This is a genomic window from Blastococcus saxobsidens (assembly GCF_002938435.1).
Classification (GTDB): Bacteria; Actinomycetota; Actinomycetes; order Mycobacteriales; family Geodermatophilaceae; genus Blastococcus; species Blastococcus saxobsidens.
Genome location: NZ_POQT01000021.1, coordinates 1 through 56,523, shown reverse-complemented (window position 1 = coordinate 56,523; position 56,523 = coordinate 1). Strand labels below are relative to the sequence as shown.

The window sequence follows — 56,523 nt, the reverse complement described above, 5'->3', positions numbered from 1 at the left end:
CCCGTGGCGCCGGATCATGTCTCGGGAAGCGGCAGGGGTCACGCCCGCCGATGGCGGATGCGCGCGGGCTGCATCGAGCATGCGGGTGGTCCAGGTCAGTTGCGAGACGGCCGGTGGTGGGTGTCGGCGAAGTTGATGCCGGCGGTGGAGACGTCGTAGAGCTTCTGGCCCGGGCCGGCCTCCGGCTCGGGGACGTCGACGACGTCGAGGACTTCTGGGCCGCCGAAGCGGGTGATCTGTACGGCGCGCACAGGGGGAGATCAGGGGCTCGGCGGCTGCGTGCCCGGCCCGTTTGCCTGACCGTCAGACGTCGTTGGAGCCCCGGTCGGTCGCCCTCGACGCGGGGGGAGCGCGTTCCACCCTTGGCTGGACCCGGTCTTGACGGAGACGTTCAGGACTACGCGGGCTGGGCGGAAGGCGCAGGGCGGTCGCCAGGCCCGAGCCGCGTCGCACAGTGCGACGATCGGCACCGGTGCGGGCAACGGGGGAGTCGGGAAGACGTGTGCGTGCACATGATCACTCAGCCCGTCACCACACGCCCTCGACCAACGTCCGGTCAGGACGTCAGCCGTCGCGGCCCGCCCCGAGGCCGTTCAGGCGGGCGGCGAGGAAGGTCCGCTCGACGGTGTTGCCGGTCAACTCCAGCGCTTCCTCGTACGCCGAACGGGCTTCCGCCACGCGGCCCAGCCGGCGGAGGAAGTCCGCCCTAGCTGCTGCGAAGTACCCGTAGCCGGCCAGCTGCCGCTCGTCGGCCAGCGCATCCAGCGCGGCGAGACCCGCCTGGGCCCCCTCGGCGAAGCCCACGGCCACCGCGCGGTTGAGCGCGACCACCGGCGACGGCCAGACTGAACCCAGGACGCCGTAGAGCGCCAGGATCTCGTGCCAGTCGGTGTCGGTCCACGTCGGCGACTCCGCGTGGACTGCGGCGATGGCCGCCTGCAGGGCGTAGCGGGAGGGTGGCCGGTGGCGCAGAGCCTCGCGCACCAGCGCCGCGCCCTCCACGATGGCCCGGTGGTCCCAGCGGGAGCGGTCCTGCTCGTCGAGCAGCAGGAGCCGGCCATCGGAGCCGGTACGTGTATCCCGACGGGCGTCGGTGAGCAGCAACAGCGCCAGGAGACCTGTCACGCCGGGGTCCTCGGGCAGCAGCTGGCGCAGCATGCGGCACAGGTCCAGCGATCGCTCGACGAGGTCCCGGCGCACCAGCTCCCCGCCGGTGGGCGTCGTGTGGCCGGTGGTGAACAGCAGGTGCACGACGGCGAGGACGGCGTCCACCCGCTCGGGCAGCTCCGCCGCCGGGGGCACCCGGTACGGGATACGGGCCGCGGCGATCTTCTTCTTGGCGCGGGTCAACCGCGCCGCCATCGTCGCCTCGGGAACGAGGAAGGCACGGGCCACCTCGGCCGTCGACAGGCCGCACACCAGGCGCAGGGTGAGGGCCACCTGGGCTGCCTGGCCCAGCGCGGGATGGCAGCACGTGGCGATCAGCCTGAGCCGGTGGTCCGGCAGCGGGACATCCTCGAGGCGCTCGTCGAGCAGCTCCGCCGGCCCGGGCACGGTGGGTTCCTCGACCAGCAGGGGCAGCGCGCGGCGCTCCACGCCCCGGTGCCGGAGGACGTTGAGGGCCCGCCGCTTCGCCGTCGTCGTCAACCAGGCACCGGGACGAGCCGGGACGCCGGAGGTCCGCCAGTCGGTGAGTGCGGCGGCGAAGGCGTCCTGGGCGCACTCCTCCGCGACGTCGAGGTCGCGGGTGACGCGCACCGTCGCGGCGAGCACCAGGGCCCACTCGCGACGGTGCGCGTCGGCGACGGCGGCGGCGACCGACGACGCTTCCTCGCTCATCCGGTCCCGGCCTGCTCAGTCGAAGGTTATGACCGGGCGGACCTCCACCCCGCCGAAGCGAGCCGGGGTCATGCGGGCCACCGCGAGTGCCGCGTCGAGGTCAGGAGCCTCCACGAGGTAGTAGCCACCGAGCGCCTCCTTGGTCTCGACGAAGGGTCCGTCGGTCACCTCGGACCCGCCGCGGAGGCTCGTCGCGGTGCCAGTCGGCTGCAGCGCCTCGCCGCCGAGGAGCTTGGCGCCGCGCTCCTCCACCTGTGCGGCGAAGTCGGTGTGCGCCTGCATGACCTCGCCCAACACCTCGGGCGTCGCGGTCGCGTACTGCGCCTCGTCCTCGTAGATGAGGATCATGTACTGGGCCATCGGCCTTCCCTCCATCAGGGGCCCGGTGCTCGGGCCCACACCACTCCGACACGCATGGCACACCCGGATCGACATCGGCGGGAGGAGTTCTGGCGCGGGCACCGCGGTCAGCAACCCGTCGAGGGCGGCGGCGTCCAGCGGCGTCGTCCGGACCGACGTAGGTCTCAGGACAGGGAGTGGTGGGTGTCGGCGTAGTTGACTCCTGCCGCGCTCACCTCGTACACCTGCTGGCCGTCGCCCGGGACGGTCGGGAAGGTCGACGACGTCAGGGACGTCTGGGCCGCCGAAGCGGGTGATCTGCACAGCTCGCATGAGCTGGAGGCCAGGTGCTGCGCAGCAGGCGTGGACTCACGTCGGGCTTCACGGTCCGACTCGAGCGTGAGCCACGAGAGCCGAGAGCCCTTGGACCACGCCTCGTCCCTGCGTTCTGCCCTCCTCGGCCATGTGAGCTCGAGTGAGGACGCCGTGCTGCTGGACGGGCCTGCCCAGCAGGAACCGCCCGGTCGGCCGTAGACGTCGGCTGGTGCGAGATGCCCACCCTCTGAGCAGGACCTCGTCCTCGTCGATGGACTGGATCACGCGGTGCTGGCCTCTCCGTGCGGACCAGTAGCCCTGGAGTTCGCGGTGCAGCGGCTTGCCGCGGACCCGGTCCCTCCCACACGGCGGCGGGCGACCCGGCCCGTGCACCGTCGAAACCGCGCTCGTGGTCACCCTGCGCCGTGCCGCACGGCTCACCGTCGCGATGCTCCTGGCCGTTCGGCGAGCTGGGCGGCCCGGTGGGCCTGGGCACGGCGAAGGCCGGTGAACGACGATCATCAGCGGCGAACGCGGAAGCGAAGACGTCGCTGTGCAACTCCATCGACATCGCGACGGCCGGCTCGACGACGGGCATCCGGCCGCCGCGGGGCTGTGGCCGTCCGGCGCCCGGACGGCGAGTTCTCCGTCGCGTCCCACCGTGGGCGGTGCCAGGTCCGGTGGACGCGGCCGGTGATGTCCTGATCAGGCAAAGCACGTGTCCGGTGTGTGGAAGACGCCGGTGCCCCGGGTCACCTTGACTGCGTCTCGCGTCCACATCGTGTGACGCAGACCGCAGCTCATAGGAGGAACCACCATGCCCGAGGCCCCCCGCAGCGAGTTCTGGCGCGATCTTAAGCCGATCGCCAATGCCCTGAAGCCCGACGCTCAGCCGGAGGTCTTCCACCAGTTCGCACCCATCGAGGACGAGCGGTACTACGTCCCGCTGAGCGAGACCGTCGGCTCCCGGCCGCTCTGGATCTCGCCCCGGGACAACCGGTGGGCCGACGTCCTGTGGGCGAAGTCGGCGGGGCTGGTCAACCGGCACTACCACCCGCACGAGGTCTTCGCGTACACGATCAGTGGCAAGTGGGGCTACCTCGAGCAGCCCTGGACGGCCACCCCGGGTTCGTTCGTCTTCGAGACGCCTGGCGAGGGCCACACGTTGGTGGCCTACGAGTCCGAGGAGCCGATGCGCTGCTTCTTCGTGGTGAAGGGGCCTCTGATCTGGCTGGACGAGGACGGCAACAGCGCCGGCCACTTCGATGTCCACGACTACCTGGCCCTCTGCCGGGAGCACTACGACCGGGTCGGGATCGGCGCTGACTACGTCGACACCCTGATCCGCTGAGCCGGCTGAAGTCACCGAGGACACGGCATGGCTACGACCATTCCTGCTCGAGATGAGCAGAGCGCCGACTACGTCCCGCCTCCACGCGGCGGGCGGTACGAGAACGTGCTGCTCGCGGTTCTCTTCAGCACGTTCGGGTTCGTCTTCTTCGACCGGCTGGCACTGAACTACCTCACTCCGTTCTTCAAGGACGAGCTGAACCTGAGCAACGCCGACGTGGGCCTGCTCGGCGGCATCCCGGCATTGGCGTGGGCCGTGGCGGGCATCTCCGTCGGCTTCCTGTCCGACCGGATCGACCGTCGCAAGTCGCTCCTGATCGCGGCCATCTGCGCGTTCACGCTGTTCTCGGCGCTGTCCGGTCTGGTCGGCGGGCTGGCCAGCCTGCTGCTGTTCCGTGCGCTGATGGGCGGCGCGGAGGGAGCAGTCCTCCCGCTGATCCAGCCGATGATGATGCACTCGTCGACCCCCCGTCGGCGCGGGTTGAACATGGGGCTGGTTCAGGGTTCCTCGGCCGGCCTGCTGGGCGGCATCGTCGGCCCCATCGTCACGGTGTGGCTGGCGGAGTCCTATGGCTGGCGCTTCGCGTTCTACGCCACCGTCATCCCCGGCTTGGTACTTGCCCTGCTGGTGCTGAAGCTCGTCCGCGACCTGCGCCTGCGGCACCCCGCGACCGTGGCGATGGATGCCGATGTGCCGGATGTGCCCAGCACGGGCGGCCTCGGTGCAGCCCTCCGCAGCCGGAACGTCGTGATCTGCCTGCTGATTTCGGTGTTCTACCTGACCTGGTTCGTCACCACGCAGACGTTCACGCCGCTGTACCTGGCCGAGATGAAGGGCTTCGGCGCCGGCCAGCTCGGCTTCGTGCTCAGCGGCATCGGAATCGCCTGGGTGCTGTGGGGAGCCCTGGTGCCGGGCATCTCCGACCGGGTGGGTCGCAAGCCCGCCATGATCGGGTTCAGCGTTCTCGCCGCCCTGTCCCCGCTCGCGATCATCGGGATCGACAGCCCCGGGTTGCTCTTCGTGACGCTGATCGTCACCTACACGGGCCTGGGTTGCTTCACGCTCTTCATGGCGACGATCCCGGCCGAGACGGTTCCGCGAGCGGTGATGGCCACGGCTCTTGGCCTCATCATGGGCACCGGGGAGATCGTCGGCGGCTTCGTTGCCCCGTATCTCGCCGGTCTCCTGTCAGACGCGTTCAACCTGAACGCCTCGATGCTGATCTCGTCCGGCGCCGCCGCGGTGGTCGTCCTCCTCAGCTTCGCGCTGAAGGAGACGGCACCGATCCGCGTCGCCCGGCGCACGCAGCGAGCTGAGGCCCAGTGACCGCAGATGTCGCGGGGGCACCGGCGCAGGCCGGTGCCCCCGCACCACTGCCGACGCGCGCGGTCCGTTGGCGTGCGGCCCGCGATCTGGGACTGGAGACGGTGCAGATTCCGCTGCCCGGCCCCGGCGAGGTCCTGGTGGCCGTCGCATTCTGCGGGGTCTGCGGCAGTGACCTGCACGAAATCGCCGACGGACCGCACGCCATCCCGGTGGACGTCCCCCATCCGTTGTCGGGGGCGGTTGCACCGATCACCCTGGGCCACGAGTTCTCCGGCACGGTGGTGTCGTCCGGCCCCGGCGTGACAGCGCTGCCACCCGGAACTCCCGTGGCCGTCGAGCCGAACTACCGCTGCGGAGCGTGCACCGCCTGCCGGGAGGGGCGCTACGAGGTGTGCACCGGGTTCGGTTTCGCTGGCCTCATGGGCGATGGCGGGATGGCGGATCACGCCCTCGTGCCGGAGTACATGGTGAAGCCCCTGCCCGACGGCTTCGACCTGGCTGCAGCGGCGGTACTGGAACCGGCTGCCGTAGCCCTCCACGGCATTCGCCGGTCCACGTTCGTTCCGGGGCAGCAGGTTCTGGTCGTCGGGTTGGGGGCGGTCGGGCTGCTCGTCTGTGCGCTCCTTCGTGACAAGGGAGCCGGGGTCGTGATCGGAGTCGATCCCCGTCCCTCCCGCCGCGCGCTCGCCGCCCGCCTCGGCGCCGACGTCGTCCTCGCCCCGGATGACGACGTGGCCGGTGCAGTGCGGGATGCGACGGGCGGCGACGGGGTCCACGTCGCTTTCGAGGTCGTCGGAGCCCAGCACACGGTCGATGCGGCTCTCGCGGGCGTGCGGGCCGGCGGAGAACTGCTCCTCCTCGGGCTCGTGCATGAGCTGCGGATCCCGGCCTTCCGGATGCTCAATGCCGAGCAGCGGCTGACGACCAGCGTCGGCTACCGCGACTGCCACGACGAGCTCATCGCCATGTGCGCGGAGGGTCGTCTCGACCTGGCGGCGCTGATCACCGACGTGGTGGAACTGGTGGACGCGCCCGACGCCCTGGTCCAGATGGCGACTGACCCCGGCGACGGGATCAAGACGCTGATCCGATGTGGAGGAAGCAGATCGTGAGTTGGACGCCTGCTCTGTTCGACGGCCAGACCGTGCTGGTGACGGGCGGCACGTCCGGGATCGGTGCCGGCGCGGCCACGCGCTTCGCCGACTTGGGCGCGGACGTACTGGCCACGGGACTGGACTCCGAGGGCCCCTGGGCGCCGAAGCATCCCCGGGTCCGGAACGTCGAACTCGACGCGACGGACGCCGGCGCCATGGCCGCGCTGATGTCCGGCATGGCGGCACTGGACGTGCTGGTGTGCTGCGCCGGGATCAGCCGCGACCGGGCGGAGTACGACCTCGATGTCTTCGCGCAGGTGCTGGCGGTCAATCTCGTCGCCACCATGCGCGCCGCCGAGGCGGCGCGGCCGCTGCTGGCCCGGCGTGGCGGCAGCATCGTGACCACCGCGTCGATGTACAGCTACTTCGGTGCGGCTGACCGGCCCGCCTACAGCGCCAGCAAGGGCGGGGTGACCCAGCTCACCCGTTCGCTGGCCGCTGAATACGCGAAGGACGGCATCCGGGTCAACGCGATCGCGCCCGGATGGATCGATACCCCGCTGTCCAAGGGGCTGCAGGCGGACCCCGAGGCCAGCTCCGCGGTGCTCGATCGGATGCCGATGCGAAGGTGGGGAACGCCTGCCGACGTGGCGGACGCCTACGTCTTCCTGGCCTCCCCGGCTGCCGCGTACGTCACCGGCGCGGTGCTGCCGGTCGACGGCGGTTACCTCACCGTGTGAGCGATCTGCCGGACGGATCAGCTGCGGTAATGTACCGGCCCGACGTCTGTGTCGTTCGTCACGCCACCATCCGGCATCGATGGACGAGCGAGCCTGCCACCACGCACCCGAGGAGTCGTTGATGCCTACTGCATCCATCGTCTCCTCCGTGACGACGGTCGGCGTCGAACCTGCGGATCGCCTGGCGTTCTGGGAGCACTACAACGCCGAGGCCCTGGTCGGGCTGACGTGCTCCTCGTATGCGGCGGAGGGACTGATCGCCAAGCAGCTGAATCTCGACCTCGGCGGTTTCCGGGTAGCCGACATCGCCGGTAATCCTCATGTCATCGAGCGCGGGCCCCAGCTCGTCCGGTCGCAGCCGAAGGACGCCGTGTTCGCGACCTTGCTGCTCGAGGGAGAAGCCTTCTTCTACCACGGCAACGGCTGTCTCAGACTCGATGCTGGCGACGTGATCGTGTACGAGACCGACGCGCCCTACCTCTTCGGATTCAGTACCGCGATGCGCCAGGTCCTGGTCGACGTGCCGCGTCGGCTCTTCTTCGAGCGTTGTGCACCTGCGCTCGAGGGGCCGCTCAAGGTCGCCGGCGACGGCGTCGGAACGGCGGGGCTCACGGCCCGTGCGCTGAGTCAGATGCTGCTCGGGCTCGTCGAGGACCCGGTGGTGGCGCCGGTCTCGGCGGGCGATCACCTGCTGGACCTGTTGGAGGTCATGACGACGGGCCGGGGGACGCCGACCAGCACTGGTCGGTTGCTCGCCGCGAAAGAGTTTATCGCCGCGCGCCTGGGGGATGCCGACCTCTGCACGGACCGGGTCGCGGACGCCCTCGGTGTCACCGCACGACACCTGAACCGCACCTTCGCTGCTGAGGGGACCACCGTCGCCCAGTACATCCAAGGGCGTCGGTTGGATGCGGCACGTGTGGACCTCACCGCACGGTCCATGCGTGCTTACCGGATCGCAGACATAGCCACGCGGTGGGGCTTCGCGTCGCAGGCGCACTTCACCAGATCCTTCAGGGCGAGGTTCGGCTGCACGCCGTCGGAGGTGCGCGCTTCGGGCGTCCTCTGAACGCCCCGCCCCAGTACGGGGATCGCTCGGGAGCGTCCGCGGGTCGGGCTCTCGTACTCAGGTCGGAAGAATCCGTCCGAGGGGATCGGGAAGCCTCGATGCGAGCGGCTGCAATGCCACCGCCTACAGGCCGCGCCCACCGGCGGAGGAACTACCCGTGCCCCCAGCGCTGCGCGTCGAGATCCCGGGCTGAACTGGACTCACCGGGCGCCGTCCGTGCCTGCTCAGGACGAGGACGAACTCGCCCCGGTCGTCCCCCTCTGCGTCGCCCACTGGATCCGCCATGTGAGTCGACCCGGTACTGCTCCCGTGCCACCTGGGGGAGGACCGGCCGGGCCGCAGGGTGGCGGCCCTGCACGGCACGTCCTCGCGGCCGTACCGATGCTCGCGCGGGGCGCCGTGGTCCCGCCGGTGCGGGGCGCGGGATGGGCCGCGAAGGCGTCGAGTCGCCGCTGGTCGAAGGCCGGGTCCGCCACATCGGGGTCGCCCACCCAGAGTCAGTCCGCGTCCGCACGCGCCCGCCGCGGGAGAAGATCTCGGAGTAGTTCTCCATCGGCGAGACGTTGGGCGCGATCGCCGCCAGATGCGCCCCCCCCCCCCCCCCCGGCAACGGTGGGTCGGCGGTGGAGGCCGCCCTCGCTACGGTGCCGGCCGCCAGCCCGACACGGTCGCGACGACCATGGCCAGCTGGATCTTCAGGACGTCGTCCGGCTTGGACAGATCGACGCCGAGCAGCTCCTCGATCTTCCGCAGCCGGTAGGCGACGGTGTTCCGGTGCAGGTACATCCGCTTGCTGCACTCGTTCACCGAGGTGCCGCTGGCCAACCAGTTCTCCAGCGTCGACGTCAGGTGGGACCCGCTGGCCGCGCTCGGGTTCATGAGCGGGGCCAGGAGCCGGCGGGAGAAGTCGCTCAGCGCTTCACCGGGGCCCGAGTCCAGCATCACCCCGTAGAGGCCGAAGCTGTCGATGTCCACGAGGTCGGGGGAGTGCGCGGTCAGCAGTTCGGCAGCCCGCACGAGCAGCAGATAGCTGCTGCGGTAGGCCGATATCCCGAGGATGCCGCGCTTGACGAGGACGTGGACGCGGCGGTCGGGATAGAGGGCGGCCGCTGACTCCGCGAGCAGAGCCAGTGCGGCGTCGTCGCCGTGCGCCGGCTCGGCGGATGTCCCGGCGCACCCCTCCGGGCCACGCTCGGGAACGAGTGCCAGCAGCTTGCCGTCCATGATCCCGATCAGCGGGCGGGGGGACATGTGGACGAGCCGGGCCGCCAGGCGGGCGAGGTCCCGTGCCTGGGCGATGCGCTCCGGACGTCGCCCCACGGCGGTGGGGGTCGGGGACAGGAGGGCCGCGAAGTGCGGTGCCCGCAGATCGTGGCCCAGTGCCTCGGCCCGCGAGCGGAGCATCGGTGCCCGGGACTCCGCGGTGTCGGCGAGCAGCTCGCTGAGGAGATCGCTGGCGATCCGCGCCTCGATCTCCGCCTGGTGCTGGGTGGCCTGGAGCTCGAGGGCCACGGGCAGCGTCAGGCCCGCCGAGTCGGGTGCGGACAGCAGCTCCACGCCCGGACCGCTGGCGGTCAGCCACCCACGCAGGTGGTCGTGCACCGAGATCGGCGCCACCCAGACCGGTGTCCCGTCGGGCGACTCGCGCAGCGCTGCTGCCCTGCCCTCGCCCCCGGCCGCGTGTTCGGCCGCGGCGACGGACCGCAGGCCGTCGAGCAGCTGATCCGCGCCCCCGTCGATGGGGACCGAACCCGCGCCCGCGCCCGCGCCCGCCCAGGCAGCCATGCGCAGGCCGGTGTCCCACATGGCGGCCGTGCCGCCGACCGCCTCCGCCACCGCTTCCACGATGCCGGCGAGTCCCCGGCTCGCCAGCACGGCGTCGCAGAGCTCGACGTGCAGGTGCAGCAACCGGGCGTAGCGCTCCACGTCCGCGGCGGCCCGCGACGTCTCGAGCCGGAGCCGGTCGACCTCCCCGTTCTGCGCATCCCGGCGGCCCGCGGCCTCGAGCGCGCCCGCTGTGTGCTCTGCCAGCAGTTCGATCAGCCGCACGTCGTCGGGAGTGAAGTCGCGGACAGCCCGGCTGTACGCGGTGATCGAGCCCAGGGCCACACCGCCGAGCCCGTGCATGGGGGCGGCCAGCAGAGCCCGGTAGCCCTGCATCTTCGCCATGTCGGCCCACTGTGCGCTGTCGGGGTCCGCGAGCGCGTCGGACAAGGCGATGGCGTGGCCGCCGAGCACGGCGCTGGTGCTCGGCGTGCGGAAGCTCCGGACGGACAGGGTGAGCGGCTCGGCGTTGTTCACCAGGGCGACGTACTCCGCGCTGAGGCCGTGGGAGCCGCCGACGACCAGCCGGTCGCCATCGGCCACCTGGAAGACGGCAGCGAACTCCGTTCCCAGCAACCGGCACGCGTGGCGCGCGGCCAGGGCCAGCAGATCAGGGACGGTGGCCTCGCGGTTCACCGCACGGAGCAGATCCGCGCTGATCGACATGGCCGCGGACCACCGGTGATCGGACCCGGCTACCGGTGGCGCGACCGCGCCGGCCGCCTGCGAGGTACGGCGGCCGGTCATGCGGTCCTTCCCTTGTCGCGCTGCACCACGTCAGCACGAATGCCTGTGCACCGGGCCATCGCCGGAGACTACCGATCGCCCCGGCGCGCCGACGGTGTCTCGCCGCGCCGGATCAGCGCAGCGGGACGACGGCGGGTCCCGGCACGACGCCGACGTCGATCACGCCGACGTGCTCGACCTCGAGGCGGACCCGGTCACCGGGCCGCAGCCACGGGAACGCCTCCTCGCCGTGCACCCTCGACAGCTCGAGGATGCAGCCGGTGCCCACGGTGCCGCTGCCCACGACGTCGCCCGGTCGCAGCGTGGTCCCGCGGGAGGCGTAGGCCAGGAGCTCGGCGAAGCTCCAGTAGATGGTCGAGAAGGTGCCCCGCGAGTACTGCGTGCCGTTGACCTGCGCCGTCATGGCCAGGTCGTAGGCGTTGCCTGCCCGGTAGGGCTCCAGCTCGTCGGGGGTGACGAGGTAGCGGCTGAAGCTGGTGGCGCCGTCCTTGCCCTTCGCGGGGCCGAGTAGTCCCCGCATCTCCTGCTCCTGGAGGTCGCGGGCGCTCCAGTCGCACAGGACCATGTAGCCCGCGATGTGGCTCTCCGCCTGCGCCGGATCCAGGTCGCTGCCGGCGCGGCCGACGACGGCGGCGATCTCCAGCTCGTAGTCGAATCGTGCCGAACCGGGGGAGACGGCGACGTCGTCGTGCGGTCCGTGTACCGCCGCGGGGTTGGTGAAGTAGAAGAGCGGGATCTCGTACCAGACCGGGTTGACGCCGTGCCCCAGTGCCTCGCTGCTGGTCTTGACGTGCTCCTCGAAGGCCATGAAGTCGCGGATGGACGGCGGCGCGGGGATCGGGGCCAGGAACTGGGCGCCAGCCTCCTCCACGACCTCGAAGGGGTCCTGCAGCGCGCGCTCGGCGGCCTTGGCCATCCGCTCGCCGAAGCCGTCGCCCAGCAGCTCGAGGAGGTTCGTGACGTCGCGCAGCCCGTGCAGGCGGCCGTCGCGGGAGAGGGCCACGTGCTCGCGGCCGTCGGTGGGGGAGAGGTAGGTGGACCAGCGCATGGGAGTGTTCCTGTCGGTCAGGCGAGGCAGGTGAGTGGGCGGCCGCCGTTGTAGGCGACCATGTCCTGGAGGGCGGCCACGATGTCGATCGGGGCGCCCCGTTCGGCGCCGTCGAGCTCGGCGTAGGCGCGGTGCAGGTTGCCGACGATGCGCTCGGCGTCGGTGAGCTCGGCGTAGGCGCCGAGGTCGGTCTCCCGGGCGGTCTCCAGCGGGGTGAGCCCCGCGGCTCGTCCCTTCGCCGCCACGTCGAGGACGAACCTCAGGTAGCCCGCGATCTCGTCGATGAGGCCCGGTCCGGAGACGGGACCGTGACCGGCGACGATCGTCTCGGCGCCCAACGGGCGGACGACGTCCTCGAGGACCTCGAGCGCGCCGGCCACCGACCCCATCAGCAGGAACGGCGTGCCCCCGTTGAAGAGCAGGTCGCCGCAGAAGAGCACCGACCGCTCCGGGATCCAGACGATGGAGTCGTTCGTCGTGTGCGCGGGCGTCCCGACGTGGCGGACCTCGCAGCGCACGTCGTCGGCCCAGAGCGTCACCCCGCGGTCGTAGGTCAGGAAGGGCGGCGCCATCTCGACGTCGCCCCACTCCACGTCGTCGAACAGGCCCAGGTTCGCCGGCGGGCCGGCGGCCAGCAGCTCCTCGCGGGTCCGGTCGTGGGCGACGATGGTGGCCCCGCCGAACAGGTAGTTGCCGTAGGTGTGGTCGCCGTGGTGGTGGGTGTTCACCAGGGTCCGGACCGGCTGGTCGGAGATCCGCTCGATGGTCTCCAGGTAGGCGCGGGTGCGGCGTTCCGTGGACGTGGCGTCGACGGAGATCACCCCGGTGCGCGTGACCAGGAACCCGGTGTTGTTGAGGTACCAGCTGCCGTCGGGCTGCAGGTAGGCGTAGATGCCGTCGCTCACCTCCTGCAGCGTCGCCGGCCCCGGCGGGAAGGGGTGGGTGGACGTCGGGTGCATCGGTTCTCCTCGGGTGCTCGGGAGCGTCGGTCTCCCGTTGACGACGGACGAGTCGTCGTACGGCCGGACGGGTGCCGCACGACGCCGGCGACCACTGCGTTCGAGGGGCCTGGAAGTGATGCGGGCGACAGCTCAGGACGGACGCTAGTGCGCAGCGGCCGGCACGGCGATGGTCGCGCTGCATGACAGATCGGCCAATCTTTGTTCACTGCGCTAAGTGAGTTGCGTCGCAGAATCCGTACTGTCCGATGGCATGCGTCACACCTGGTCACCGGGACGGACTCCATGACCGCCCCGCCGAGCGCCGCTCCCACGGGTCGGACCGACGACTCCGCACGGCAGCGACCCGTCCTGTCCATCCGCGATCTGTCCATCACGTTCAGCGGGCTCCGGGCGCTGGACGGCGTCAGCTTCGACGTGCCCACCGGCGGCGTCACCGCTGTGATCGGGCCGAACGGTGCCGGCAAGACCACGCTGTTCAACTGCATCAGCGGGATCTACCGCGGCGAGGGCGAGATCGAGCTGGCGGGGGAGTCCCTGGCGGGGAAGTCCCCGCACGCCCGGGCGGCGCTCGGCATCGCGCGCACCTTCCAGACGCCGACCCTGATCGAGGACGACACGGTCCTGGCCAACGTGATGCTGGGCGGCTTCTCCCGGACCCGCGCGGGCCTGCTCCCGCACATGGTGCTCAGCCCGCGGTCGCGCCGCGAGGAGAGCGAACTGCGCGACCGGTCCGCCGAGGCGCTGGAGCTCATGGGGCTCCTGCCGCTGGCCGGCGCCCGGGCCGCCGACCTCCCGCACGGCCTGCGCCGGCGGGTGGAGCTGGCACGGGCGCTGGTCGCCCAGCCGCGGCTGGTCCTCCTCGACGAGCCCGCGGCCGGCATCAGCCACACGGAGGCCCTGGAGTTCGCCGACCTGCTCACCGGCCTCGCCGAGCGGTCCGGGGCGACCCTGCTGCTCGTCGAGCACAGCGTCGCGCTCGTGATGCGGGTGGCCCGGCGCATCGCCGTCCTCGACTTCGGCAAGCTCGTCGTCGAGGGCGAACCGTCGCTCGTGCGGCGGGACCCCCGGGTGCTGGCCGCCTACCTCGGCGACGAGGCCGAGTCATGACCCTCCTGCAGCTCACCGGGGTGCGGGCCGCCTACGACGGCGTCCAGGCGCTGCACGGCATGGACCTCGCCGTCACCGAGGGGGAGATGGTCGCCCTCCTGGGTGCCAACGGCGCCGGCAAGACGACGACGCTCCGGGCCGTCTCGGGAACCGTCTCGGTCGAGGGCGCGGTGCTCCTCGACGGGCAGGACGTCACCGGATGGGCGGCGCACCGCGTGGCCCGCCTCGGCGTCGGCCACGTGCCCGAGGGCCGCGGCACCTTCGTCGACCTCACGGTCGAGGAGAACCTCACACTCGGGGCCCTCGCCCGCGCCAAGCGCCTGCGCGGCCAGGTCAAGGAGGACCTCGCGGCGGTGCACGAGCTGTTCCCCATCTTGCGCGAGTTCTCCCGCCGGCAGGCCGGTGCGCTGTCCGGCGGCCAGCAGCAGATGCTCGCGATCGCCCGGGCCATCCTCGGCCGTCCGCGACTCCTGCTGGTCGACGAGCCCTCGCTCGGGCTCGCGCCCATGGTGACCACCGAGATCCTGCGGAGCCTGCGCGTCCTGCAGGCGGAGTGGCAGCTCGCCGTCCTGCTGGCGGAGCAGAACGCCCGGCGCGCCCTGGCGGTCGTCGACCGCGCCTACGTCCTCGAGTCCGGCCGCGTCGTCGCGTCCGGCAGCGCAGCAGAACTGAGGGAGAACACCGCCGTGCAGGACGCGTACCTCGGCGCCGAGCAGACCGGCCGGCCGGCATGACCGAGCTCTGGCAGCAGATCCTGTCCGGCCTCGGCACCGGCTTCATCTACGCCAGCCTCGCCCTGGCCATCTGCCTGGTCTTCCAGGGCACCGGCGCGGTGAACTTCGCCCAGGGCGTCATGGCGACCGCGTCGGCCTACCTGGCGTGGAGTCTCGTGAGCAACGGGATGGACTTCTGGCTCGCGCTGGTGCTCGTGCTGGCCGCCAGCTTCGTCCTGGGTGCCCTGATCGAGCGGGTCTTCATCCGCCCGGTGGAGGGGTCGAGCCCACTGGTGATGCTCACCGTCACCGTGGCGCTGCTCATCGGGCTCCAGGCGGTCGTGGCCCTCATCTGGGGCGACGACCCGCAGCAGCTCGGGAGCCCCTTCGGCGGCGGCAGCGTCGAGGTCCTCGGGGCCAGGCTCACCGCTCAGCAGCTCGGGGCGGCGGCCGTCGTCCTGGTGACGCTGCTGCTCGCGGGCGCCTTCTTCCGCTTCACGACCCTCGGCCTGCGCATGCGGGCCGCCGCGCAGAACCCGGCCTCCGCCCGGCTGCTGTCCATCGACGTGGGCCGGATGCTGGCGCTGGGGTGGGGGCTGGCCGCGACGGTCGGCGCGGTGGCGGGGGTCATCTTCGCGCCGACGCTGGGCGTCTCTCCCGCGATGATGGACAGCTCCCTGCTGCTGGCGCTGGCCGCGGCCACCCTGGGTGGCTTCGAGAGTCGCGTCGGCGCCGTCGTCGGTGGCCTGGTGCTCGGCGTCGCCGCGAACCTGGCCAGCCGGTACATCCCGGGCATCGGGTCGGACCTGCAGCTGGTCGTGCCGTTCGCGGTGATCTTCCTGGTCCTGCTGCTCCGCCCGCAGGGCCTGTTCGGCCGGGCCTCGAGCGTGCGGGCATGACCGCCGCACGGACCCCGGCCGTCGTCGAACCCCCGGCCGAGAGGGACAGCGAACCCACCGTGTCCACGTCGCACGCACTCCCGCCCGCTCCGCGCGTCGGTCTCCGGACGGCCTGGTGGACGGCGGCTCTGGCGGTCGTCCTCCTGCTGGCCGCCCTCGCCCCGGCGAGCGTCATCAGCGACTTCCAGTTCTTCCAGCTTAACCGGGTGATCACCTTCGCCATCGCGATCGGCGGCCTCAACCTGCTGCTGGGCTGGGCGGGCACCATCTCCGCCGGTCACGGCGCGCTGTTCGGGATCGGCGCCTACACGACCGCGATCCTGGTCGCCGACCACGGCGTCCCCTGGCCGCTGGCCGTCCTCGCGTCGCTCCTGGTCGGCCTGCTGGTCGGGGCGCTGCTGGGCCTGCCGGCGCTGCGGCTCGGCGGGATGAACCTCGGGCTCATCACGCTGGCGATCGCGCTGCTCCTGCCACCGCTGCTCACCCGACTGGACTGGCTGACCGGCGGCCCGTTCGGCAAGACGACCCCGCGCGTGGAGGCTCCTCCGGGACTGCCCTTCTCCTCCCCGCAGTGGCTGTTCCTCGTCAACCTCGTGGTGCTGGCCGTCGTCTTCTGGCTGCTGTCCAACATGCTGCGGGGCCGCATGGGGCGGGCCCTGGACGCCGCGGCGTCCTCGCGGGTGATGGCCGCGGCGCACGCCGTTCCGACCAACCGGATCACCGTCGCGGTCTTCGCCATCAGCGCGGCGGTGGCGGCCCTGGCCGGCGCCCTCTTCCACCTGACCACGCGCACGTCGACGCCGGACAGCTTCACCTTCCTGCTGTCGATCTCACTGATCGCCGGCGCCGTCGTCGGCGGCAGCCGCTCGTTCGTCGGGGCGATCATCGGCGCCGCGTTCGTGGTCTTCGTGCCCGAGAGCCTCGGCGGGTTCGTCGAGCCCGCGGCAGCGGGCCAGTGGCAGCAGGTCGTCTACGCCGCCGCCCTGCTGCTGGTCATCTACTTCTTCCCCCGAGGCCTGGCCGGACTGGTCCGGCAGGCGCGCAACCGGCTCGTCCGGCGCAGGTCAATCCACGCTCGATCACAGGAGGCACAGTCATGAGCCGGTCCACCAGACGCCCGATCACCTCAGCCCGGGGGGTCGCCGCCATCACGCTGGTGCTGGCGATGTCCGCGACCGCCTGCGGCGGCTCCGACCGCCGCGAGGCGGAGTCCGGCGGCGGCGCGCAGGGGGTCACCGACGAGGCGATCAAGATCGGCGGCAGCTTCCCCTTCAGCGGTCCCTACGCCGTCTTCTCCAACGCGAGCCAGGCCATCGCGGCCTGCTTCGCCGCGGTGAACGAGGACGGCGGCGTCAACGGGCGCCAGATCGAGTACACCGCGGCGGACGACGCGTACGACCCGGCTCGCCTGACCGCCAACGCGCGGGAGGCGGTGGAGCAGGAGCAGGTGGCGGCCTTCATCTCCTTCGGTGGCACCAACGTCGCCATCCAGCCCTACATGAACGAGAGCCAGGTGCCGCACATCGTCCTGGCCGGCAACGCGGAGTTCAGCCGGGTCGAGGAGTTCCCCTTCACGCACGCCTGGTGGCCGGACCTCAGCTGGGAGGCCGAGGCCGTCACCAGCTACGTGATGGAGCACCCGGAGGAGTTCCCCTCGCCCGAGATCGGGCTGATCTCGCTGAACAACACGCTCGCCGACAGCCACATCGCCGGCATCGAGGCCGGTCTCGGCGGCGACGCCGCGACGGTCTTCCCGGAGGAGAACCGGCTGCGGGTCGAGCCCACGCTCGCCGACTGGACCTCGCAGCTCAACCAGCTGCAGGCCGCCGGCGTGAACGTCCTCTACATGAACCCCGGCACCGCCGGTCAGGCCAACGCGATCAAGTACATCAAGGAGATCGGCTGGCCGGTCCAGGTGATCGTCTACTCGGGCGGCACCTCCATCAAGACCAACCTCGAGCCCGCCGGCCTCGACGCGGCCGAGGGCATCTACGGGGCGGCTTGGCTCAAGGACCCGTCGGACTCTCGGTGGGCCGACGACGAGGGCATCCAGCGCTACCGCGAGGTCATCGAGCAGTACGGCGAAGGTGCCGACCCGGACCTGATCTTCACCGCGAACGGCTACGGCGTCTGCCAGGCGGTCCTGTCGGTGCTGGAGTCGCTCGGCGACGAGGAGATCACCAGCGAGGCCTTCAACGAGGCCTGGATGGCCGTCGACGGCGAGGAGAGCGACGTGCTCGTCCCGGGCGCCGACCTCATCGCGGGGGAGAGCGGCCGGCTGGTGCACGAGTACCAGATGCTCCGCTTCGACGGCACCTCGTGGCAGGACGTCGGCGAGCTGATCGACGTCTACGAGGCCGGCATCACCGAGTAGTCCCACCCATCCCACCGACAGTCAGGAGGACCGGGCGATGTCGCTCGCGAGTTCCGCCGCAGGATCGTTCCGCGGCGAGGAGATCATCGAGGACTACATCGCCCGGTTCTCCAACTGGGGCCGGTGGGGACCCGAGGACCAACGGGGAGCGATGAACCACGTGGGTCCGCAGGAGGTCACCGCCGCGACGCAGCTCGTCCGGCAGGGCAAGGTCATCTCGATGTCACTGCCCTACGACCTGCACGGGCCGCAGGCAGGCGGGTTCCGGGCGAATCCGCTGAACATGATGACCGCGACCGGCACCGACCATCTCGCCGGGGCGCAGGACCCTCTGCCAGCGGGCTTCGGCCCGGCGAAGGGGTTCGGGTTCGCCGACGACGTCCTGGTGATGCCGAACCAGGCAGGGACCCAGTGGGACGCGCTCGCGCACATCTTCTGGCACGGGAAGCTCTACAACGGTTTCGACGCCGCGACGGTGACCTCGGCCGGCGCGGCTCGCGGGGGGATCGAGAACTACCGGCAGGACTTCGTCATGCGGGGCGTCCTGCTCGACGTCGCGCGCCACCTGGAGCGGGAGAGCCTCGACCCGGGCTACGCGATCGGTCCCGAAGACCTGGATGCCACTGCCGAGGCGCAGGGTGTGGAGATCCGGCGGGGAGACGCCGTGATCGTCCGGACGGGCATGCTGGAGACGCGTCGCGCGGCATGGGGCGACTTCGCCGGTGGTCCGGCCCCCGGCCTCTCGCTGCACGTCGCGCCGTGGCTGCACGCTCACGACATCGCGGCGATCGCCACCGATACGTGGGGCTGCGAGGTGCGACCGAACGAGATCGACCTGTTCCAGCCGCTGCACGTGGTGGCCCTCGTGCACATGGGCATCCCGTTCGGCGAGATCTGGGATCTCCAGGCGATCGGCGAGGACTGCGCTGCCGACGGCGTCTACGAGTTCCTGCTCTCCGCGGCCCCGTTGCCCATCACCGGTGGGGCAGGTTCGCCGGTGAATGCGCTCGCGATCAAGTAGCCCGATTCCGGACACCGCCGCCGGCAACCGGCTGCAACCGGGGAGGAGTTCTCGCACCTGGTGACTGCGCCGGCCGGGTGCGGTCATCCGAGGGCGCGGGCGTACTCCTGCCGGCGTTCCGGAGGCAGGGCGGGGCCGGGGCGTCGAGGGACCGGTGGCGGCAGCTGGCCGGTGACCCCGCGGACGGCCAGGTGGGCCGCGCCGAGGGCCGTCGCCTCCTGCGCGTCGACGAACGCGGCGGTGCCTTCGCCGACCGCCTCCCGGATCTCCCGCCACGTCGCCGACTCGGCCGGCCGGCCGGCCAGCAGCCGCCGGGTGACGGCCCGGCCGGCGGCCCGGCTGAGGTCCCGCGTCAGGTCGCGCGACGCCACCGCAGTGGTCTCCATGAGGGCGCGCAGCACGGTCGCGGGGGTGACGTCCAGCGGCACGCCGTCCAGGCTCAGCCGGCGGTCGGCGGAGATCCGCCCCCGCACGCCCCGGCTGCCCACCGGTTCCCCGCCGAGCAGGTCGTCGAGGTCGGCGGAGGGGTCCAGGCCCAGCAGCTTCGTCCACGTCAGGTAGAGCGCCCCCGACGGCAGCGCCGCGTGCAGGTAGTACAGGCCGTCGGTCACGAAGCAGCCCACCTCGCTGCCGGCCGTGGCCGCAGGGTCGAGGGAGTCGGTGACCAGGAGGTGCGCCTCGGACGTGCCGGCGGAGACGAACAGGTCGCCGGGGGAGCGGGCACCGGCGGCCAGCGCGCCGCAGAAGTGGTCGTGCCCGCCGGTGACGAGCGGGATCCCGGGCGCGACGCCGAGCTCCGCGGCGAGGGCGCTGCCCAGCTCGCCGACCACCGTGCCGGAGGGGACGAGGCGGGGCAGGGTGAGGTGCCCCATGCCCACCACGTCGAGGCCCTCGGGGCGCCACGACCGGGTGGGGGCGTCGAACAGCCCCGTGCGGGACGCGTGGGAGTGGTCCATCACCAGTTCTCCGGGGCCCAGGGAGGCGAGCAGCCAGCTGCCGAGATCGGTGAGCGTCGTGGCCGCGCTGGCCGGGGCCGGCCGGGCGCGGGCCCACCACGCGAGGGCGTGGACGGTGTACTCGGGGTGCCGGAGGCCGGTCACCGGGGCTCGGCGGTCCAGCTCGGCCGCGTGCTCCCGGGCCGGCGCGTGGCCGACGCCGGAGAACCAGGTGGGCACGTCCCCGACCGGCCGCCCGGCGGCGTCGAGCAGCACCGCCTCCTCGCCCACCGAGGTGACGGCGATGCCGCCCAGCGCGGCGCGGGCCCCGAAACCTGCCTCCTCCAGTGCGCGCCGGGCGACGTCGAGGGCGACCCCGCGGACCGCCGCGGGGGAGTGGACGGCGGTCCCGCCGTCCTCGGTCTGCGGCGTCGGGACGGCAGCCGTGCCGAGGACCGTGCCGCCGTCCGGTTCGAGGAGCACTGCCTTGGTGCGGGTGGTGCCGATGTCGATGCCCAGGAACGTGGCGCTCACGGGCGCAGCCCGGCCACGGCGGTGGCGACGGAGGCGGACCGCAGTTCGTGGACCTCGTCCCGCCCGCCGAGGTCGGGCTCCAGCCGCCGGGCGTTGGCCGCACCGGCCGCGGCCCCCGTGCGCAGCGCGGTCGGGCGGTCCTCGCCCTGGGCGAGCGAGGTGACGAAGCCCGCCAGCATCATGTCCCCGGAGCCCGTGGCGTTGACCACCGGGACGCTCGGGCTGGACACGTCCCACCCCTCGTCCGCCGACCGGTAGGAGAGCCCGGCCGCACCGCGGGTCACGACGACCGCCCGGGCCCCGGCCGCCAGGGCCCGCGTCATCAGCGCGTCCAGGTCCGCGTCCTCGCCGTCGCCGGTCAGCCCGCCGTCGACCCGCAACTCCTCCTCGTTGACCTTCACCACGTCGGGGCCCGAGCGCAGGGCGGCGGCCAGCCCCGGACCGGACGTGTCCACGACCGTGAGCACGTCCCGCCCGCGCAGCCCGCTCACGCAGCGCGCGTAGAGGTCGTCCGGGGCACCCCGCGGCAGGCTCCCGGTGCACACGACCAGGTCACCGGGCCGCACCGCCGTCAGCAGGCGCTCGACGAGCGCGTCGACCTCGGCGCCGCCGACCTCCGGGCCCGGTTCGTTGATCACCGTGGAGGCACCCGTCGCGCGGTCCACGATCACGGTGGTCACCCGAGTCTCACCCCGGATCGGCACGTGCCGGTCGTCGATACCCAGCTCCCGGCAGCCGGCCGAGATCTGCGCGCCCACGGACCCGCCGACGAAGCCGTGCAGCGCGGCGCGGCCACCCAGCCGGACGCTGCCCCGGGCCACGATCATGCCCTTGCCACCCGGCCGGCTGACCACGTCCACGGCGCGGTGCACCTCGCCCGGCACGAGGCGCGGCACCACCTGCAGTCGGTCCTGGGCGGGGTTCGGGCTGACGACGTGGATCATCGGGCCTGCGGGCGCTTCGTGCACGGATCTCCTCCTGGGCCTGGCGACACTGCGGGCGGACCGCAGAGCACGCTGGATCGGCTGGCTGCTACGTTCCCGGCCGGGCGCCGCCGTCCCGCCGGCCGCGTCGCCCGATGCGGGCGCCCGGCGCCGCGCAGGGGCCTCCCTGCCGCCCCCGAGCCCGTTCCGGACGCTCCCGGCGGGACCGCCGAACCGAGGAGCACCCCGTGGCACGCGCAGCACTGACCGACGTCCTCGCCGCGGCGCAGCAGGCGCGCAGCGGCCTCGGCGCCTTCAACGTCATCCAGCTCGAGCACGCCGAGGCGATCGTCGCGGGAGCCGAGGCGGCGGGCCGGCCCACCGTCCTGCAGGTCAGCGAGAACGCCGTCCGGTACCACGGGGCGCTGGCGCCCGTCGGCCGCGCCATGCTCGAGGTCGCCGACGCGGCAGGCGTCCCCGTGGTGGTCCACCTGGACCACGCCACCGACGTCGACCTCGTCGAGCAGGCGCTGACCCTCGGGTTCACCTCGGTGATGTTCGACGGCTCCACCCTGCCGGTCGAGGAGAACCTCGCCACCACGCGGCGCGTCGTCGAGCGCGCGCACGACCGGGGGGCCTCCGTCGAGGCCGAGATCGGGGAGATCGGCGGCAAGGACGGCGTGCACGCCCCTGGGGTCCGGACCCGGCCGGAGGACGCCGCCCGGTTCGTCGAGGAGACCGGCATCGACGCCGTGGCCGTGGCGGTCGGCAGCTCGCACGCCATGACCACGCGCACCGCGCGGCTCGACCTGGACCTGATCGCGACCATCCGGGACGCCGTACCGGTACCCCTCGTCCTGCACGGCTCCTCCGGCGTACCGGACGACCACCTGCGGGAGGCGGTGTCGGCCGGCATGACGAAGATCAACATCTCCACGCACCTGAACGGCACCTTCACCCGCGCGGTGCGCGACATGCTCGCCGCCGACCCGGCGCTCGTCGACCCCCGGAAGTACCTCGGAGCGGCCCGGACGGCGACCGCGCAGGAGGTCGAGCGGCTGGTCAGGCTGCTGGCCGGCTGACGCCTCAGCCCGCACCGGGCTCCTGCCGCAGGGCCGCGGCCAGCACCGGCGCCAGCGGGAGCTGGGGGAGGAGCGTGGCCTGGTAGGCGTGGTAGACGTCCGGCTTCCCGGTCCAGACGGCGTCGGCGTCCCCCACCGGCAGCTCGTGCACCCAGCTGCCCCGGTCCCGGTCGACGAACCGGGTGACGGCCTCGTCCCAGAAGGTGCGGTACCAGCGCTCGTAGCCGGGTTCGCCGGTGCGTCGGACGAGCGCGCCCGCCGCGCCGATGGCCTCGGTGAGCACCCAGTGCAGCCGGGAGGCGACGACCGGGCGGTCCGACCAGTCCAGCGTGTAGACGAAGCCGGGCTCCCCGTCGGGTGCCCAGCCCACCTCGACGGCCGCGTCGAACAGGCTGCGGGCGTCGGGCAGCAGCCAGTCGGGAGCGTCGGCGCCGAGCGCCGCCTCCAGGTGGAGAAGCAGGCGTGACCATTCCAGCCAGTGGCCGGGGGTGGAGCCGTAGGGGCGGAACTTGTCGTTCTTCCGCTCGGCGTTGTAGTCCGGCAGCGGCCGCCACTCGGGGTCGAAGTGCTCGGGCAGCCGCCAGCCGTTATCCCGGGCCGCGGTGTGCACCAGCCGCTCGGCGATGCTGGTGGCGCGGGCGAGCCAGCGCTCGTCGCCGGTGACGGCCGCGACGGTGAGGAACGCCTCGACCGTGTGCATGTTGCTGTTGGCGCCGCGGTAGGCCTCCAGCTCGGTCCAGGTGCGGTCCCAGCTCTCCACCGACCGGCCCTCGTCGTCCCGCCAGAAGTGCTGCTCCACCACCGCGAGCGCCTCCTGCAGCAGGTCGGCCGCGCCCGGCCGCCCGGCGGCGGTGGCGCTGGCCGCGGCCAGCACGACGAACGCGTGGTCGTAGGCGGACTTGGCGGTGGCCGCGGGCTCGCCGGGGGGAGTGAGCGAGGAGTACCAGCCGCCGTGCTCGGCGTCCCGGAAGGGACCGGTCAGGGCGGCCAGCCCGGTGTCGACCAGCGGACCGGCGCCGGGCCGCCCGCGCAGGTGGGCCAGGGCGAAGACGTGCGTCATCCGCGCGGTGATCCACAGCTGCGGCGCCTGGGCGGCGTCCGGGCGCCCTTCGTCGTCGAGCCAGGCGAAGCCCGTCGAGGCGCTCCCGGCTGCCTCGGCGAAGGCGAGCAGGCGGTCGCCCTCGCGGTCCAGCCAGGCCCGGTGGCTCGGGAGCGAGATCCACGAGGCTGACTGCGGGGAGTCACCGGTCGTCGTCATGGGTCCTCCTCGGAAGTGGCCGATCAGGTGTGCCGGTGCGGTCGGTGGAGGGACCCTAGCGCTTTGCAACGGCTCGGTCTCGGCTGCACATCGAGGCTTGACATCGATGACAACGCGGCTGTTGCATGACGCAGGTCACTCCGGACCGCTCGATGACCCCGTGAAGGTTCTGCCGTGCCCGTTCCCGCACCGACCGCGCGAGAGCGGCTCGTCGCGCCCCTCGCAGGGCACGAGGGGGAAAGGCATGCGTGAGCGCGTGACGCTGCGTGACGTCGCCCACGTGGCGGCGGTCAGCGCGAAGACCGTCTCCCGGGTGGTCAACGGGGATGCGCACGTCACCCCCGCCACGCGCGCCAGGGTGCAGCAGGCGATCGCCGACCTGGGCTTCCAGCCCAACCTGGTGGCCCGGTCGCTGCGGGTCGGTCGCGCCGACGTGGTGGGTCTGGTCGTGGAGAGCCTCGCCGACCCGTTCTTCGCCCGGCTCACCAGCGCCGTCGAGCAGGCGGCCCACGAGCGCGGCCTCGCGGTGATGGTGTCCAGCGTCGGCAACCGTGAGCCGGAGCGGGAGTCGGTGATCGTGGAGAGCCTGCTCGTGCGCCAGGTCGCCGGCCTCATCGTCGCTCCCATGGCGCAGAGCCATGCCTACCTCGCCGGAACCGGCCGGCGGACGCCGATCGTGTTCATCGACCGGCTCCCGGAGGGGCTGGTCAGCGACGCCGTGCTGGTCGACGACCTCGCCGCGGGGGAGATGGCGACCCGTCACCTCCTCGACCACGGCCACCGCCGGGTCGCCTTCCTGGGGTCCGAGCTGCGCAACCCGACGACGCGGCTGCGCCTGGCCGGCTACCGCCGGGCGCTGGCCACGCACGGGCTCGCCGACGAGGAGTCGCTCGTGGCCGTGGGTGCCGGGACGGCCGCGGAGGCCCGCGCGGCGGCCGAGCAGCTGCTCGCCGCCCCGCAGCCGCCCACGGCGATCTTCTCGTCGAACATGCGCTGCTCGCTGGGGCTGGTGCCCCTCCTCCACGGCCGCGGGCGCACGGACGTGGCCGTGGTGAGTTTCGACGACTTCGCGATGGCCGACTCGCTCGTCCCGGCGGTCACGGTCCTCGACCACGACCCCGAGGTCATCGGCCGCGCCGCCGCGGAGCGGCTGTTCCGCCGGCTCGACGACCTCGACGCCCCCCCGGAGACCGTGACGGTGCCGGTCCGGCTGGTGCCGCGGGGCTCCGGCGAGCTCCGGCCGGACGACCGGGAGGTCGTCCCGGACCACGACCGGCCACAGGACAGGTTGCAGGACATGGCGCGCCACGGAGGGGAAGGGAGGACGTCGACCATGACGTCGCTGAACGCACAGGAGGGGGCACGGTGACCCCCGCCCTCGAGGCCCGGGGCCTCCGGCGCGAGTTCGGGCACGTCCGTGCCCTCGACGGCGCCGACTTCGACATCGACCCCGGCGAGGTGGTCGCGCTCATCGGCGACAACGGCGCCGGGAAGAGCACATTGGTGAAGGCCCTGTCCGGGTCGCTCGCGGTCGACTCGGGCGAGCTGTACAGCGACGGCGAGCGGGTCACGATCGACAGCCCGGCCGCGGCCCGCGCGCTGGGCATCGAGACCGTCTACCAAGACCTCGCGCTCGCCCCCCACCTCGACCCCGTGCAGAACATGTACCTGGGGCGGGAGGTCATGCGGTCCGGCCTGCTCGGCCGGCTCGGGTTCATGGACCACGCGGAGATGAAGGAGAAGACCCAGCGGGCGTTCGCCGACCTCGGTGCCACGGTGCGCGACTTCACCGCACCCGTCGGTTCGATGTCCGGCGGCCAGCGGCAGCAGATCGCCGTGGCGCGCGCCGCGGCGTGGGCGAGCCGGGTCATCTTCCTCGACGAGCCCACGGCGGCCCTCGGCGTGGTGCAGACCCGCAACGTGCTGGACCTGATCAAGCGGGTGCGCGACCGCGGCATCGCCGTCGTCCTCATCAGCCACTCGATGCCGCACGTGATCGAGGTGGCCGACCGCATCCAGGTGCTGCGCCTGGGCCGCAGGGTGGCGACCTACGACGCCAAGGAGACGTCGATGGAGGAGCTGGTGGGGGCCATGACCGGCGCGATCAACCAGGAGGCGGCGTGATCACCGCGACCCAGCCGGAGCAGGACGCCGCTGCCGAGGAACGGCCGAAGAGTGCGCTGCAGCGGCTCGTCAGCGCCCAGGCGTTCCAGATCCTGGGGGTGCTGCTCGTCCTCATCGTGCTGTTCAGCATCGCCGAACCGGACGCGTTCCTCTCGGTGAACAACTTCCGCAACGTCGTCGTCAACGTCTCGATCCTGGCGATCATCGGCGTCGGGATGACGTTCATCATCATCACCGGGGGGATCGACCTGTCCGTGGGCAGCGTGCTGGTCTTCAGCGGCGTGGTCGCGGCCAAGGTCATGACGGCCCTCGGTGGGCAGGGCGTCGGCGTGTCGATCGTCGGTGCCCTGGTGGCCTGCGGCTCCGGCACGCTGTGGGGCCTCTTCAACGGCGTGGTGGTCGCCCGCCTGAAGGTGCCGCCGCTGATCGTCACCCTCGGAACCCTCGGCATGGCGCTGGGCGCCGCGCAGATCCTGACCGGCGGCATCGACCTGCGGGGCGCCCCCACGGTGCTGACCGACACGATCGGGTTCGGGCGGCTGTTCGGCCAGATCCCCTACCTGTCGCTCATCGCGCTGGTCGTCGTCGTCGTGGGCGCGGTGATCCTGCACCGCACCCGATTCGGCCGCTACACCTATGCCGTCGGCTCCAACGGCGAGGCCGCGCGACGGGTCGGGGTGAGGGCCGACCGGCACCTGGTCCTCGTCTACACGCTGGCCGGCTTCTGCGCCGGCCTGGCCGGGATCCTGAACCTCGCCTTCTTCTCCTCGACGACGATCGCGGGGCAGTCCAACACCGCGCTGAACGTCATCGCCGGTGTCGTCATCGGCGGGACCAGCCTCTTCGGCGGCATCGGCACGATCGCCGGCACGGTGATCGGTCTCTTCATCCCGGCCGTCCTCCAGAACGGCTTCGTGATCATGGGCGTCCAGCCCTTCTGGCAGCAGGTCGTCGTCGGCGCGTTCCTGATCGCCGCGGTCTACGTCGACCAGGTCCGACGGGCCGCAGCCACGCGCGGGGCCAGCACCCGCCGCTCCTTGTCCTCACGGTTCTCCCGCCCATCAGGGGCACGTCGAAAGGAAGCACAGTGAACAGAGGCACCACGGCCAGGATCGCCGCCATCTCGGCGTTCGCCCTCGCTCTCGCCGCGTGCGGCGGGGACGACGCCGGTGACGGCGGTGGGGGTGGCGGCGGCGGCTCCGAGGCCTACGAGATCGCCTTCGTGCAGGGCGTCGCCGGCGACGAGTTCTACATCACCATGGAGTGCGGCATCCAGGAGGCGGCCGAGGAGCTCGGCGTCGAGGTCACCACGCAGGGCCCGCAGCAGTTCGACCCCGCGCTGCAGACCCCGATCGTCGACAGCGTCGCGGCCAGCGCGCCGGACGGGCTGCTCATCGCCCCGACCGACGTCACCGGCATGTACCGCCCGATCAAGGCGGCGGCCGACGCCGGCGTCACCGTCGGCCTCGTCGACACCACCCTGGAGGACCCGTCCATGGCGGTCACCCAGGTCGCCTCGGACAACGAGGGTGGTGGGGCCGCGGCCTTCGAGGCCATCCAGGAGGCCAACCCCGACGGCGGCAAGGTGCTCATCGTCGGCCACGAGCCGGGGATCAGCACGAACGAGGCGCGGATCAAGGGCTTCCTCGACGCCCTGGCCGAGGACCCGAAGTTCACCGCGCTCCCCACGCAGTACGCGCAGAACGAGGTCGCCGAGGGGGCCCGGATCGTCACCTCGACGCTGCAGTCCGACCCCGACCTCATCGGCATCTTCGGCACCAACCTCTTCGCCGCCGAGGGTGCGGCGACCGGCCTGCGCCAGGCCAACGCCCAGGACCAGGTCACCGTCGTCGGCTTCGACGCGGGTCCGGCGCAGGTGGAGGCGCTGGAGAGCGGGACCGTGCAGGCGCTCGTCGCCCAGCAGCCGGCCGAGATCGGCCGTCAGGGGCTCGAGCAGGTCGTCGCCTCGCTGAACGGTGAGGAGCCTGAGGCCGAGATCCAGACCGGGTTCACGATCCTGACGCAGGAGAACCTGGCCGACAACCAGGACTCGGTGTACCGCTCCAGCTGCTGAGCAGCCGTAGCGCACGACGCCCCGTCCCTCTTGCCGAGGGGCGGGGCGTCCGCGTGCGCGGGGTCAGCCGGGGATGCCGTCCCCGGACGCCTCCGGGACGTCGAGGTGGACGACGAGGTCGGCGTGCGACCGCGACGCCTCGACGGTGCGGCCGTTGCGCCCGTCGACGGAGCGCACCCACTCCTCGGCTGCCTCCGGCGCGTGACCGTAGGAGCGCCGCCGGCGGACGAGGCGTCGCTCGCGCACGTCCGGCGGGACGTCGAGATACCAGACCTCGTCGAGGCAGGCGCGCACCGCCGACCAGCCGTGCTCCTCCAGCAGCAGGTAGTTGCCTTCGGTCAGCACGAGCGGGGTCTCCGGCCCGACCCGGACGGCGCTGCCGATCGACTCCTCGAGGGCTCGGTCGAACAGGGGCGCGTACACCGGCACCGGGGGCGGCGTCCGCAGCCGGCCGAGCAGAGCGACGTAGCCGTCGACGTCGAAGGTGTCCGGTGCTCCCTTCCGGTCGGCGCGACCCAGGCGCGCCAGTTCGGCGTTCGCGTAGTGGAAGCCGTCCATGCCCACCAGCGCTGCCCGGTCACCGAGGGCGTGCAGCAGCGCGGCGCAGAGGGTCGACTTGCCCGCTCCGGGGGCGCCGGTGATGCCCAGGACGCGCCGCGTGCCCGGTCGTGCCAGGGCGGCTGCCCGGTCGACCAGCTGCTGCGGCGTCGCGCGGACGGCCGGCGGGGAACCCGCGCCGGGCGGAGCCTGCTCGTGCACCGTCCACGTCCTCCCGCGCCGGCTGCCGCTGCGGCGCTGGATGGGCGCAGCGGGGCACGGAGGACGGTAGAGATGGGTCGGCACCGCCGTCAACGCGGCGGGCCGACACCCATGTCACCGGTGACATGAGCGTCGTGCTGTGGTTGCATCGGTCGGCGGACCGGCGCTCCTGCGGCGGTGCACGACCGCGACGGCACCTGCTGAGGAGATGCGCTTCCATGACCGACTTCGACGGCCGCACCGTGCTGGTCACCGGGGCCACCGGCGGCATCGGTGGGGCCACGGTGCGCCGGCTCCGGTCCGCGGGTGCGGACGTCATCGCCAGCGGCCGATCGGTCGAGTCGCTCGAGAAGCTGGCTGCCGGGACCGGCGCCCGGCCGCTCGCGTTCGACCTGACCTCCGAGGACAGCGTCCGCTCGGCGCTCGACGGGCTGGACCTGTGGGGCGTGGTCAACTGCGGGGGCTTCGGCGGGGAGATCGCCACTCCGATGGAGACCGACATCGATGTCTTCGACAAGGTGATCAGCATCAACGCCCGTGGCGCGCTGCTGGTCACGAAGTACGCGTCGGCGTCCATGATCCGGCTGGGTCGGGGCGGGGCCATCGTCAACGTGTCCAGCCAGGCGAGCCTGGTGGCGCTGCCCGGTCACATCTCCTACGGCTCGTCGAAGGCGGCGCTGGACAACATCACCCGCGTCTCGGCGCTCGAGCTCGGCAAGCACGGCATCCGGGTGAACAGCGTGAACCCGACCGTGGTCATGACCGAGATGTCGGCGTGGTACTGGGGTCGGCCCGACATCGAGCGGCCGTTCCTGGACCAGATTCCGCTGGGACGCTGGGCGACCGAGGACGAGATCGCCGCCCCGATCGTCTTCCTGCTCAGCGACGACGCCTCGATGATCTCCGGCGTCTCGCTGCCCATCGACGGCGGCTACACCGCCCGCTGACCGTGCGTCGCCGACCGCGCCCCGGACGGACCGCATCGGCGATGACGACGATGCGGGACGTCGCTGCCCTCGCCGGGGTCAGCGCCAAGACGGTGTCCCGGGTGTTCAACGACGACCCGCACGTCCTGCCGGGGACCCGCGCGCGGGTGACCGACGCGCTGCGGGAGCTGCGCTACGTCCCCAACTCCCTGGCCCAGTCCTTCCGCAACGGCCGTCCGCCGGTGCTGGGCGTGGCGGTCCCCGACCTCGCCGACCCGTTCTTCGCCGTCCTGACCAAGGCGGTGGAGGAGGTCGCCGCGGACGCCGACATGGCCGTCGTGGTGAGCAGCATCGGGTACGACCCGCGGCGCGAGGCGGGCGCGCTCGAGTCGCTGCTCGGCCGATCGCTCAGCGGGCTGGTCGTCGCGCCGACGTCCCAGGACCACGGCCACCTCGCCACCTGGGCCGCCCGGCTCCCGGTCGTCTTCGTCGACCGCCCGCCGCGGAACCTGACCGCCGACGCCTTCACCGGGGACGACCGCGAGGGTGGCCGGATCGCCACCGAGCACCTGCTCGCCCGCGGGCACCGGGACATCGCCTTCGTCGGGGACAGCCCGGCGATGACCACCACCGCCGACCGGCTCACCGGCCACCGGATGGCGCTGGCCGATGCGGGGCTGTCGCCGGCGGACGAGCTGGTCGCGTTCGGCGCCGTCGACCCGGAGAGCGCCGAACAGGTGGTCACCCGGCTCCGCTCGGCCGCTCGGCCACCGACGGCGCTGATCACCGGTGACGCCCGGACGACGATGACGCTCGTGCCCGCGCTCGCCGGCATGAGCTGGGCCCTCGTCGGCTTCGGTGACTTCCCGATGGCCCACATGCTCTCGCCGGCGTTGACCGTGATCGACCAGGACCCGGCCGCTCTCGGCCGGCTCGCCGCCGAGCGGGTGGTCGCGCGGATCGAGGCCCCGGAGCGCCGGTTCCGCCGGCACACCGTCCGCCCGGTCCGGCTCGTCGAGCGACGATCGAGCTGGTCGCCGGCGAAGGCAGCGGCCCTGTTCCCGTCGTCCTGTCCGCGCTCCGGTACCGGCGCTCCCCGGGCCGGGGGCGCGGCAGCGCGGACCGGCCTTCGCTCTCCCGACATCCCACCGTCGCTCGCCGAGGAGCCCCCGCCGTGACCGCAACGCCCTTGTCCAGCTCGACCCTGCCCGTGCTGCCCGGGACGGTGCGGCGGCCGGCGTACGACCGCACCGCCGTCGGCAGCGGCGTCGTCCACCTGGGCGTCGGGGGCTTCCACCGGTCGCACCAGGCCGTCTACTTCGACCGGTTGCTGGCACTCGGGCACGCGGACTGGGGGATCACCGGCATCGGGGTGCTCGCCGCCGACCGTCCGCTGCACACGGCGCTGCGGGCCCAGGACGGGCTCTACACGCTGGTGCTCAAGGGGGCCGACGGGTCGATCGAGCCCTCGGTGGTCGGCTCGCTCGTGGAGCTGCTCCTGCTGGACGACGACCCCGGAGCCGTGCTGGCGGCGATGGTCGCGCCCAGGACCCGGCTGGTCATCATGACCATCACCGAGGGCGGGTACAGCACCGACAAGTCCACCGGCCGGTTCCGGCTGGACGACGCGTTGGCCGCCGACCTGGCCGGCCCGTCCCCCCGGACCGCGTTCGGGTTGCTGGCCGAGGCGCTGCGCCGGCGCCGTGCGGCGGGCACGCCGCCGTTCACCGTCGTCTCCTGCGACAACGTGGAAGGCAACGGCGACCTCACCCGCCAGACGCTGCTGGAGTTCGTCCGGCTGCAGGAGGCGCGCACCGGCGACGGGCTCGCCGACTGGATCGCCGCCTCCGTCGCCTTCCCGAACTCGATGGTCGACCGGATCACCCCGGCGACGAGCGACGCGGACCGTCGGCGGCTGACGGACGAGACCGGCGTGGCCGACCGGTGGCCCGTGGTGGCCGAGCCGTACCTGCAGTGGGTGCTGGAGGACCGGTTCAGCGACGCCCGCCCGCCCCTGGACGAGGTCGGCGTCCAGCTGGTCGAGGACGTGCGCCCCTACGAGCTGATGAAGCTGCGGCTGCTCAACGCCAGCCACCAGGTGATGTCCTACCTGGGCTACCTGACCGGGTACCGCCGGGTCGACGAGGTGATGGCCGACCCGCTCTTCCACCAGCTGGTCGAGCGGTACATGCGGCTGGAGGCCACGCCGACCCTTCCGCCGGTGCCGGGCACCGACCTGGCGGAGTACCGGCGCACCCTGCTCGAGCGCTTCGCCAACCCAGCCGTCAGCGACACCCTGGCCCGCAACTGCGCCGAGGGTTCCGAGCGGCTCGCGACCTTCGTCCTCCCGGTCATCCGGGAGCAGCTCGCCTCCGGCGGCCCGATCGACCTCGCGGTGCTCGCCGTGGCCGCCTGGGCGCGGTACGCCGGCGGTACCGACGAGGACGGCGCGCCGATCCCCGTGGTCGACGCCCGGCTCGCCCGGCTCGCCCCGCTGCTGCGCCAACCGGACGGCGACCGCCTGGCAGTGCTCGCGGTCGGCGAGATCTTCGGTGACCTCGGGGCGGACGAACGCTTCCGGCGCTCCTACGCGCGGGCGGCCGAGCTGCTGGACCGGTTCGGGGCCCGGGAGGCGACGGCACGCACCGTCGGCTCCTGACCGTCACGAGGAGACCGCCGGGGGTGCGCGGGAGCGACGCACCCGGTGGGCAGCCTCCGGCTCGGGGACGGCGGCGATGTCAGGGAGCGCGGGACCGCCCAAGGGGTTGATCAGCACAGCACGCGTGAGGTCAGGCTCGGGCGCGGCCGGTGGCGGGCGTCGGGGAGAGCTGCGTACGAGCTGCTCAGGGTCGAGGCGCAGATTCGTTCCGCGTGGTCGGCCGGATCAGGCAGGCGCTGCCGCGGCGGCACGCGCAGACTCGGGTCGGTCGGAACCCGAGCAACGAGGAGACGCCCCATGGCAGACCCGGACACGCACGGTGCCGGACCGAACGGTGGTGCAGGCACGAGCGACCGCGAGCTGTTCAGCGAGGAGCGGTCTGCGGAGGTCGTCGCGCAGAGCTTCGCCGGCACCCCGGATCCGAGGCTCCGGCAGGTGATGACCTCCCTGGTCCGGCACCTGCACGCGTTCGTGAAGGACGTCGAGCTGACCGAGGAGGAGTGGGGGTTCGCGATCGACTTCCTGACCCGCACCGGGCACATGAGCGACGACCTGCGGCAGGAGTTCATCCTGCTCTCCGACGTCCTGGGCGTCTCGATGCTGGTGGAGACGATCAACCACCGCACCGGCGGCACCTCCACCGAGTCCACCGTCCTGGGGCCGTTCCACATGGTGGAGTCGCCGGTGCGGGAGCTCGGCGCCGACATCGCGCTGGACGGCAAGGGCACGCCATGCCTGGTGTCGGGCCGGGTGACCGGGCCGGACGGCGAACCGCTGGCCGGGGCGACCGTGGACGTGTGGCAGACCAACGAGGACGGCTTCTACGACGTGCAGCAGCCCGGCATCCAGCCGCCGGGCAACCTGCGCGGGCTCTTCACGGCCGACGACGACGGCCGGTTCTGGTTCCGCTCGGTGGTCCCGCGGTTCTACCCGATCCCCGACGACGGCCCCGTGGGCCAGCTGCTGGCCGCCACCGGCCGGCACCCCAACCGGCCGGCGCACCTGCACTTCATCGCCGCGGCACCGGGCTACCGGCCGGTGACCACGCACGTGTTCGTCGCCGACTCCCCGTACCTTGACTCCGACGCCGTCTTCGGGGTCAAGGAGTCGCTGGTCCGGGACGTGCCCGAGGTCGACGACCCGGCCCGTGCCGCCGAGGTCGGCCTCGCCAACCCGTTCCGCACCCTGACCTTCGACCTCTCCCTGCTGCGCGCCGACCAGGCGCCCGGGTCGGCCCCGCCGGCCGATGCGCAGCCCACCGTGGTGCGGGGTGCCCCGTCGTGATCGCGTCCTTCACGTACTCCGCGCTGCCGATGCGGGTGCGCTTCGGCGCCGGGTCGCTGAGCGCCCTGCCCGAGGAGGTCGCGGCGCTCGGGCTGACCCGGGTGCTCGTGCTCTGCTCACCGGAGCAGGAGGACACCGGGCGGCTCGTGGCCGCCGCCCTCGGCGACCGCGCGGCCGGCGTGCTCGCGGAGGCCCGCATGCACGTGCCGGTGGAGGTGGCGCACCGGGCCCGGGAGGTGGCTGCGGAGCTCGGCGCCGACGGCTGCGTGGCGGTCGGCGGCGGTTCGGCGGTCGGCCTGGGCAAGGCCATCGCGCTGGAGCACGGGTTGCCGGTCATCGCCGTCCCCACCACCTACGCCGGCTCGGAGATGACTCCGATCTGGGGTCTCACCGAGGGCGGCGCCAAGCGCACCGGCCGCGACAGCCGCGTGCTGCCGGCCAGCGTCGTCTACGACCCGGAGCTGACGGTGTCGCTGCCCGCGCAGCTGTCGGCCACCAGTGGGATGAACGCCGTCGCGCACGCGGTCGAGGGGCTCTACGCCCCGGACGCGAGCCCGATCGTCTCGCTCATGGCCGAGGAGGGGACCCGCGCGCTCGCCGCCGCCCTGCCCCGGGTGGTCGCCGACGGCGCCGACCTCGACGCGCGCGGCGAGGCCCAGTACGGCGCGTGGCTGTGCGGCGTCGTCCTCGGGGCGACCACCATGTCGCTGCACCACAAGCTGTGCCACACCCTCGGCGGCACGCTCGACCTGCCGCACGCCCAGACCCACACCGTCGTCCTCCCGCACGCGCTGGCCTACAACCGGCCCGCGGTGCCCGGCGCGGTCGCCGCACTCACCCGCGCCCTCGGCGGGGCGCCCGACCCCGCCCGCGAGCTGTGGGAGCTGGCCGGCCGGCTGGGTGCACCCCGCTCGCTGGCCGAGCTCGGCATGGCCGAGCGGGACATCGAGCGCATCGCCGACCTGGCCGTCGCCAACCCCTATTCGAACCCGCGCCCCGTCACCCGCGACGGTGTCGCGGCGCTGCTCCGGGCGGCCTGGGCGGGGGAACCCCCGGTGGCCCCGCCCGCCTAGGGGCCATCCTCCATGGGGCGGCACGGGCGGCTCAGCGTGGCCATCCGGAAGACCGGCCAGCCGATCTCGGTGCGCCAGGCGGCCGGGTCGGGGGTGTCGCGCGGGCCGACCAGGTACGTCTCGCGCACCGGCCCGGCCACGGCCAGCGCGTTGGCCACCACCCACGAGCCGAGCTCGCCGTAGGTGACGTCGATGTCGTCGTGCTCGCCGACGTGGGTGGTGACGGCCAGCTCGACGGCCGGCAGGGTCACCGGCCGCACCCGGCCGCTGCGTGGCGGCTCGGCCGACGGCCGGTACACCAGCACGTGCCCGCGGCCGGCCTCGAACAGCGCGTTGTCGTACAGCCCTCCCGGCGCGCCGGTGGGGTGCTCGACCACGGCGTCCAGCTCGGCCATGGCGCCGGCGTACCAGGCCAGGACGTCGTCGTGGTCCACGTCGTCCTCGACGGCCGCCACCGTGGTCACCGGGACGGCGCGCAGCTCGACGTCCGGCGGCGCGGCCTCGGGCCGAAGCAGCCGGCGCAGCGACGCCACCGCGGCGCGGGTCCGGTCCAGTTCCGACTCCAGTCGCCGCAGGTGGTCGGCGACGAGGGCGGCGCGGGTGCCCGGGTCGGGGGAGCGCAGGATGCGCTGGACGTCGGGCAGCGGGACGTCGAGCTCGCGCAGCCGGTGGATGACCTGGGCGGTCGGGATCTGGTCCGCGCCGTAGGAGCGGTAGCCCGTCGCGGGGTCCACGGTCTCGGGCTCGAGCAGGCCGGCGTCGTGGTAGCGGCGCAGGGTCCGCACGCTGAGATGGGTCAGCCGGGAGAACTCGCCGATGGACATCACGGGTGCACTCTGCACTCTCCCCCGGGGGGAGGGTCCAGCGCTTGACCCTCCCGCCGCGGGACGGCGCACGGTCGGTGCATGACGACACCGACCACGATCCAGCCCAGCCTGCTCCCGGCCCCGATCCTCGGCTTCCTCGCCGCGCACACCGCCCGCGTCGCCGACACCGCCGTCGCCGCCTTCACCCCGGACGCCGTCGTGACCGACGAGGGCCGCACCTTCCGCGGGACCGAGCAGATCCTGGGCTTCCTCCGGCACTCCGGGACGGAGTTCGACTACACGACCGAGCTGACCGGAGCCCAGCGGGTCGACGACGGGCACTGGGTGGCGGTCAACCGCCTGGAGGGGAACTTCCCCGGCGGCGTGGTCGACCTGGCCTACCGCTTCACCATGGACGGAGAACTCGTCGCGGAGCTGGACATCGCTCCGGTGTGAGCACTGCCCAGCGCCCGGTGCCGGGCCCGCGGGTCAGCCGATCCACCGGCGCATCTGACCGGCCATGACCCGGCCGAACCGGAGCTCGGGGAAGTGGGCGCCGGCTCCGTAGGTGTTCTCCCCCTCGAGCTCCCGGAACAGCCGTTCGCGCACCCGGGCGGCGAGCTGGGGGTCGACGTCGCCCATGGCGTACCAGGTGGGTTCGTCCAGCTGCAGGGGGCAGGTGACCGCGTCGCCGAGCAGCAGCGCCCGGTGGATGCCGGAGGACACGATGACCGACAGGTGGCCGGGGGTGTGCCCCGGGGTCGGGGTGACGTCGACCCCGGGGACGACGGTGGTGTCACCGTCGACGAGGTGGATGCGGGCGGGGTCGGTGGACCGCATCCCGTGCCGGATGTGGTCGAGCATCCTGCTCCGCGGGTCGAGCACGAAGTGCTCCCAGTCGGCCGCCCCGAACCAGAGGTCGGCCCGCGGGAAGACCGGCCGGCCGACGAGGTCGAACAGCCAGCCGCAGTGGTCGAGGTGCAGGTGGGTGCAGATGACCACGTCGACCTCGTCGGGGGTCACCCCGGCCGCCCGCAGCCCCGTCGGCAGCTGCCCGCCGACGAGCAGCCGCCGGGGACCGTCGTCGTGCAGGTCCGGCCCCAGGCCCGCGTCGACCAGGACCACGTGCGAGCCGGTCCTGACGAGGAAGCAGCCGATCGGCATCCACGCCTGCCCGTGCCGGTCGAAGAAGTCCTCGTGGCCGTGCGCGGTGACGTGGTCGCCGAAGTAGCCGGGGGCGGCCCGGAAGGTGCCGTCGGCGATGGGGTGGACGTCGATCTCCCCGACCTGCATGGGTGCTCCGCTCCGTGGGGGAACTCGTGGCGGGCACCGGGCCCGGGACCCATGGTGCACCCACTCCGGAGCGGTCGCCGGGTCACCAGGGTCAGGGCGCCTCGGGCGCCGGGGCTGCCTGCGCGGCCGGGGTCGCCTGCGTCGCCGCCCAGCTCGCCAGCACCTTCAACCCGTCCTCCGACGCCGAGCCCGGTGCGGCCGTGTAGATGGTCAGCCGCAGGGTCGAGCGGTCCTCGGCCGGCAGGTCCAGGGTGCAGTAGCCGAGGTCGAGGGTGCCGACGACGGGGTGGTGGAACTGCTTGGCGCCGTCGTGGTGGATGCGGACGTCGTGGGCGGCCCAGCGGGTGCGGAACTCCTCGCTGACGGTGGACAGCTCCCCGACGAGCTCGCGCAGCTGGGTGTCGTGCGGCCGGCGGCCGGCCTCGGCGCGAAGCAGGGCCGCGGTGATCCGGGCCGCGCCCGCCCAGTCGGGGTAGAAGTCGCGCGCCCGCGCGTCGAGGAACTGGAACCGGGCGAAGTTCGCCTGCCGCCGCGGGTTGTCGAACAGCGGGAAGTGCAGCGCCCGCCCGAGGGTGTTGGTCGCGACGATGTCGAGGCGGCCGTTCGCGACGAACGCCGCCGAACCGGTCACCGTGTCCAGCATCCACTGCACCCGCGGCGGGATCTGCGCCTTGGCGCGGCGCGGCGGCGTGCGGGGAGGGCGGGCGGCGCGGGCGAGGTCGAACAGGTAGGTCCGTTCGGCGTCGTCCAGCTGCAGCGCCCGGGCGACGGCCTCCAAGACGTCCTCGGAGACGCCGCTGATGTGGCCCTTCTCCAGCCGGGTGTACCAGTCGGTGCTCACGCCGGCGAGGACGGCGACCTCCTCGCGGCGCAGCCCCGGTACCCGCCGCCGGCCTCCTCCGGGCAGCAGCCCGGCCTGCTCGGGGGTGATCCGGGCCCGCCGGCTGGCGAGGAAGTCCCGGATGTCGGAGCGGTTGTCCACGCCGTCGACGCTACGTCGCGCAGCCGGGGGAGGGAGGTCGAGCTTGTACCCCCCACACACTCGCCCTCCCACGTGCGGCCCGGGAGGCGTTCGGTGGTGCTCGACCACCGGACGGACCACGTCACGAGGAGAACTCCCGCATGCGCGTCAACGCCTACGCCGCCCCCGCCGCCGGCGAGCCCCTGGCCCCCACCACCATCGAGCGCCGCGCGGTCGGCGCGAACGACGTGCTCGTCGAGATCGAGTACGCCGGCATCTGCCACTCCGACATCCACACCGTCAACGGCGACTGGGGGCCGCAGCCCTTCCCGGTCGTGCCCGGTCACGAGATCGTCGGCCACGTCACCGAGGTCGGACCCGACGTCACCCGCCACCGCATCGGGGACCGCGTCGGGGTCGGCTGCATGGTCAACAGCTGCGGCGAGTGCGCCAACTGCCTGGGCGGCGACGAGCAGTACTGCGTCCACGGCATGGTGGCCACCTACGCCGGTACCGACCGCGACGGGAGCACGACCCAGGGCGGCTACTCCACGCACGTCGTCGTCGACGCCGGCTACGTCCTGCGGGTGCCCGAGGGCATCGACCCGGCCGCCGCCGCGCCGCTGCTGTGCGCCGGCATCACCACCTGGTCGCCGCTGCGCCGCTGGGGGGCCGGCCCGGGCCGGCGCGTCGCCGTCGTCGGGCTGGGCGGTCTGGGGCACATGGCCGTCAAGCTCGCGCACGCCATGGGCGCCGAGGTGACGGTGCTGTCGCAGTCGCTGAAGAAGCAGGAGGACGGCCTGCGGCTGGGCGCCACCGACTACTTCGCGACCAGCGACCCCGACACGTTCGCGCAGCTGGCCGGCCGTTTCGACCTGGTCGTCAACACCGTCAGCGCGCCGATCGACGTCAACGCGTACCTGTCGCTGCTCGCCGTGGACGGGGCGCTGGTCAACGTCGGTGCCCCCGCGGAGCCGCTCAGCGTGCACGCGATGTCGTTGATCGGCGGGCGGCGGACGTTCGCCGGCTCGATGATCGGCGGGATCGCCGCGACGCAGGAGATGCTCGACTTCTGCGCCGAGCACGGCATCGGCGCGGAGGTCGAGGTCATCCCGGCCGAGCAGGTCAACGAGGCCTACGCGCGGGTGCTGGCCTCCGACGTCCGCTACCGGTTCGTCATCGACGCCGCGACCCTGCGGTGACGCCCACCGACCCGGCGCCGTCCCGACCCGGCGTCAGGAGCGGCGGTGGCTCAGGTGGTTTCGGGAACCGTGGAGAGGTGCTCGTGCACGGCCAGCCAGCGGCCGTCGTCCTGCCGGCAGAACACGATGGTCTCCCGCTCGTCGAGCTCCGAGACGACCCCCCGTTCGCTGGTGGTGGTGCGGACCCGGTGGGTGAGCACCGCCGCGTCGCCGTGCACCTGCACGACGGTGTCGGTGGTCGTGCAGGCCAGCACCGCGAACCCGGTGTCGTCCTGCCAGCGCGACCACTCGCGACGGTAGGCGTCCGTCGACGGGAGGAGCGCTCCGGTGGTGGGGAAGAGGAACGTCGCGTCGTCCGCGAAGCAGGCGAAGTACCCGTCCAGGTCCCCGCGACCGAACGCCGCCACGAGCTCGGCGGCAGCCCGGTGCACCTCCTCGACGGCGCTCACGGGCGGCGGCCGTCGAGGAGGGGGCAGCGGCTCACGGGGCGACCGTGTCCTGGGGGCGGCGTCCGGCCCGGTGCACCGAGGCGCGCGGGTCGTCGACGATCGGCGTCGGCTCGTCGTCCTTGACCGGCACCCAGCGGGGACCCTCCGGGCCGAAGGCGTGTCGCGGCTCCGGGAAGGCGAACAGCAGCGCCAGGTAGATCACCGCGGCCAGCCCGAGCGAGACGGGGAGGCTGACGTCGATGCCGCCGCCGACGACGGCGTTGAAGGGCCCCACGATCAGCGGCGGGTAGTTGGCGAACAGCAGGCCGGCGATGGCCGCCGGGACCCAGGCGACCATCCCGCGCCAGTTGACGCCGTTGCTGAACCAGTACCGCCCACCGGTCCGGCCCTGGTTGAAGACCTGCACGTCCTCCGGCGAGTAGTAGCCGCGGCGGACGACGTAGCCGAGCATCATGATGATCATCCAGGGCGTGGTGCAGATGACGATCGCGCCGATGAAGGCGTTCACGCTGGCCAGCAGGTCGAAGGCCAGCCGCCCCACGAGGATGAAGACGAAGGCCACCGCGCCGATGACCAGCGAGGCCTGCACCCGGTTGAGCCGCGGGAACACCGAGGAGAAGTCCAGGCCGGTGCCGTAGAGCGAGGTCACGCCGGTGGACATGCCGCCCAGGAACGCCACGACGATCAGCAGCAGCGCGTACCACAGCGGGGAGACCTGGATCAGGGCGACGACGTAGTCCACCTCACCGGCGACGATGGTGGCCGTGCCGACGCCGAAGAGGAACGGGACGAGGGTGGCCAGCTGGCCGGTGAAGGTCGCCGCCAGCAGCCGCCCGGTGGAGGTGCCCGCGGGGATGTAGCGCGACCAGTCGCCCAGGAAGGCGCCGAAGCTGATCGGGTTGCCCATGACGATCAGTGCCGAGAGCAGGAACGTGGGCCAGAAGCTGCCCAGCGCGTACGCCTCCGGGCCCGGGTCGTAGCCGGCGTCGAACAGCGAGGCGTAGGCCACGATGCCCAGCAGGAACAGCGCGGTGTTGGCCAGGACGACGACCTTGTTGACCAGCAGCATGAACTGGTAGCCGTAGATCACCACGGCGATCACGAGCGCGCCGAGGACGGCGTAGATGACCCCGCGGAACAGGTCGGAGTCACCCGTCCCGAAGAGCCGGGTGGCCGCACCGACGATGGCGTCGCCGCTGACCCACACCGAGATCGAGTAGAAGGCGAACGCGGTCAGCAGGGACAGGAAGGAGCCGAGCACCCGGCCCCGGACGCCGAAGTGGGCGCCGGAGGAGACCGCGTTGTTCGTGCCCGTGCGCGGCCCGAACAGGCCCATCGGCATGAGGATGAGCGCGCCCACGACGACGCCGGTCAACGTGGCCAGCACCGCCTCGGTCAGCGAGAGCCCCAGCAGCACCGGGAACGTCCCCAGGATGACGGTCGCGAAGGTGTTGGCCCCGCCGAACTGGATGCGGAACAGGTCGAACGGCCGCGACGTGCGTTCGGCGTCCGGGATGGTGTCGATCCCGTGCTGCTCGATCTCGGTCACTCGAGGCCGGCGCGCATCCGCAGCCAATCCCGCGAATTCCGCTCCACTCATGTGCCACCTCCGGGTGAGGCGGTGACGACGGCCACCGCGGTGGGCAGAGGTTAGAGGCCGGGTTGCCTGTGAGACAACCTTTGTTGCACAAGCGATGTCGGGCATGCTGCAGCCAGGCGACGACCGGAGGGGGCGGCATGGCAGGCGAGGTCCGGCGGCTGACGCGGCCGCACGATCCGGCGGAGGCCCGCATCGGCGCCCGGCTGCGGACGGCCCGGCAGGCCGCGGGCCTCACGCTCGCCGCGGTCGCGGTCGAGGCCGGCCTCACCAAGGGCTTCCTCAGCCGGCTGGAGCGCGACGAGGTCTCGCCGTCGGTGGCCTCCCTGGTGACCGTCTGCGGGGTCCTCGGGATCAGCGTGGGCCAGCTGTTCGAGGCCCCGGACACGTCCCTGGTCCGCGCGGGTGAGGCGCCGCCGATCAACTTCGGCGGCCGGGGGTTGCGCGAGTACCTCCTGACGGCCGGTTCCCAGCGGCAGCTGCAGGTCATCCGGTCCCTGGTGGAACCGGGCGGCGGTGGCGGTCCGGAGTTGTACTCGCTGGCCTGCGAGGCGGAGTTCGTCTACGTGGCGGCCGGGCAGCTGCGGCTGCTCCTGCCCGGCGACACGGTCGACCTGGCCGACGGGGACGCCTTCACGATGCCGGGTGCCACGCCGCACACCTGGCTCAACCCCTCGCAGCACACGGTGGCGGACGTGCTGTGGGTCCTCAGCCCCGCGCCGTGAGCAACGCGCATCCCAGGAGGTCAGCATGACGAGCGTCCCCGGGGCGCCGATCAGCGGTGTGGTCGACCTGTCGCACCCGCTGGCGGACGGCATGCCGGTGTACCCCGGCGATCCGCTGGTCCGCATCGGGTCCGCGACGACGGTGCGGGAGCACGGCTACAACGTGCTGCACGTGGCGATGGGGTCGCAGACCGGCACCCACGTGGACGCGCCGTACCACTTCCTCGACGACGGGGCGCGCATCGACGAGCTGCCCCTCGAGCTCTTCCTGGCGCCCGCCGTCGTGGTGGACGTGCGCGGCAAGCGGCCGCACACCGCGATCACCTGGTCGGACCTGCGGCCGGTCGCCGACCGGCTCGGCCCGGGCCGGATGCTGCTGCTGCACACCGGCTGGGACGCCCACTGGGGGAGTGACGAGTACTTCGGCCACCCGTTCCTCGACGGCGAGGCGGCCGAGCGGGTCGTCGCCGCCGGTGTGCGGACCGTCGGCCTGGACGCCCTCAGCCTCGACGAGACCGTGCTCGACGGGAACCCGGCCGGTGGCTTCGCGGCGCACCTGGCCGTCCTGGGCGCCGGTGGCGTCATCGTGGAGAACCTGCGCGGGCTCGACGCCCTCGAGGCGGTCGAGCCCGTGGTCAGCGTGCTGCCCCTGCGGCTGGCCGGAGCCGACGGCGCCCCCGTCCGCGCTGTCGCCTTCGAGGGCCCGCCGGGGGGCTGGGCGGCAGATGCCGCCCGGTGACGCGCCCGGTCTCCCGCGGCGGGCCAGCGGCGGTGGCGGCGCCCGGCGCGTGGCCGGGACCGGAGGGCGGTCCCGGGACGGCCGTCAGGCGACGTCGGTGCGGGCGGAGGAGAGGTAGGCGCGGACCGCGGGCTCGGGCACGCGGAAGGAGCGGCCGACGCGGACCGCGGAGAGCTCGCCGCCGTGGACCAGGCGGTAGACGGTCATCTTCGAGACCCGCATGATCGCCGCGACCTCGGCGACGGTGAGGAAGCTGACCGGGCGCGGGGCCGGGCGCTCGCCGGCCGGTCGCTGGACGGCGCCCGGGTGCTGGACGGTGCCCGGGCGCGCGACCATGCCCGGGTGCGGCGGACGCGCGCCGGTGGGGAGCGGGCGGGCGCCGGCGGGGGCGCCGTGCACGGCCGGGCGGGGTGCGGGGTACCGGCTCGGGGCGACGGGGCGGGCGAGCGTCGCAACGGCGGAGCGGTGGGGGAGGGTCATGTCGTTCCTCTCGGTGGCAGGCCGGACCCTGTGACTACGGATCGCGTTTTCCTTGACACCCACCGTAAGCGGCGGGGGAGCCGGCCGCGACGGCGAGCGGAACGGGACGGACCGGTCCCGTTCGTCACATGTTGCCCGTGCGCCCCGCGGGAGCGCCGGGCGTCTACGGCGGCGGGAGCAGCCGGGCGGCCAGCGAGCGGGCGGCGTCCTGCACGCACCGGCGGAAGAGCTCGTCGTCCCCGGTGCACAGCCAGTTGACCGACGCCCCGAAGAGCAGCCCGAGCAGCGACTCCGCCAGGACCTCGACGTCGCCGGACCAGCTGCCGCCGGTCGCCTCGGCCAGCCGGTGCAGCAGGTCCAGGACGTCGGCGCGGTACTGCTCCGTGGACTCCCGGGCGGCGGCGCGCAGGTCCTCGTCCCGGCCGCCCATCATGGTCAGCTCCTGGAGCACGATCTCGGCCCCCGGGTCGGCGAGGACGCTGTCGGTGTAGCCCACCAGCGCGCGCGTGAGGATCTCGGTGGGCGTGCCTTCGGCCTCGACCGCTCGCCGCAGCAGTGCGGTGGCGTTCTCCCGGTCGGCCTGGAACACCGCGCGCACCAGCTCGGCCTTGGAGCCGAAGGCGTAGTGGACGGCGCCGAGCGGGACGCCCGCCTCGCGGGCGACCGCGCGGGTGGTGAGCGCCCACGCCCCCTCGCGCTGCATCACCCGCATGGCAGCGGCCACGAGCTGGGCCCGCCGCTGCTCGACCGGCAGGTGGGCGCGCTTGCCGGCTGTCACCGCGCCACCGTCTCGCGCTCGGCGCGGGGGTGCGCAGCGGGCGTCCCGGTGCTCAGCTCCGGCCGCAGCAGGACGACGGCCTGCGCGGCGACGTAGGCGGCGACCAGGGCGGCGATGACCAGGACGACGTCCATGCCGGCGACGAAGGCCTCCCCGGCCTCGGCGAGGAAGGTCGCCGCGGTTCCCGGCGGCAGGCCGGCGGCGATCTCCGTCGCCGCGCCGAGGGACTCGCGGGCCGTGTCCACCGCCTGCCCGGAGACGCCGTCGACGTCGGCGAGCCGGCCGGCGTAGACCGACAGCCCGACCGTGCCCAGCACGGCCGTGCCCATGGCGGCGCCGAACTCGTAGGCGGTCTCGGACACGGCCGCGGCGGCGCCGGCCCGCTCGGGCGGTGCCACGGTGAGGATGACGTCGTTGGTCAGCGCCTCGGCGGCGCCCACCCCGGCGCCGATGAGCAGCCCGGCCGCCACGAGGACCGTGCGGTCGCCGTCGACCCCGAGCAGGGTGCCGACCGCCAGGCCGGCCGCGGCCACGGCCATACCGCCGCCGATCACCCAGCGCAGGTGCAGCCGGCGGGCCAGCCAGGGGGCGGCCAGCGATCCGACGATGGTCGCGCACGCCAGCGGCAGCATCCAGACGCCGGCGCGCAGCGGGCTCATGCCCAGTACGAGCATGAGGTACTGCGGCAGGTAGAACAGCACGCCGAGCAGCGCGAAGACGGTGAGCAGGTTGGTCGCCACCGCCGCCGAGAAGACGCGGTTGCCGAACAGCCACAGGTCCAGCAGCGGCTGGGCCAGCGTGCGCTGACGGCGCACGAAGATCCACAGCAGGGTGAGGCCGAGCGCGAAGGACAGCACCACGGACGCGTCCGGGCCGTCCTTCGCCACCGTCTTCAGCCCGTACACCACCGGCAGGATGCCGGCGATCGACAGCGCGCCGGAGAGCACGTCGAACGGGCCGGGGCGGGCCGTCCGCGACTCGGGCAGCAACGTGAGCGCGCCGACGACCAGGAGCGCCATCACGGGGGTGTTGACCAGGAAGACCGAGCCCCACCAGAAGTGCTCGAGCAGCACCCCGCCGACGATGGGGCCCACCGCGGCGCCGCCGGAGAAGGCCGCCGCCCAGACCGCGATGGCCAGCCGGCGCTCGCGGTCGTCCGGGAACACGGTCCGCAGCAGCGCCAGGGTGGAGGGCATCAGGGTCGCCCCGCCCAGCCCCAGCAGCGCCCGCGCGGCGATGAGGAGTTCGGGCGTGGTGGCGAACGCGGCCATCGTGGAGGCGATCCCGAAGGCGACGGCGCCGATCACCAGCAGTCGGCGGCGCCCGATGCGGTCGCCGAGGTTGCCCATGAGCACGAGCAGGCCGGCGAGCAGGAACGAGTAGATGTCGACGATCCACAGCAGCTGGCTCGACGTCGGCCCGAGGTCGGCCGACAGCGCGGGGACGGCGAAACCGAGCACCGTCATGTCGATGCTGATCAGCAGGACCGGCAGCGCCAGGACCGCGAGCGCGGACCAGCGTTGGAGCCGACTCACCGGGGCCTCCAGGAACGGGGACGACGCGCACCGGACGGTGCTGCGACGCCACGCTACCCCTGAATTGGTCGACCGACCAAAAGTCTCAGCGGCGTGATCCTCGCCGTCGCGGCCGGTGTCCGCAGGGGCACCTGCCGGCAGCCGCGGTGGCCGCAGTGGCATCTCCCGGGAGGGTGCGCACTCGGGCAGCGTCCGCATGGCACACCCGCCGTCGTCCGAGGAGGACCAATGACCACCACCCCGTATTGGGTCGCGGGCGCGCCGAGGTCCGGCGCCGAGGTCCTGGAGGTCACCTCGCCGCACGACGGCGCGGTGGCCGGCCGGACCTCGCTGGCGACGCCGGAGGACGTCGAGGCGGCGGTCGCCGCGGCGCACCAGGCGCGCGCGGCCTGCGCGGCCACCCCGGCGCACGTCCGGGCGGCCGCCCTCGACCACGTCTCCCGGCGGCTGTCGGAGCGCACCGAGGAGATCGCCCGGCTCATCACGGCCGAGTCCGGCAAGCCGGTCAAGTGGGCCCGGCTGGAGGTCGCCCGGGCGGTGTCCACGTTCCGCTGGGGGGCTGAGGAGGCGCGCCGCTGGTCCGGCACGCTGCAGCGGCTGGACACCGACCCGGCCGCCACCGGCCGCATGGCGCTGGTCCGCCGCGCGCCGCGCGGGCCGGTGCTCGGGATCGCGCCGTTCAACTTCCCGCTCAACCTGGTCGCCCACAAGGTCGCCCCGGCGATCGCCGTCGGCGCGCCGATCGTCCTCAAGCCGGCCCCCGCGACCCCCCTCACCGCGCTGCTCCTCGGCGAGATCCTGGCCGAGACCGGCCTCCCCGCGGGTGCCTGGTCGGTGCTGCCGGTGACCAACGAGGTGGCCGCGGAGCTGGTCCGCGACGAGCGGTTGCCGGTGGTGTCCTTCACCGGCTCGGTGCCGGTGGGCTGGTCGATCCGCGAGTCCGTCCCGCGCAAGCACGTCACCCTCGAGCTCGGTGGCAACGCCGCGGTCGTGGTCGCACCCGACCAGGACGAGCAGGCGCTCACCTACGCGGCCTCGCGGATCGCCACCTTCGCGATGTACCAGGCGGGCCAGTCCTGCATCTCGGTCCAGCGGGTCTACGCCCACCGCGACGTCGCGGCCACGCTGGCCGACCGCGTCGTCGAGGCGGTCCAGAAGCTGGCCACCGGCGAGCCCACGGACGACGCGACCGACGTCGGCCCGCTGATCGACGAGGCGGCCGCGCGCCGCGTGGAGAGCTGGGTCGACGAGGCGGTCGCCGCCGGCGCCACGCTGCTCACCGGCGGCATCCGGAGCGGCGCAGCGTACGCGCCCACCGTGCTCACCGACGTCCCGCCGACGGCGAAGGTGACGCGCGAGGAGGTGTTCGGACCGGTCGTCGTCCTCGACGTCGTCGACTCGCTCGACGAGGCCTTCGGCCGGGTCAACGACAGCCGCTTCGGGCTGCAGGCCGGCGTCTTCACCCGGGACCTCCAGGTCGCATTCCGCGCGGCCCGCGACCTCGAGGTCGGCGGCGTCGTCATCGGGGACGTCCCGAGCTTCCGGGCCGACCAGATGCCCTACGGCGGCGTGAAGGACTCGGGCACCGGCCGCGAGGGCGTGCACGCCGCGATGGAGGACCTCACCGAGGAGCGCGTCCTCGTGCTCACCGGCATCGACCTCTGAGGCACCCACGGACCCTCGGCCGCCTCTGATGATCTCGGGGTGGCCGGGATGCAGCGAGGCCCCGGTCCGATCGGACCGGGGCCTCGTCACATCGGCCCAGCAGCCGCTGCCGGTCAGGCGGGACGTGCCTTATCCGGGTCTCCGCCGCTGGAGCGTGCCGCCACGGGGGAGGGACCGGCAGACTGCAGGCCGACGGACGTGAACCACCACCCAGCGAGGAAAACGGAGAGGAACACCATGGAGTACGCAGTCCTTGACCCGCGCACGGGGCAGACCGTCTCGACCTTCCCTGTCGCGACGGACGACGAGATCGCCCAGGCCGTGGCGGCGACCGCGAGCGCGCACCGTAGCTGGGGGCGGACGTCGCCGGCCGAGCGGGCAGCGGTCGTGCGGCGCGTGGGTGAGCTCCACCTGGAGCGGGCCGACGAGCTGGCCCGGATCATCGAGCGGGAGATGGGCAAGCCGCTCGAGGAGGGTGTGGGAGAGGTGGAGTACGCCGCCTCGATCTACCAGTACTACGCCGACAACGCCGAGCAGTTCCTGGCCGACGAGCAGATCGAGGTCACCTCGGGCCCGGGTACCGCGCTGATCCGGCGGGCCTCCGTCGGCACGGTCCTCGGCATCATGCCGTGGAACTTCCCCTACTACCAGGTCGCCCGCTTCGCCGCACCCAACCTGATCACCGGGAACACCGTGCTGCTCAAGCACGCGCCGCAGTGCCCGGAGTCGGCGGCCGCCATCCAGCAGATCTTCCTCGAGGCCGGGGCGCCCGAGGGTGTGTACGTCAACATCTACGCCAGCAACGAGCAGGTCGAGACCATCATCGCCGCACCCAGCGTGCGCGGTGTCTCGCTGACCGGCTCGGAGCGGGCGGGCGAGGCCGTGGCGGCCATCGCCGGGCGCCACCTGAAGAAGGTGGTGCTCGAGCTCGGTGGGTCCGACCCGTTCATCGTGCTGAGCACCGACGACATGGCGGCGACGGCGGAGGCGGCCGTCGCGGCGCGGATGGAGAACACCGGCCAGGCCTGCAACGCGGCGAAGCGGATCATCGTCCTCGACGCGCTGTACGACGAGTTCGTCGCGGCGTTCCAGGAGTTGCTGCTGGCGGCGGGTCCGGCGGCCCCGCTGTCCTCGCCCCGCGCCGCGACGAACCTCGCGGAGCAGGTGGACCGCGCGGTCGCGCAGGGGGCCCAGCTGGCGAGCACGGGCGAGCGCAACGGGGCGTGGTTCCCATCGGGCGTGCTCACCGACGTTCGCCCCGACAACGACGTCTACCGGGAGGAGCTCTTCGGTCCGGTGGCGCAGGTCTACCGGGTCCGCGACGAGGAGGAGGCGGTCGAGCTGGCCAACGACACCCCGTACGGACTCGGGTCCTACGTCTTCACGACGGACCCGGAGCAGGCGTTGCGCGTCGCCGACGCCCTGGACACCGGCATGGTGTTCATCAACGGGGTCGGCGCCGAGGGCCCCGAGCTGCCCTTCGGGGGGACGAAGCGCTCGGGCTTCGGCCGCGAGCTGGGCCGGCTGGGGATGGACGAGTTCGTCAACAAGAAGCTCATCCGCACCGTGGGCTGACGGCGCGGGAACTCGCCGGGAACGTCGAGGCCCCGGTCCAGCAGGACCGGGGCCTCGACGCGATCGGCAGGGCGGCCCTACGGCGCCGGCGGGGGCGAGGTCGCCTCGCGCTCGACCTCGGCGAGGATCTCCGACCCGGTCACCACCTTGTCGGCGAAGTGCCGGTGCATCCACTCGAGGTGGTCGTGCCGGCTGCGCATGATGCGCAGCGTGTCCCAGTTCGGGAAGACCTGCTGGAGCACGTGCTCCTGCATCAGGCGCGGGTCCACCTCGTAAACGTGCTCGAAGGTCGTCTGCGCCACCTCGCTGGCCCGCTGCGCCTCCGGCGGGGTGTGCTGCTCGGCGAAGCGGTAGGGCGCCGTCGCCGCCGGGCCGGTGGGCTGGTCATCGGTTCTCATCGGTCGTGTCCCTCCCGTAGGCCCGGTCCAGCAGGTACTTGCCCGGGTTCATGATGTTGTTCGGGTCCAGCGCCCGCTTGACGTCGAGCATCACGTCGAAGCCGCGGCCGAGCTCGTCGGGCACCAGGTCGACCTCGCCCTCCCGGCAGGAGCCGTGGCAGGCGCTCATCGAGCCGCCGTGGGCGAGCGCCACCGCGCCGATGTCCCGCTTGGCCTTCACCCACGCGGCCCAGGCAGCGTCGTCCAGGCGCTGCTCCCAGATGCCGACGTCGATCTCGGTGAGGTAGTCGACCCCCGTGCTGGCCGAGGTGTACGCGAACATCCCCCAGTCGTCGAAGACGTCGGTCCTCCGCCGCAGGTCGGCCAGGATCTCGTGCCAGGCCTTGCTGACCGCGGGGACGTTCGAGTAGTTCACCGCCGCGTCCTCGCAGTGCCAGGACATGGGGATGACCTGGCCGTCCTTGGTGCGGCCGTGCAGCGGGGTGGCGTACCGGTCGTGCCGGGCCGCCCAGTCGCCCTCGGAGATCTCGTCGCCGAGGTAGCGGGCGCCGTGCTCCTTGGCGATCCGGAACAGCCGCTTCCCACCGGCCCGCACCTCGTCCTCGTAGCCGTACATCACCGAGCAGACCAGCGCCCGGACGTCGGCCGGCTGGGGGATGTAGGCCTCGTCGTCGCGGCGCAGGTAGGCGACCTTGTGCTCGTCGAAGAGGACGGCACCGGCGAAGGTGGCCACCCCCGCGCGGGCCAGGGCGCCGGTGCACGCGTGGGCGTCCTCGTAGTTGTCGAACGCCCAGAACGGTGAGAGCTCGGCCTCGGGCTTGGGGAACAGCTTCAGCGTCGCCTTCGTCGCGATGCCGAGGGTGCCCTGGTGCCCCATGAAGAGGTGCTTGAGCTGGTATCCACTGGAGGACTTGCTGATCTTCCGGCCGATGCCGTCGCCGACGTGCAGGACCTCGCCGGTGGGCAGCACGTGGTCGAAGCTCAGCACCAGGTCCCGGGTGTGCCCGTAGCGGGAGCCGATGAGCGACCAGCCGCTCGTGCCGATCCGGCCCCCGACCAGCGAGCAGGGGTAGGAGGCCGGGTCGTCCGGGTAGAACAGCCCGTGCTGGGCCAGCCGCTCGTTGAGCTTGAGCATGTTGATGCCGGTGCCGACGGTGACCGTCCGGTTCACCAGGTCCAGCTCGTGGATCTGGTTCATCTTCTTGACGTCGACGACGATGCCGCGGCGCATCGGCACGGCGCCGTCGGTGAGCCCCGTGCCGCCGTCGCGGGGCACGACCGGGATGCGCAGGTCGTTGGCCACCTTCACCACCGCCGCCACCTGCTCGGTCGTGCTGGGCATGACCACCACGTCGGGGACCCGCTCGGACCAGCGGTGCACCGGGAACGGCGCAGGCACGCGGGCGCGGTTGTAGCGGTCGGTCTTGGCCAGCAGGATCTGGTCGTCGGCGAGGATCGGGCGCAGCGCGGCGACCAGGGTGCTCAGCGCCGCGTCGTCCAGGGGTTCACGGGTGAACGGCGCGGTGCCGATCGGTGCCGCGGCCGTCGGTTCGGTCATCGTCATGGTCAGTGCCCTCCGCATCCGCAGCCGCCGGAACCGGAGCCGCACCCGCCGCCTCCGCCGCACCCACCGCCACCGCCACCGCAGCCGCCGCGACCGGTGCCCGAGGTCCGGCGTGCCCGGCCGGGCACGCCGGTGCGCTCCTGGGCCAGCCGCCGGTCGCCGACGTCGCCGCGGGAGCCGCCCACGGTGATGCCGAGGGACTGCGCGAACAGCTCGTGCAGGTCGACGACGTCGATGTCCTGGGCGTCGCCGGCCTCCGACAGCGGCCGCTCCGACCACGGGCAGGCGCTGACGAGCGTGTCGACGTCGAGCTCGGCGGCCCGCTCCAGGCGCATCGCGCTGATCTTCTGGGTGAGCTCGGGCTTCTCGATGGGGAGGCCGCCGCCCCCGCCGGAGCAGTAGGACCACTGGGTGACCCGGTCGACGTCCTCGAACCGGAGACCGGGGATGGCCCGCAGCAGCTCCCGCGGCTCCTTCCAGATGCCCTTGCGCTTGTTGAGCCGGCAGGGGTCGTGGTAGGTGATCGCGCGCTCCACCGGCACGGACGGGGTCAGCCTGCCCGTGCGCAGGAGGTCGGCCAGCACCTCGATCACGAGGACTACCTCGATGTCGAACTCCTCGCCGAAGTACTTCGGGTAGTCCTCGGTGAAGCTGATGTAGTCGTGCGGGTCGAGCACGAGGAGGCGCTTGGTACCGGTGGCCCGCCAGTTGTCCAGGTTGTGGCGGGCGAAGCGCTTGGCCTGCTCCTCGTAGCCCATCTCGGCCGCCGGCCCGCCGCAGCACCACTGCTCGCCCATCAGGCCGAACTCGTACCCGGCCATCTGCAGCATCTGGGCCACCGCGCGGGGCACGGACGTCCGGTAGAAGGCGGCCTCGCAGTCGACGAAGAGGACGGTCTCGCCGCCGATCGGGATGTCGAGCCCGTCGGCCCAGTCGCGGACCTTCTCCTGGCTGACCGGCGTCTCGCCCAGGACGGGCTCGTGGGTGCGCAGGTCGGTGCGCTCGTTCCAGCTCTGCCAGTTCGGCTGGTGCACGCCGCTCTCGACGGCGAGGGAACGCACCGCCTTGACGACGTCGACGGTGCGGGTGCGGAAGCGGTAGAAGTCGCCGGTGAACAGCGTGTTGGGGCACCGCAGCTCGCAGGCGCCGCACTGCGTGCAGTTCACGTAGTCGGCGGCGATGTCGGCGATGTCGAGCTCGCCGCGCTCCATCGCGATGACGTTGGCGTGGAACGCGGTGGGGGTCCAGGACTCGTTGCGCTCGACCTGGGTCACCGGGCACACCTCGCGGCAGAACTTGTGACCCGAGGAGAAGCAGTTGTAGGAGGTGTTCCGCCACTGCTCGACGAACGCCGCCGTCTTCGGGTCCTCCCGTGGCGGGGGGACGGGACCGGCGAGCGTCTCCGGGTAGTCGGCGAGCTCGGGCGCGTTGGACGGGGCGCCGGGCGTGAACGGCTCGGAGAGGGCGTCGACCGGAGGGGTCGGCCCGGTCGCCCGTTCGGGCTGGACCTGTGTCACTGCGTGCTCCTCGTCACAGGATGGGTGGGGCGTGCGTCACGCTAACCGGCTAAACCTATGGAATCAACGGTTAAGTCCGCCGAGCAGCGAGGTAAATTCGCGGCCACCGGTCACAGGAGGAGAGCGTGCAACTGCTCAGCGGTGATGCGCGGCGCGCTGTCTTCGCACCGCTGGACGACGGCGCGCTGCGCAGCGAGGCCGTCGTCCGCCGGGTCGGCAGCGCCGTCGCCCTCGGCCTGCTGGGGGACGGCGAGCAGCTGCCCAGCGAGACCGACCTCGCGACCATGCTCAACGTCTCGACGGTGACCCTGCGCGAAGCGCTGGCCGAGCTGCGCAAGCTCGGGCTGGTCGAGACCCGCCGCGGTCGTGGCGGGGGCAGCTTCGTCCGCTCGCGGGACGACGTGCTGGCCGAGCTCGCCGACGCCCGCCTGGCCGAGCTGGGGACCACGGACCTGCGCGAGCTCGGCGACGTGCACGGCGCGGTGGCGGCCGCCGCGGCCCGGCTCGCGGCCTCCCGGGCGTCGCGCACGGAGATCGCCCGTCTGCGCGACATCGTGGACCGGCTCGCCTCGGCCGGATCGGTGACCGGCCAGCGGCGGACCGACGGCCGGTACTACATCGAGCTGGCCGCCTGCGCGCAGTCCGTGCGGCTGACCATGCAGGAGATGGACCTGCACCTGGAGCTCAGCCAGCTGCCGTGGCCGCCGGAGGTGGCCCCCAGCCTGCTCGACGTCATCGTCGCCGGGCACCGGGCCGTGATCGACGCGATCGAGGACCGGGACGCCGCCCGGGCCCGGGCCCTCACCGAGTCGCACATCGAGACGCGCACGCTGTGGGCCATCGAGCTGCGGCTGCAGCGCCTCGGGGATGCATCGGGCGGCGCCGAGCGGCAGGTGTCGTGAACGACCGGCGGACGGCTGACGCCGCTCGGATCGGCGCAGCGGTGTCCCGGGTGGTCGAGCGCGTCTTCGAGACCGTCGCGCGCGTGCACGACGCGGCACTGGGTTCGGTCGCCCGGGACGGGCTCGAGTCCGGGCGGGCCGTCCTGCCGGGCGGCACCCGCGAGCTGCTGCGCGATCCCGGGCAGCTGGCCGTGGGCCTCGGGCTCGTGGTGGCGCCCCGTCCGCGCGAGGGTCTGCCCCTGCGGCTGGAGTGGTGGCAGGTGGATCCCGACGGTGGGTCGCTGCGCACCCTGGAGCCGGATCTGCGCCCGAGCAGCCTGGGTTACTACGACTACACGGCCACCGAGTGGTTCGACGTCCCGAGGCGGACCGGGCGGCGGCACGTCGTCGGGCCCTACGTCGACGTCCACGGCACCGGCCGATACCTGCTGACGCTGACCACGCCCGTCGTCGCCGAGGGGGAGTTCGTCGGCGTGACGGGCGCCGACGTGCCCGTGCGCCGGTTCGAGACGCACCTCCTCCAGGCGCTCGGGAGCCGGCCGGCGGCCTTCGTCCTGGTCAATGACGAGGGGCGGGTCGTGCTCTCGACCGTTCCCCACCACCTCGTCGGCAGCCTGCTGCCGGACGGGGCGGGGGAGCTCGTCGACGGTGCGCCCGTCGACGGCGTGCCCTGGCGGGTCTTCCTGGCCCGCGACGGTCGCCCGCTCCAGGGCTGACGGCCTCCCCGGGACTCGCGGTCCCGGGGATCCGGCGAGACCGGCCGGGACATCTTGTCCTCTGAACTCTGCATCTATAGGTTTCCCCGCGAACATGTGGCCTGGGGCACACCGGCGACCGTCGGATGGCCCGCGCCACCGAGCGGAGGAGATTCGGTGACACGATCCGGAGCGCACCCCGAACCGACGGCCGACGACGCCCAGCTGGCCGCACTCGGCTACACCGGCGAGTTCGACCGGAGCATGAGCCTGTGGGCCAACATGGCCCTCGGGTTCACGTACCTGTCGCCGCTCGTGGGGGTCTACTCGCTGTTCGCCTACAGCCTCTCCATCGGCGGCCCGCCGGCGATCTGGTGGATCGTGATCGTCGGCATCGGCCAGCTGATGGTGTCGCTGGTCTTCGGCGAGGTCGTCTCCCAGTACCCGCTGGCCGGCGGCATCTACCCGTGGACCCGGCGGCTCTGGAACCGGCGGTACGCCTGGATCGTCTCCTGGATCTACATCTGGGCGGTCATCGTCACCATCACCGCCGTCGCCGAGTTCGGTGGTGGCTTCGTCGCCGCCCTGTTCGGTCTGGAGGCGACCCCGGGCGTGGTCCTCGGGACCGCGGTGGCGCTGCTCGTCGTCGCCTTCGCCGTCAACTACAGCGGCACCCGGACGCTCGCGCGGATCGCCCAGATCGGTCTCGCCGCCGAGCTCGTCGGTGTCATCGCGCTGGGGCTCTTCCTGCTCCTGTTCCGGCGTGAGCAGCCGTTCTCCGTCTTCTTCGACTCGCTGGGCGCCGGCGGCGGGGACGGGTACCTGGGCGTGTTCCTGGCCGCGTCGCTGTCCGGGCTGTTCCTCTTCTACGGCTTCGAGGCCTGCGGTGACGTGGCCGAGGAGGTCGCCGACCCGGCGCGGCAGATCCCGCGCGCCATGATCCTCACCATCCTCGTCGGCGGGGTCTCCGGCTTCCTCTCCTACGCCGGTTACGTGCTGGCGGCACCGGACCTGCAGGCCATCGTGGCCGGCGAGGACGTCGACCCGATCCCGTCGATCCTCGAGAGCTCCCTGGGCACGGCCGGCTCCAAGGTCTTCCTGGTGGTCATCGTCGTCGCCTTCCTGTCGTGCGTGCTGTCGCTGCAGGCCGCGGGCAGCCGGCTGCTCTACGCCTTCGCCCGCGACCGCATGCTGCCGGCCAGCGGCTGGCTGGGACGGGTCTCGCCCCAGCACTCCGTCCCGACCAACGCGCTGATGGTCGTGTGCGTGGTCCCGGTGCTGATCGCGCTGTTCGTCTACTTCCAGGAGGGCGTGCTCGCCCGCGTCACCGCCTTCGCGGTCCTGGGCATCTACATCTCGTTCCAGGCCGTGGTGCTGGCCGCGCTGCGGCAGCGGCTCAGGGGCTGGCGCCCCGCGGGCGTGTGGAACCTGGGCAACGCCGGCCTGGTCGTGAACGTGCTCGCCCTGGCCTACGGGGTCTTCGCGATCATCCTGCTGATCAAGCCGGCGCCGGGCACCGAGACGTTCCTCGACCGCTGGATCGTCGCGATCGGGCTGGCGGTCGTCGCGGGCAGCGGGCTGCTCTACCTGTTCATCGCCCGTCCGGACCGGCATTCTGCGGACATCCCCGAGGGCGACGCCCGCGAGGTGGCCCAGCAGTTGGAGCAGATGCGCCGTGGCGCCGGTGCCACGACGCGGGAGGAGATCCGATGAGGTTCAGCTACGCGATGCTGCCCGACTACTCGCTGGAGGAGTCGCTGGCGGCCATCCGGCTGGCAGACGAGCTCGGTTTCCACGCCGTCTACGCGGCCGACGAGACCTGGCACAAGGACCTGTGGCTGCTGTTCGCGGCCGCGGCGGCCGGCACCTCCCGGATCCGCATGGGGCCGAGCGTCTCGCCGGTCACCCTGCGCGAGCCGACGCTCATCGCCCAGGCCGCCGCCACCCTCGACGAGCTCACCGGTGGCCGCGCCGAGGTGGTCCTCTCCAGCGGGAACTTCGGGCTGCTGGCGCAGTACAAGATGGACTGGACGAAGACCAAGCCGCTCTCCCGCGTCATCGAGGCGGTGCACGTCGTGCGCACCTTCCTGGACGAGGGGGCCATCACCCGCGACGGCGAGTTCTTCTCCTACGACGGGCTCTTCACCTTCGCCCGCCCGGTGCAGGAGCGGCTCCCGGTGAAGATGGGGGCGATGCGCGGACCGAAGTCGTTCGAGGCGGCCGCCGAGCACTCCGACGGCTGCCACCACGCCCTCAGCTACACACGCGAGGCCTACGACTACGCGGCCGAGCACCTGCGGATCGGGGCGGAGCGGGCCGGCAAGGACTGGACGACGCTGGACTTCGGCGCCTGGGTGGTCGTCGCCGTGGGCCGCGACTCCGCCGCCGCGAAGGACGCCGCCCGCAGCATGGTCGGCATCTACGCCTCCTCCATGCCGGCCGAGCAGCTGGAGCGCAACGGGGTGGACCCGGCCGAGCTCGAGCCGATCATCGACGCGATCGGCGGCGGGGACCTCGCCCGCGGCATCGAGCTGACCAGCCCGGAGCTCGCCGACAAGCTCTCCTTCGCCGGCACCCCGGAGGAGGTCACGGCCAAGATCAAGGAGATCGAGCCCGCGGGCGTCAACCACATCGTCGCCGCCATCACCGACGCGTCGATCGTCAAGACGTTCACCGGCCGCGAGATCCCGGGGGTCGCGTCGGTGGAGGAGCAGCTGCGGCTGCTGCACGACGAGGTGATGCCCGCCTTCTCCTGAGGCGCGGCGGGCGCACGGGCCGGGCTCCACCACGAACGGTGGGGCCCGGCCCGTCGCCGTCTCAGGCCGGGGGGTCGACCGGGGGGTGCAGGGCGAGCCAGAGCTCCGCCCGCACGCCGGGGGAGTCCAGGTCCCGGCCCAGCAGCTCCTCCGCCCGCCGGATCCGCTTGCGCAGGGTGTGCCGGTGGACGCCCAGGCGTGCCGCCGCCGGCTCCCACTGGCCGTGCGCGGCGAGCCAGATCCGCAGCGACTCGACGAGGTCGCCGGGGCCGGCGCGATCGGCGGCGATGAGCGGGGCCAGGGCAGCCTCGGCGAAGGCCGCCGTCGCCCGCGGGTCGAGCAGCGCCGACAGCCCCCGCCCGGCGAGGTCGGGGAAGGCGGTGGCCGGCTGCCCCGCCGCCCGCGCGTGCTCGGCCGCCTGGCGGGCCTGCCGGACGCCGTCGGCCAGCCGCACCCAGGGCGCCGGCTCCGCGCTGCCGACGACGGC

At 72.9% G+C, this 56,523-nt stretch carries 53 protein-coding genes; 31 read left to right on the top strand and 22 right to left on the bottom strand.

Annotation, left to right across the window (positions count from 1 at the left end; all coding sequences use genetic code 11):
* Positions 1–95: 95 nt before the first annotated feature.
* The 3 genes from C5507_RS23520 to C5507_RS13580 form a co-directional block, all read right to left on the bottom strand.
* A complete protein-coding gene (locus tag C5507_RS23520) occupies positions 96–251 on the bottom strand; it encodes a Zn-dependent oxidoreductase (protein WP_104529058.1) in 156 nt (51 codons plus the stop codon).
* 313 nt (positions 252–564) lie between these two features.
* Positions 565–1,839 (bottom strand): RNA polymerase sigma factor, encoded by a 1,275-nt coding sequence (locus C5507_RS13585; protein ID WP_104529057.1) that lies wholly within the window; start codon positions 1,837–1,839, stop codon positions 565–567.
* Between the two features lie 15 nt (positions 1,840–1,854).
* Positions 1,855–2,199, bottom strand: coding sequence for a YciI family protein (locus C5507_RS13580; RefSeq protein WP_104529056.1), 345 nt, complete (start codon positions 2,197–2,199; stop codon positions 1,855–1,857).
* A gap of 1,111 nt (positions 2,200–3,310) precedes the next feature.
* Between C5507_RS13580 and C5507_RS13565 the strand changes: the two genes are divergently transcribed.
* From C5507_RS13565 to C5507_RS13545, 5 genes are all read left to right on the top strand, one after another.
* Positions 3,311–3,844 carry a 2,4'-dihydroxyacetophenone dioxygenase family protein gene (locus tag C5507_RS13565; RefSeq protein ID WP_104529055.1) on the top strand — a complete coding sequence of 178 codons (534 nt, stop codon included), beginning with the start codon at positions 3,311–3,313 and terminating at the stop codon, positions 3,842–3,844.
* 105 nt (positions 3,845–3,949) lie between these two features.
* A complete protein-coding gene (locus tag C5507_RS13560) occupies positions 3,950–5,170 on the top strand; it encodes an MFS transporter (RefSeq protein WP_207225733.1) in 1,221 nt (406 codons plus the stop codon).
* Positions 5,167–6,282: an alcohol dehydrogenase catalytic domain-containing protein gene (locus tag C5507_RS13555; RefSeq protein ID WP_207225732.1), complete on the top strand. Its 1,116-nt coding sequence runs from the start codon at positions 5,167–5,169 to the stop codon at positions 6,280–6,282. The genes C5507_RS13560 and C5507_RS13555 overlap by 4 nt, the downstream gene beginning before the upstream one ends.
* 32 nt (positions 6,283–6,314) lie before the next feature.
* A complete protein-coding gene (locus tag C5507_RS13550; protein WP_207225731.1) occupies positions 6,315–7,004 on the top strand; it encodes an SDR family NAD(P)-dependent oxidoreductase in 690 nt (229 codons plus the stop codon).
* A gap of 79 nt (positions 7,005–7,083) precedes the next feature.
* The gene (locus C5507_RS13545; RefSeq protein WP_104529052.1) at positions 7,084–8,073 is read left to right on the top strand and encodes a helix-turn-helix domain-containing protein; all 990 of its coding nucleotides are present in this window, start codon (positions 7,084–7,086) and stop codon (positions 8,071–8,073) included.
* A gap of 639 nt (positions 8,074–8,712) precedes the next feature.
* Here the strand turns inward: C5507_RS13545 and C5507_RS13540 are convergent.
* From C5507_RS13540 to C5507_RS13530, 3 genes are all read right to left on the bottom strand, one after another.
* Positions 8,713–10,644 carry a helix-turn-helix domain-containing protein gene (locus C5507_RS13540; RefSeq protein WP_104529051.1) on the bottom strand — a complete coding sequence of 644 codons (1,932 nt, stop codon included), beginning with the start codon at positions 10,642–10,644 and terminating at the stop codon, positions 8,713–8,715.
* A gap of 112 nt (positions 10,645–10,756) precedes the next feature.
* Positions 10,757–11,692, bottom strand: a complete 936-nt coding sequence (locus tag C5507_RS13535) for a fumarylacetoacetate hydrolase family protein (protein ID WP_165400446.1) — start codon at positions 11,690–11,692, stop codon at positions 10,757–10,759.
* Between the two features lie 17 nt (positions 11,693–11,709).
* The gene (locus C5507_RS13530) at positions 11,710–12,651 is read right to left on the bottom strand and encodes an MBL fold metallo-hydrolase (protein ID WP_104529050.1); all 942 of its coding nucleotides are present in this window, start codon (positions 12,649–12,651) and stop codon (positions 11,710–11,712) included.
* 285 nt (positions 12,652–12,936) lie between these two features.
* Between C5507_RS13530 and C5507_RS13525 the strand changes: the two genes are divergently transcribed.
* From C5507_RS13525 to C5507_RS13500, 6 genes are read left to right on the top strand one after another with little or no spacing between them, the layout of a single operon-like run.
* Positions 12,937–13,761: an ABC transporter ATP-binding protein gene (locus tag C5507_RS13525; protein ID WP_104529049.1), complete on the top strand. Its 825-nt coding sequence runs from the start codon at positions 12,937–12,939 to the stop codon at positions 13,759–13,761.
* The gene (locus C5507_RS13520; protein WP_104529048.1) at positions 13,758–14,495 is read left to right on the top strand and encodes an ABC transporter ATP-binding protein; all 738 of its coding nucleotides are present in this window, start codon (positions 13,758–13,760) and stop codon (positions 14,493–14,495) included. The genes C5507_RS13525 and C5507_RS13520 overlap by 4 nt, the downstream gene beginning before the upstream one ends.
* Positions 14,492–15,373 carry a branched-chain amino acid ABC transporter permease gene (locus tag C5507_RS13515; RefSeq protein WP_104529047.1) on the top strand — a complete coding sequence of 294 codons (882 nt, stop codon included), beginning with the start codon at positions 14,492–14,494 and terminating at the stop codon, positions 15,371–15,373. The genes C5507_RS13520 and C5507_RS13515 overlap by 4 nt, the downstream gene beginning before the upstream one ends.
* The gene (locus C5507_RS13510) at positions 15,370–16,473 is read left to right on the top strand and encodes a branched-chain amino acid ABC transporter permease (RefSeq protein WP_104529046.1); all 1,104 of its coding nucleotides are present in this window, start codon (positions 15,370–15,372) and stop codon (positions 16,471–16,473) included. Before C5507_RS13515 ends, C5507_RS13510 begins: the two co-directional genes overlap by 4 nt.
* On the top strand, positions 16,470–17,747 hold the full coding sequence (locus C5507_RS13505) for an ABC transporter substrate-binding protein (RefSeq protein WP_104529045.1): 1,278 nt from the start codon (positions 16,470–16,472) through the stop codon (positions 17,745–17,747). The genes C5507_RS13510 and C5507_RS13505 overlap by 4 nt, the downstream gene beginning before the upstream one ends.
* Before the next feature lie 37 nt (positions 17,748–17,784).
* Complete coding sequence (locus tag C5507_RS13500; protein ID WP_104529044.1) at positions 17,785–18,768, top strand: cyclase family protein; 984 nt, start codon at positions 17,785–17,787, stop codon at positions 18,766–18,768.
* A gap of 83 nt (positions 18,769–18,851) precedes the next feature.
* Here C5507_RS13500 and C5507_RS13495 read toward each other — a convergent pair whose 3' ends face one another.
* Both C5507_RS13495 and C5507_RS13490 read right to left on the bottom strand, forming a co-directional pair.
* A complete protein-coding gene (locus C5507_RS13495) occupies positions 18,852–20,237 on the bottom strand; it encodes an FGGY-family carbohydrate kinase (protein WP_104529043.1) in 1,386 nt (461 codons plus the stop codon).
* On the bottom strand, positions 20,234–21,205 hold the full coding sequence (locus C5507_RS13490) for a 1-phosphofructokinase family hexose kinase (RefSeq protein ID WP_130504213.1): 972 nt from the start codon (positions 21,203–21,205) through the stop codon (positions 20,234–20,236). The genes C5507_RS13495 and C5507_RS13490 overlap by 4 nt, the downstream gene beginning before the upstream one ends.
* A 203-nt stretch (positions 21,206–21,408) precedes the next feature.
* Between C5507_RS13490 and C5507_RS13485 the strand changes: the two genes are divergently transcribed.
* Positions 21,409–22,242 carry a class II fructose-bisphosphate aldolase gene (locus C5507_RS13485; RefSeq protein WP_207225730.1) on the top strand — a complete coding sequence of 278 codons (834 nt, stop codon included), beginning with the start codon at positions 21,409–21,411 and terminating at the stop codon, positions 22,240–22,242.
* Positions 22,243–22,246: 4 nt separating this feature from the next.
* Here the strand turns inward: C5507_RS13485 and C5507_RS13480 are convergent, their stop codons facing one another.
* Entirely contained in the window at positions 22,247–23,500 is a 1,254-nt protein-coding gene (locus C5507_RS13480) for an AGE family epimerase/isomerase (protein WP_104529040.1), read from the bottom strand.
* A gap of 244 nt (positions 23,501–23,744) precedes the next feature.
* On the opposite strand from C5507_RS13480, the gene C5507_RS13475 reads away from it, so the two are divergent.
* The 4 genes from C5507_RS13475 to C5507_RS13460 are packed head-to-tail and all read left to right on the top strand — an operon-like array spanning position 23,745 to position 27,698.
* Complete coding sequence (locus C5507_RS13475; protein WP_158657602.1) at positions 23,745–24,869, top strand: LacI family DNA-binding transcriptional regulator; 1,125 nt, start codon at positions 23,745–23,747, stop codon at positions 24,867–24,869.
* Positions 24,866–25,624 (top strand): ATP-binding cassette domain-containing protein, encoded by a 759-nt coding sequence (locus tag C5507_RS13470; protein WP_104529038.1) that lies wholly within the window; start codon positions 24,866–24,868, stop codon positions 25,622–25,624. Before C5507_RS13475 ends, C5507_RS13470 begins: the two co-directional genes overlap by 4 nt.
* The gene (locus C5507_RS13465) at positions 25,621–26,715 is read left to right on the top strand and encodes an ABC transporter permease (RefSeq protein WP_104529037.1); all 1,095 of its coding nucleotides are present in this window, start codon (positions 25,621–25,623) and stop codon (positions 26,713–26,715) included. Before C5507_RS13470 ends, C5507_RS13465 begins: the two co-directional genes overlap by 4 nt.
* Positions 26,712–27,698, top strand: coding sequence for an ABC transporter substrate-binding protein (locus C5507_RS13460; protein WP_104529036.1), 987 nt, complete (start codon positions 26,712–26,714; stop codon positions 27,696–27,698). Before C5507_RS13465 ends, C5507_RS13460 begins: the two co-directional genes overlap by 4 nt.
* Positions 27,699–27,761: 63 nt before the next feature.
* On the opposite strand, the gene C5507_RS13455 is transcribed toward C5507_RS13460, so the two are convergent.
* The gene (locus C5507_RS13455; RefSeq protein ID WP_104529035.1) at positions 27,762–28,457 is read right to left on the bottom strand and encodes a nucleoside/nucleotide kinase family protein; all 696 of its coding nucleotides are present in this window, start codon (positions 28,455–28,457) and stop codon (positions 27,762–27,764) included.
* A gap of 218 nt (positions 28,458–28,675) precedes the next feature.
* On the opposite strand from C5507_RS13455, the gene C5507_RS13450 reads away from it, so the two are divergent.
* The 5 genes from C5507_RS13450 (at position 28,676) to C5507_RS13430 (ending at position 34,399) form a co-directional block, all read left to right on the top strand.
* On the top strand, positions 28,676–29,404 hold the full coding sequence (locus tag C5507_RS13450) for an SDR family oxidoreductase (protein ID WP_104529034.1): 729 nt from the start codon (positions 28,676–28,678) through the stop codon (positions 29,402–29,404).
* 41 nt (positions 29,405–29,445) lie between these two features.
* The gene (locus C5507_RS13445) at positions 29,446–30,561 is read left to right on the top strand and encodes a LacI family DNA-binding transcriptional regulator (protein ID WP_242611058.1); all 1,116 of its coding nucleotides are present in this window, start codon (positions 29,446–29,448) and stop codon (positions 30,559–30,561) included.
* Positions 30,558–32,042: a mannitol dehydrogenase family protein gene (locus tag C5507_RS13440; protein WP_104529033.1), complete on the top strand. Its 1,485-nt coding sequence runs from the start codon at positions 30,558–30,560 to the stop codon at positions 32,040–32,042. The genes C5507_RS13445 and C5507_RS13440 overlap by 4 nt, the downstream gene beginning before the upstream one ends.
* 297 nt (positions 32,043–32,339) lie before the next feature.
* Complete coding sequence (locus C5507_RS13435) at positions 32,340–33,326, top strand: intradiol ring-cleavage dioxygenase (protein WP_104529032.1); 987 nt, start codon at positions 32,340–32,342, stop codon at positions 33,324–33,326.
* A complete protein-coding gene (locus tag C5507_RS13430) occupies positions 33,323–34,399 on the top strand; it encodes a maleylacetate reductase (protein WP_207225729.1) in 1,077 nt (358 codons plus the stop codon). Before C5507_RS13435 ends, C5507_RS13430 begins: the two co-directional genes overlap by 4 nt.
* Here the strand turns inward: C5507_RS13430 and C5507_RS13425 are convergent.
* Positions 34,396–35,223: a MerR family transcriptional regulator gene (locus C5507_RS13425; protein ID WP_242611367.1), complete on the bottom strand. Its 828-nt coding sequence runs from the start codon at positions 35,221–35,223 to the stop codon at positions 34,396–34,398. The two genes, C5507_RS13430 and C5507_RS13425, sit on opposite strands and share 4 nt — an antisense overlap.
* 81 nt (positions 35,224–35,304) lie before the next feature.
* Between C5507_RS13425 and C5507_RS13420 the strand changes: the two genes are divergently transcribed.
* Entirely contained in the window at positions 35,305–35,661 is a 357-nt protein-coding gene (locus C5507_RS13420; protein WP_104529030.1) for a nuclear transport factor 2 family protein, read from the top strand.
* Between the two features lie 33 nt (positions 35,662–35,694).
* On the opposite strand, the gene C5507_RS13415 is transcribed toward C5507_RS13420, so the two are convergent.
* The gene (locus C5507_RS13415) at positions 35,695–36,498 is read right to left on the bottom strand and encodes an MBL fold metallo-hydrolase (RefSeq protein ID WP_104529029.1); all 804 of its coding nucleotides are present in this window, start codon (positions 36,496–36,498) and stop codon (positions 35,695–35,697) included.
* Between the two features lie 91 nt (positions 36,499–36,589).
* Positions 36,590–37,480 (bottom strand): helix-turn-helix transcriptional regulator, encoded by an 891-nt coding sequence (locus C5507_RS13410; protein ID WP_104529028.1) that lies wholly within the window; start codon positions 37,478–37,480, stop codon positions 36,590–36,592.
* Positions 37,481–37,620: 140 nt separating this feature from the next.
* On the opposite strand from C5507_RS13410, the gene C5507_RS13405 reads away from it, so the two are divergent.
* Positions 37,621–38,661: an NAD(P)-dependent alcohol dehydrogenase gene (locus tag C5507_RS13405; protein ID WP_104529027.1), complete on the top strand. Its 1,041-nt coding sequence runs from the start codon at positions 37,621–37,623 to the stop codon at positions 38,659–38,661.
* Positions 38,662–38,711: 50 nt separating this feature from the next.
* Here C5507_RS13405 and C5507_RS13400 read toward each other — a convergent pair whose 3' ends face one another.
* Positions 38,712–39,110: a YybH family protein gene (locus C5507_RS13400; protein WP_104529026.1), complete on the bottom strand. Its 399-nt coding sequence runs from the start codon at positions 39,108–39,110 to the stop codon at positions 38,712–38,714.
* Positions 39,111–39,141: 31 nt separating this feature from the next.
* Positions 39,142–40,710, bottom strand: a complete 1,569-nt coding sequence (locus C5507_RS13395) for a purine-cytosine permease family protein (RefSeq protein WP_104529025.1) — start codon at positions 40,708–40,710, stop codon at positions 39,142–39,144.
* A 137-nt stretch (positions 40,711–40,847) separates the two neighbouring features.
* Between C5507_RS13395 and C5507_RS13390 the strand changes: the two genes are divergently transcribed.
* Together C5507_RS13390 and C5507_RS13385 are read left to right on the top strand one after the other, a co-directional pair.
* The gene (locus tag C5507_RS13390; protein ID WP_104529024.1) at positions 40,848–41,432 is read left to right on the top strand and encodes a helix-turn-helix domain-containing protein; all 585 of its coding nucleotides are present in this window, start codon (positions 40,848–40,850) and stop codon (positions 41,430–41,432) included.
* A gap of 25 nt (positions 41,433–41,457) precedes the next feature.
* Complete coding sequence (locus C5507_RS13385; RefSeq protein ID WP_104529023.1) at positions 41,458–42,171, top strand: cyclase family protein; 714 nt, start codon at positions 41,458–41,460, stop codon at positions 42,169–42,171.
* Between the two features lie 84 nt (positions 42,172–42,255).
* Here C5507_RS13385 and C5507_RS23515 read toward each other — a convergent pair whose 3' ends face one another.
* The 3 genes from C5507_RS23515 to C5507_RS13370 form a co-directional block, all read right to left on the bottom strand.
* On the bottom strand, positions 42,256–42,651 hold the full coding sequence (locus C5507_RS23515) for a helix-turn-helix domain-containing protein (protein WP_207225727.1): 396 nt from the start codon (positions 42,649–42,651) through the stop codon (positions 42,256–42,258).
* 163 nt (positions 42,652–42,814) lie between these two features.
* Positions 42,815–43,429, bottom strand: a complete 615-nt coding sequence (locus C5507_RS13375) for a TetR/AcrR family transcriptional regulator (RefSeq protein ID WP_104529022.1) — start codon at positions 43,427–43,429, stop codon at positions 42,815–42,817.
* Entirely contained in the window at positions 43,426–44,964 is a 1,539-nt protein-coding gene (locus C5507_RS13370; protein WP_104529021.1) for an MFS transporter, read from the bottom strand. The genes C5507_RS13375 and C5507_RS13370 overlap by 4 nt, the downstream gene beginning before the upstream one ends.
* Before the next feature lie 228 nt (positions 44,965–45,192).
* Between C5507_RS13370 and C5507_RS13365 the strand changes: the two genes are divergently transcribed.
* Both C5507_RS13365 and C5507_RS13360 read left to right on the top strand, forming a co-directional pair.
* Positions 45,193–46,629: an aldehyde dehydrogenase family protein gene (locus C5507_RS13365; protein WP_104529020.1), complete on the top strand. Its 1,437-nt coding sequence runs from the start codon at positions 45,193–45,195 to the stop codon at positions 46,627–46,629.
* Between the two features lie 237 nt (positions 46,630–46,866).
* Complete coding sequence (locus C5507_RS13360) at positions 46,867–48,204, top strand: NAD-dependent succinate-semialdehyde dehydrogenase (protein ID WP_104529019.1); 1,338 nt, start codon at positions 46,867–46,869, stop codon at positions 48,202–48,204.
* 77 nt (positions 48,205–48,281) lie between these two features.
* Here the strand turns inward: C5507_RS13360 and C5507_RS13355 are convergent, their stop codons facing one another.
* The 3 genes from C5507_RS13355 to C5507_RS13345 are packed head-to-tail and all read right to left on the bottom strand — an operon-like array spanning position 48,282 to position 51,683.
* The gene (locus tag C5507_RS13355) at positions 48,282–48,602 is read right to left on the bottom strand and encodes a hypothetical protein (RefSeq protein WP_104529018.1); all 321 of its coding nucleotides are present in this window, start codon (positions 48,600–48,602) and stop codon (positions 48,282–48,284) included.
* Positions 48,589–50,166: an FAD-binding oxidoreductase gene (locus tag C5507_RS13350; RefSeq protein WP_211295523.1), complete on the bottom strand. Its 1,578-nt coding sequence runs from the start codon at positions 50,164–50,166 to the stop codon at positions 48,589–48,591. The genes C5507_RS13355 and C5507_RS13350 overlap by 14 nt, the downstream gene beginning before the upstream one ends.
* Positions 50,167–50,168: 2 nt before the next feature.
* A complete protein-coding gene (locus C5507_RS13345; protein WP_104529017.1) occupies positions 50,169–51,683 on the bottom strand; it encodes a (Fe-S)-binding protein in 1,515 nt (504 codons plus the stop codon).
* Positions 51,684–51,808: 125 nt separating this feature from the next.
* On the opposite strand from C5507_RS13345, the gene C5507_RS13340 reads away from it, so the two are divergent.
* The 4 genes from C5507_RS13340 to C5507_RS13325 all read left to right on the top strand — a co-directional run bounded on the left by C5507_RS13340 (position 51,809) and on the right by C5507_RS13325 (position 56,036).
* The gene (locus tag C5507_RS13340; RefSeq protein ID WP_130504212.1) at positions 51,809–52,585 is read left to right on the top strand and encodes a FadR/GntR family transcriptional regulator; all 777 of its coding nucleotides are present in this window, start codon (positions 51,809–51,811) and stop codon (positions 52,583–52,585) included.
* Entirely contained in the window at positions 52,582–53,301 is a 720-nt protein-coding gene (locus tag C5507_RS13335) for a PDC sensor domain-containing protein (RefSeq protein WP_104529015.1), read from the top strand. The genes C5507_RS13340 and C5507_RS13335 overlap by 4 nt, the downstream gene beginning before the upstream one ends.
* 156 nt (positions 53,302–53,457) lie before the next feature.
* Complete coding sequence (locus C5507_RS13330) at positions 53,458–54,993, top strand: APC family permease (protein WP_207225726.1); 1,536 nt, start codon at positions 53,458–53,460, stop codon at positions 54,991–54,993.
* Complete coding sequence (locus tag C5507_RS13325; RefSeq protein WP_104529014.1) at positions 54,990–56,036, top strand: LLM class flavin-dependent oxidoreductase; 1,047 nt, start codon at positions 54,990–54,992, stop codon at positions 56,034–56,036. Before C5507_RS13330 ends, C5507_RS13325 begins: the two co-directional genes overlap by 4 nt.
* Before the next feature lie 61 nt (positions 56,037–56,097).
* Here the strand turns inward: C5507_RS13325 and C5507_RS13320 are convergent.
* Positions 56,098–56,523, bottom strand: a 426-nt coding sequence (locus C5507_RS13320) for a PucR family transcriptional regulator (protein ID WP_170107061.1), incomplete at its 5' end; no start/stop codon positions are given.

Excerpts from the sequence above, each read along its gene's own strand:
- C5507_RS13520 (WP_104529048.1), top strand. The coding sequence starts at position 13,758 with ATGACCCTCCTGCAGCTCACCGGGGTGCGGGCCGCCTACGACGGCGTC.
- C5507_RS13415 (WP_104529029.1), bottom strand. The coding sequence starts at position 36,498 with ATGCAGGTCGGGGAGATCGACGTCCACCCCATCGCCGACGGCACCTTC.
- C5507_RS13475 (WP_158657602.1), top strand. The coding sequence starts at position 23,745 with ATGCGTGAGCGCGTGACGCTGCGTGACGTCGCCCACGTGGCGGCGGTC.
- C5507_RS13355 (WP_104529018.1), bottom strand. The coding sequence starts at position 48,602 with ATGAGAACCGATGACCAGCCCACCGGCCCGGCGGCGACGGCGCCCTAC.
- C5507_RS13515 (WP_104529047.1), top strand. The coding sequence starts at position 14,492 with ATGACCGAGCTCTGGCAGCAGATCCTGTCCGGCCTCGGCACCGGCTTC.
- C5507_RS13450 (WP_104529034.1), top strand. The coding sequence starts at position 28,676 with ATGACCGACTTCGACGGCCGCACCGTGCTGGTCACCGGGGCCACCGGC.
- C5507_RS13505 (WP_104529045.1), top strand. The coding sequence starts at position 16,470 with ATGAGCCGGTCCACCAGACGCCCGATCACCTCAGCCCGGGGGGTCGCC.
- C5507_RS13365 (WP_104529020.1), top strand. The coding sequence starts at position 45,193 with ATGACCACCACCCCGTATTGGGTCGCGGGCGCGCCGAGGTCCGGCGCC.
- C5507_RS13585 (WP_104529057.1), bottom strand. The coding sequence starts at position 1,839 with ATGAGCGAGGAAGCGTCGTCGGTCGCCGCCGCCGTCGCCGACGCGCAC.
- C5507_RS13530 (WP_104529050.1), bottom strand. The coding sequence starts at position 12,651 with ATGCACCCGACGTCCACCCACCCCTTCCCGCCGGGGCCGGCGACGCTG.
- C5507_RS13525 (WP_104529049.1), top strand. The coding sequence starts at position 12,937 with ATGACCGCCCCGCCGAGCGCCGCTCCCACGGGTCGGACCGACGACTCC.
- C5507_RS13360 (WP_104529019.1), top strand. The coding sequence starts at position 46,867 with ATGGAGTACGCAGTCCTTGACCCGCGCACGGGGCAGACCGTCTCGACC.
- C5507_RS23515 (WP_207225727.1), bottom strand. The coding sequence starts at position 42,651 with ATGACCCTCCCCCACCGCTCCGCCGTTGCGACGCTCGCCCGCCCCGTC.
- C5507_RS13480 (WP_104529040.1), bottom strand. The coding sequence starts at position 23,500 with ATGACGACGACCGGTGACTCCCCGCAGTCAGCCTCGTGGATCTCGCTC.
- C5507_RS13510 (WP_104529046.1), top strand. The coding sequence starts at position 15,370 with ATGACCGCCGCACGGACCCCGGCCGTCGTCGAACCCCCGGCCGAGAGG.
- C5507_RS13405 (WP_104529027.1), top strand. The coding sequence starts at position 37,621 with ATGCGCGTCAACGCCTACGCCGCCCCCGCCGCCGGCGAGCCCCTGGCC.
- C5507_RS13565 (WP_104529055.1), top strand. The coding sequence starts at position 3,311 with ATGCCCGAGGCCCCCCGCAGCGAGTTCTGGCGCGATCTTAAGCCGATC.
- C5507_RS13325 (WP_104529014.1), top strand. The coding sequence starts at position 54,990 with ATGAGGTTCAGCTACGCGATGCTGCCCGACTACTCGCTGGAGGAGTCG.
- C5507_RS13500 (WP_104529044.1), top strand. The coding sequence starts at position 17,785 with ATGTCGCTCGCGAGTTCCGCCGCAGGATCGTTCCGCGGCGAGGAGATC.
- C5507_RS13390 (WP_104529024.1), top strand. The coding sequence starts at position 40,848 with ATGGCAGGCGAGGTCCGGCGGCTGACGCGGCCGCACGATCCGGCGGAG.
- C5507_RS13385 (WP_104529023.1), top strand. The coding sequence starts at position 41,458 with ATGACGAGCGTCCCCGGGGCGCCGATCAGCGGTGTGGTCGACCTGTCG.
- C5507_RS13545 (WP_104529052.1), top strand. The coding sequence starts at position 7,084 with ATGGACGAGCGAGCCTGCCACCACGCACCCGAGGAGTCGTTGATGCCT.
- C5507_RS13535 (WP_165400446.1), bottom strand. The coding sequence starts at position 11,692 with ATGCGCTGGTCCACCTACCTCTCCCCCACCGACGGCCGCGAGCACGTG.
- C5507_RS13540 (WP_104529051.1), bottom strand. The coding sequence starts at position 10,644 with ATGACCGGCCGCCGTACCTCGCAGGCGGCCGGCGCGGTCGCGCCACCG.
- C5507_RS13350 (WP_211295523.1), bottom strand. The coding sequence starts at position 50,166 with ATGACGATGACCGAACCGACGGCCGCGGCACCGATCGGCACCGCGCCG.
- C5507_RS13395 (WP_104529025.1), bottom strand. The coding sequence starts at position 40,710 with ATGAGTGGAGCGGAATTCGCGGGATTGGCTGCGGATGCGCGCCGGCCT.
- C5507_RS13445 (WP_242611058.1), top strand. The coding sequence starts at position 29,446 with ATGACGACGATGCGGGACGTCGCTGCCCTCGCCGGGGTCAGCGCCAAG.
- C5507_RS13580 (WP_104529056.1), bottom strand. The coding sequence starts at position 2,199 with ATGGCCCAGTACATGATCCTCATCTACGAGGACGAGGCGCAGTACGCG.
- C5507_RS13425 (WP_242611367.1), bottom strand. The coding sequence starts at position 35,223 with ATGTCCATCGGCGAGTTCTCCCGGCTGACCCATCTCAGCGTGCGGACC.
- C5507_RS13420 (WP_104529030.1), top strand. The coding sequence starts at position 35,305 with ATGACGACACCGACCACGATCCAGCCCAGCCTGCTCCCGGCCCCGATC.
- C5507_RS13435 (WP_104529032.1), top strand. The coding sequence starts at position 32,340 with ATGGCAGACCCGGACACGCACGGTGCCGGACCGAACGGTGGTGCAGGC.